Annotated in this window: 54 protein-coding genes, 3 tRNA genes, 1 other RNA gene and 1 pseudogene (2 of these 59 running past the window's edge); 46 read left to right on the forward strand and 13 right to left on the reverse strand. The window is 45.0% G+C overall.

Annotation, left to right across the window (positions count from 1 at the left end; translation table 11 throughout):
- From fliL to ppnP, 25 genes are all read left to right on the forward strand, one after another.
- A protein-coding gene (gene fliL / locus JV36_RS0107955) for a flagellar basal body-associated protein FliL (RefSeq protein WP_032094407.1) crosses the window boundary here: on the forward strand, positions 1–496 show its 3' portion. 41 nt of this gene lie to the left of the window's left edge; 496 of the gene's 537 nt are visible here — the last part of the coding sequence; its start codon lies off the left edge, out of view; its stop codon occupies positions 494–496.
- Positions 497–535: 39 nt separating this feature from the next.
- The gene (gene fliM, locus JV36_RS0107960; RefSeq protein ID WP_032094408.1) at positions 536–1,597 is read left to right on the forward strand and encodes a flagellar motor switch protein FliM; all 1,062 of its coding nucleotides are present in this window, start codon (positions 536–538) and stop codon (positions 1,595–1,597) included.
- Positions 1,598–1,613: 16 nt separating this feature from the next.
- Positions 1,614–2,021: a flagellar motor switch protein FliN gene (fliN, locus tag JV36_RS0107965; protein WP_032094409.1), complete on the forward strand. Its 408-nt coding sequence runs from the start codon at positions 1,614–1,616 to the stop codon at positions 2,019–2,021.
- Between the two features lie 28 nt (positions 2,022–2,049).
- Positions 2,050–2,469: a flagellar biosynthetic protein FliO gene (gene fliO, locus JV36_RS0107970; RefSeq protein ID WP_032094410.1), complete on the forward strand. Its 420-nt coding sequence runs from the start codon at positions 2,050–2,052 to the stop codon at positions 2,467–2,469.
- A 4-nt stretch (positions 2,470–2,473) separates the two neighbouring features.
- Complete coding sequence (fliP, locus tag JV36_RS0107975) at positions 2,474–3,232, forward strand: flagellar type III secretion system pore protein FliP (protein WP_032094411.1); 759 nt, start codon at positions 2,474–2,476, stop codon at positions 3,230–3,232.
- A gap of 8 nt (positions 3,233–3,240) precedes the next feature.
- Positions 3,241–3,510 carry a flagellar biosynthesis protein FliQ gene (gene fliQ, locus JV36_RS0107980; RefSeq protein WP_032094412.1) on the forward strand — a complete coding sequence of 90 codons (270 nt, stop codon included), beginning with the start codon at positions 3,241–3,243 and terminating at the stop codon, positions 3,508–3,510.
- Positions 3,511–3,606: 96 nt separating this feature from the next.
- Positions 3,607–4,386 (forward strand): flagellar biosynthetic protein FliR, encoded by a 780-nt coding sequence (gene fliR, locus JV36_RS0107985; protein ID WP_032094413.1) that lies wholly within the window; start codon positions 3,607–3,609, stop codon positions 4,384–4,386.
- Between the two features lie 35 nt (positions 4,387–4,421).
- Positions 4,422–5,546 (forward strand): flagellar biosynthesis protein FlhB, encoded by a 1,125-nt coding sequence (gene flhB / locus JV36_RS0107990; protein ID WP_032094414.1) that lies wholly within the window; start codon positions 4,422–4,424, stop codon positions 5,544–5,546.
- Between the two features lie 103 nt (positions 5,547–5,649).
- Entirely contained in the window at positions 5,650–7,749 is a 2,100-nt protein-coding gene (gene flhA, locus JV36_RS0107995; RefSeq protein WP_032094415.1) for a flagellar biosynthesis protein FlhA, read from the forward strand.
- Between the two features lie 29 nt (positions 7,750–7,778).
- Positions 7,779–9,206 carry a flagellar biosynthesis protein FlhF gene (flhF, locus tag JV36_RS0108000; protein ID WP_032094416.1) on the forward strand — a complete coding sequence of 476 codons (1,428 nt, stop codon included), beginning with the start codon at positions 7,779–7,781 and terminating at the stop codon, positions 9,204–9,206.
- 5 nt (positions 9,207–9,211) lie between these two features.
- Positions 9,212–10,078, forward strand: coding sequence for a MinD/ParA family protein (locus JV36_RS0108005; RefSeq protein WP_032094417.1), 867 nt, complete (start codon positions 9,212–9,214; stop codon positions 10,076–10,078).
- A complete protein-coding gene (locus JV36_RS0108010) occupies positions 10,075–10,806 on the forward strand; it encodes an RNA polymerase sigma factor FliA (RefSeq protein ID WP_032094418.1) in 732 nt (243 codons plus the stop codon). The genes JV36_RS0108005 and JV36_RS0108010 overlap by 4 nt, the downstream gene beginning before the upstream one ends.
- 35 nt (positions 10,807–10,841) lie before the next feature.
- The gene (gene cheY / locus JV36_RS0108015; protein ID WP_013785088.1) at positions 10,842–11,225 is read left to right on the forward strand and encodes a chemotaxis response regulator CheY; all 384 of its coding nucleotides are present in this window, start codon (positions 10,842–10,844) and stop codon (positions 11,223–11,225) included.
- 34 nt (positions 11,226–11,259) lie between these two features.
- A complete protein-coding gene (locus tag JV36_RS0108020; protein ID WP_032094419.1) occupies positions 11,260–12,015 on the forward strand; it encodes a protein phosphatase CheZ in 756 nt (251 codons plus the stop codon).
- 12 nt (positions 12,016–12,027) lie between these two features.
- Positions 12,028–14,298 (forward strand): chemotaxis protein CheA, encoded by a 2,271-nt coding sequence (locus tag JV36_RS0108025; protein ID WP_032094420.1) that lies wholly within the window; start codon positions 12,028–12,030, stop codon positions 14,296–14,298.
- A 34-nt stretch (positions 14,299–14,332) separates the two neighbouring features.
- Entirely contained in the window at positions 14,333–15,463 is a 1,131-nt protein-coding gene (locus tag JV36_RS0108030; RefSeq protein ID WP_032094421.1) for a protein-glutamate methylesterase/protein-glutamine glutaminase, read from the forward strand.
- Between the two features lie 29 nt (positions 15,464–15,492).
- Positions 15,493–16,257 carry a ParA family protein gene (locus JV36_RS0108035; RefSeq protein ID WP_032094422.1) on the forward strand — a complete coding sequence of 255 codons (765 nt, stop codon included), beginning with the start codon at positions 15,493–15,495 and terminating at the stop codon, positions 16,255–16,257.
- A gap of 6 nt (positions 16,258–16,263) precedes the next feature.
- On the forward strand, positions 16,264–17,163 hold the full coding sequence (locus tag JV36_RS0108040) for a chemotaxis protein CheW (protein ID WP_032094423.1): 900 nt from the start codon (positions 16,264–16,266) through the stop codon (positions 17,161–17,163).
- A 16-nt stretch (positions 17,164–17,179) separates the two neighbouring features.
- On the forward strand, positions 17,180–17,671 hold the full coding sequence (locus JV36_RS0108045) for a chemotaxis protein CheW (RefSeq protein WP_032094424.1): 492 nt from the start codon (positions 17,180–17,182) through the stop codon (positions 17,669–17,671).
- A gap of 100 nt (positions 17,672–17,771) precedes the next feature.
- Complete coding sequence (locus tag JV36_RS0108050; RefSeq protein WP_032094425.1) at positions 17,772–18,206, forward strand: DUF2802 domain-containing protein; 435 nt, start codon at positions 17,772–17,774, stop codon at positions 18,204–18,206.
- 247 nt (positions 18,207–18,453) lie between these two features.
- Complete coding sequence (metA, locus tag JV36_RS0108055) at positions 18,454–19,392, forward strand: homoserine O-acetyltransferase MetA (protein ID WP_032094426.1); 939 nt, start codon at positions 18,454–18,456, stop codon at positions 19,390–19,392.
- Between the two features lie 3 nt (positions 19,393–19,395).
- Positions 19,396–20,463, forward strand: coding sequence for a homocysteine S-methyltransferase family protein (locus JV36_RS0108060; protein WP_032094427.1), 1,068 nt, complete (start codon positions 19,396–19,398; stop codon positions 20,461–20,463).
- A gap of 9 nt (positions 20,464–20,472) precedes the next feature.
- Entirely contained in the window at positions 20,473–23,097 is a 2,625-nt protein-coding gene (gene metH, locus JV36_RS0108065; protein WP_032094428.1) for a methionine synthase, read from the forward strand.
- Between the two features lie 51 nt (positions 23,098–23,148).
- A complete protein-coding gene (locus tag JV36_RS0108070) occupies positions 23,149–23,733 on the forward strand; it encodes a DUF938 domain-containing protein (RefSeq protein ID WP_032094429.1) in 585 nt (194 codons plus the stop codon).
- Between the two features lie 43 nt (positions 23,734–23,776).
- Complete coding sequence (gene ppnP, locus JV36_RS0108075; RefSeq protein ID WP_032094430.1) at positions 23,777–24,061, forward strand: pyrimidine/purine nucleoside phosphorylase; 285 nt, start codon at positions 23,777–23,779, stop codon at positions 24,059–24,061.
- Between the two features lie 127 nt (positions 24,062–24,188).
- Here the strand turns inward: ppnP and JV36_RS0108080 are convergent, their stop codons facing one another.
- Both JV36_RS0108080 and JV36_RS0108085 read right to left on the reverse strand, forming a co-directional pair.
- Positions 24,189–25,097: a LysR family transcriptional regulator gene (locus JV36_RS0108080; RefSeq protein ID WP_032094431.1), complete on the reverse strand. Its 909-nt coding sequence runs from the start codon at positions 25,095–25,097 to the stop codon at positions 24,189–24,191.
- A 128-nt stretch (positions 25,098–25,225) separates the two neighbouring features.
- The gene (locus tag JV36_RS0108085; RefSeq protein ID WP_032094432.1) at positions 25,226–26,167 is read right to left on the reverse strand and encodes a hydrogen peroxide-inducible genes activator; all 942 of its coding nucleotides are present in this window, start codon (positions 26,165–26,167) and stop codon (positions 25,226–25,228) included.
- Between the two features lie 165 nt (positions 26,168–26,332).
- Here JV36_RS0108085 and JV36_RS0108090 point away from each other — a divergent pair, with 165 nt between their 5' ends.
- On the forward strand, positions 26,333–26,995 hold the full coding sequence (locus JV36_RS0108090) for a carbonic anhydrase (RefSeq protein WP_032094433.1): 663 nt from the start codon (positions 26,333–26,335) through the stop codon (positions 26,993–26,995).
- Between the two features lie 12 nt (positions 26,996–27,007).
- Complete coding sequence (locus JV36_RS0108095) at positions 27,008–28,645, forward strand: SulP family inorganic anion transporter (protein WP_032094434.1); 1,638 nt, start codon at positions 27,008–27,010, stop codon at positions 28,643–28,645.
- A gap of 456 nt (positions 28,646–29,101) precedes the next feature.
- Here JV36_RS0108095 and JV36_RS0108100 read toward each other — a convergent pair whose 3' ends face one another.
- Positions 29,102–31,177: a M13 family metallopeptidase gene (locus JV36_RS0108100; protein WP_032094435.1), complete on the reverse strand. Its 2,076-nt coding sequence runs from the start codon at positions 31,175–31,177 to the stop codon at positions 29,102–29,104.
- A 19-nt stretch (positions 31,178–31,196) separates the two neighbouring features.
- Positions 31,197–32,405, reverse strand: a complete 1,209-nt coding sequence (locus JV36_RS0108105) for a GNAT family N-acetyltransferase (protein WP_032094436.1) — start codon at positions 32,403–32,405, stop codon at positions 31,197–31,199.
- A 190-nt stretch (positions 32,406–32,595) separates the two neighbouring features.
- Between JV36_RS0108105 and JV36_RS0108110 the strand changes: the two genes are divergently transcribed.
- The 9 genes from JV36_RS0108110 (at position 32,596) to JV36_RS0108150 (ending at position 40,524) form a co-directional block, all read left to right on the forward strand.
- Positions 32,596–33,045 (forward strand): regulatory protein RecX, encoded by a 450-nt coding sequence (locus JV36_RS0108110; RefSeq protein WP_032094437.1) that lies wholly within the window; start codon positions 32,596–32,598, stop codon positions 33,043–33,045.
- A gap of 387 nt (positions 33,046–33,432) precedes the next feature.
- A complete protein-coding gene (gene alaS / locus JV36_RS0108115; RefSeq protein WP_032094438.1) occupies positions 33,433–36,030 on the forward strand; it encodes an alanine--tRNA ligase in 2,598 nt (865 codons plus the stop codon).
- 132 nt (positions 36,031–36,162) lie between these two features.
- Complete coding sequence (csrA, locus tag JV36_RS0108120) at positions 36,163–36,354, forward strand: carbon storage regulator CsrA (RefSeq protein WP_032094439.1); 192 nt, start codon at positions 36,163–36,165, stop codon at positions 36,352–36,354.
- Positions 36,355–36,611: 257 nt separating this feature from the next.
- A tRNA-Ser gene (locus JV36_RS0108125) sits at positions 36,612–36,701 on the forward strand.
- Between the two features lie 39 nt (positions 36,702–36,740).
- Positions 36,741–36,817 (forward strand) — tRNA-Arg (locus tag JV36_RS0108130).
- Between the two features lie 53 nt (positions 36,818–36,870).
- Positions 36,871–36,947: transfer RNA gene (locus JV36_RS0108135), tRNA-Arg, on the forward strand.
- A gap of 274 nt (positions 36,948–37,221) precedes the next feature.
- A complete protein-coding gene (locus JV36_RS0108140; RefSeq protein WP_032094440.1) occupies positions 37,222–37,491 on the forward strand; it encodes an OadG family protein in 270 nt (89 codons plus the stop codon).
- 15 nt (positions 37,492–37,506) lie between these two features.
- Positions 37,507–39,390: a sodium-extruding oxaloacetate decarboxylase subunit alpha gene (oadA, locus tag JV36_RS0108145; RefSeq protein WP_032094441.1), complete on the forward strand. Its 1,884-nt coding sequence runs from the start codon at positions 37,507–37,509 to the stop codon at positions 39,388–39,390.
- 3 nt (positions 39,391–39,393) lie between these two features.
- A complete protein-coding gene (locus JV36_RS0108150) occupies positions 39,394–40,524 on the forward strand; it encodes a sodium ion-translocating decarboxylase subunit beta (RefSeq protein WP_032094442.1) in 1,131 nt (376 codons plus the stop codon).
- A gap of 177 nt (positions 40,525–40,701) precedes the next feature.
- On the opposite strand, the gene JV36_RS0108155 is transcribed toward JV36_RS0108150, so the two are convergent.
- The 7 genes from JV36_RS0108155 to pspF form a co-directional block, all read right to left on the reverse strand.
- Entirely contained in the window at positions 40,702–40,911 is a 210-nt protein-coding gene (locus JV36_RS0108155; protein WP_032094443.1) for a hypothetical protein, read from the reverse strand.
- A gap of 140 nt (positions 40,912–41,051) precedes the next feature.
- Positions 41,052–41,858 carry an ATP-binding cassette domain-containing protein gene (locus JV36_RS0108160; protein ID WP_032094444.1) on the reverse strand — a complete coding sequence of 269 codons (807 nt, stop codon included), beginning with the start codon at positions 41,856–41,858 and terminating at the stop codon, positions 41,052–41,054.
- Positions 41,855–42,850 (reverse strand): peptide ABC transporter ATP-binding protein, encoded by a 996-nt coding sequence (locus tag JV36_RS0108165; protein WP_032094445.1) that lies wholly within the window; start codon positions 42,848–42,850, stop codon positions 41,855–41,857. The genes JV36_RS0108160 and JV36_RS0108165 overlap by 4 nt, the downstream gene beginning before the upstream one ends.
- 1 nt (position 42,851) lies before the next feature.
- Positions 42,852–43,745, reverse strand: coding sequence for an ABC transporter permease subunit (locus JV36_RS0108170; RefSeq protein ID WP_032094446.1), 894 nt, complete (start codon positions 43,743–43,745; stop codon positions 42,852–42,854).
- Positions 43,732–44,763: an ABC transporter permease gene (locus tag JV36_RS0108175; RefSeq protein ID WP_032094447.1), complete on the reverse strand. Its 1,032-nt coding sequence runs from the start codon at positions 44,761–44,763 to the stop codon at positions 43,732–43,734. The genes JV36_RS0108170 and JV36_RS0108175 overlap by 14 nt, the downstream gene beginning before the upstream one ends.
- Entirely contained in the window at positions 44,760–46,532 is a 1,773-nt protein-coding gene (locus JV36_RS0108180) for an ABC transporter substrate-binding protein (protein WP_032094448.1), read from the reverse strand. The genes JV36_RS0108175 and JV36_RS0108180 overlap by 4 nt, the downstream gene beginning before the upstream one ends.
- A gap of 93 nt (positions 46,533–46,625) precedes the next feature.
- Positions 46,626–47,795 carry a phage shock protein operon transcriptional activator gene (gene pspF, locus JV36_RS0108185; protein ID WP_032094449.1) on the reverse strand — a complete coding sequence of 390 codons (1,170 nt, stop codon included), beginning with the start codon at positions 47,793–47,795 and terminating at the stop codon, positions 46,626–46,628.
- Positions 47,796–48,022: 227 nt separating this feature from the next.
- Here pspF and pspA point away from each other — a divergent pair, with 227 nt between their 5' ends.
- From pspA to maiA, 7 genes are all read left to right on the forward strand, one after another.
- Positions 48,023–48,706 (forward strand): phage shock protein PspA, encoded by a 684-nt coding sequence (gene pspA, locus JV36_RS0108190; protein WP_032094450.1) that lies wholly within the window; start codon positions 48,023–48,025, stop codon positions 48,704–48,706.
- A gap of 67 nt (positions 48,707–48,773) precedes the next feature.
- Positions 48,774–49,013, forward strand: coding sequence for an envelope stress response membrane protein PspB (pspB, locus tag JV36_RS0108195; RefSeq protein ID WP_032094451.1), 240 nt, complete (start codon positions 48,774–48,776; stop codon positions 49,011–49,013).
- Positions 49,010–49,459 carry an envelope stress response membrane protein PspC gene (gene pspC / locus JV36_RS0108200; RefSeq protein WP_032094452.1) on the forward strand — a complete coding sequence of 150 codons (450 nt, stop codon included), beginning with the start codon at positions 49,010–49,012 and terminating at the stop codon, positions 49,457–49,459. The genes pspB and pspC overlap by 4 nt, the downstream gene beginning before the upstream one ends.
- Positions 49,460–49,649: 190 nt before the next feature.
- On the forward strand, positions 49,650–50,450 hold the full coding sequence (phhA, locus tag JV36_RS0108205) for a phenylalanine 4-monooxygenase (protein WP_032094571.1): 801 nt from the start codon (positions 49,650–49,652) through the stop codon (positions 50,448–50,450).
- A gap of 243 nt (positions 50,451–50,693) precedes the next feature.
- The gene (gene tyrR, locus JV36_RS0108210; RefSeq protein WP_032094453.1) at positions 50,694–52,250 is read left to right on the forward strand and encodes a transcriptional regulator TyrR; all 1,557 of its coding nucleotides are present in this window, start codon (positions 50,694–50,696) and stop codon (positions 52,248–52,250) included.
- 234 nt (positions 52,251–52,484) lie between these two features.
- Positions 52,485–53,495 (forward strand): fumarylacetoacetate hydrolase family protein, encoded by a 1,011-nt coding sequence (locus tag JV36_RS0108215; RefSeq protein ID WP_032094454.1) that lies wholly within the window; start codon positions 52,485–52,487, stop codon positions 53,493–53,495.
- Between the two features lie 37 nt (positions 53,496–53,532).
- Positions 53,533–54,186 (forward strand): maleylacetoacetate isomerase, encoded by a 654-nt coding sequence (gene maiA / locus JV36_RS0108220; RefSeq protein ID WP_032094455.1) that lies wholly within the window; start codon positions 53,533–53,535, stop codon positions 54,184–54,186.
- A 73-nt stretch (positions 54,187–54,259) separates the two neighbouring features.
- On the opposite strand, the gene JV36_RS0108225 is transcribed toward maiA, so the two are convergent.
- Positions 54,260–54,727 carry an Lrp/AsnC family transcriptional regulator gene (locus JV36_RS0108225; protein WP_032094572.1) on the reverse strand — a complete coding sequence of 156 codons (468 nt, stop codon included), beginning with the start codon at positions 54,725–54,727 and terminating at the stop codon, positions 54,260–54,262.
- Positions 54,728–54,920: 193 nt separating this feature from the next.
- Between JV36_RS0108225 and JV36_RS0108230 the strand changes: the two genes are divergently transcribed.
- Together JV36_RS0108230 and ffs are read left to right on the forward strand one after the other, a co-directional pair.
- Positions 54,921–55,979 (forward strand): Glu/Leu/Phe/Val dehydrogenase dimerization domain-containing protein, encoded by a 1,059-nt coding sequence (locus tag JV36_RS0108230; protein ID WP_032094456.1) that lies wholly within the window; start codon positions 54,921–54,923, stop codon positions 55,977–55,979.
- A gap of 83 nt (positions 55,980–56,062) precedes the next feature.
- An RNA gene (gene ffs, locus JV36_RS19410) (signal recognition particle sRNA small type) lies at positions 56,063–56,159 on the forward strand.
- A 227-nt stretch (positions 56,160–56,386) separates the two neighbouring features.
- Here ffs and JV36_RS0108235 read toward each other — a convergent pair.
- Positions 56,387–56,656 (reverse strand): annotated as a pseudogene (locus JV36_RS0108235) (late competence development ComFB family protein); the annotation flags it as partial.
- A 258-nt stretch (positions 56,657–56,914) separates the two neighbouring features.
- Between JV36_RS0108235 and JV36_RS0108240 the strand changes: the two are divergent.
- A protein-coding gene (locus JV36_RS0108240) for a tryptophan 2,3-dioxygenase family protein (protein WP_032094457.1) crosses the window boundary here: on the forward strand, positions 56,915–57,671 show its 5' portion. 335 nt of this gene lie beyond the right edge of the window; only the first 757 of its 1,092 coding nucleotides appear in the window; the start codon lies at positions 56,915–56,917; the stop codon falls past the right edge of the window.

Below are 57,671 nucleotides of genomic sequence, written 5' to 3' on the forward strand. Positions count from 1 at the left end.
GAAAAGCAAATTGATGCTTATCATCATTATTGCTGTCGTAGTTATCGGCGGTGCGGCCGGTGCTTACTTTTTCCTTTTTGCAGGCAGTGATGAACCTGCGGCAGATCAACTCCCTGAAACAGAGGCCGCAGCTTCTGCAGCGCCAGCAACACAAGGTGGCGGGGCTGAAATTGGAACCGCACTATATGTGGCTATGCCAAGACCTTTTGTGTTTAATGTTCCCGGCGGAGGGCGTGACCGCTTAGTACAAATTAAAGTACAGCTGTTAGTACGTGGTTCTGACAACGAAGAGCTTGTAAAAACACATATTCCTTTAATTGAAGGTACGCTGTTACAAACGTTTAGTATGTCAAATGCTGAAGACTTGGTAACCGAAGCAGGCAAAATAGAACTTCGTGAACAGGCTGTCAGCGAAGTTAAAAAAGCGCTGGAAGAAAACGATATAGGTAGCAACGTAGTGGAGCGAGTGTTATTCACTGGCTTTGTGATGCAGTAGCAGTATGCATATTGTGCATGCGATAACGGGTAGAACACTGTGAGCGATTTATTATCACAAGATGAGATCGACGCCCTATTACACGGCGTGGATGATGTGGAAGAAGAAGAGGTTAGCAGCGATGCTGAATCTGGCGCTTCGACGCTCGAGTATGACTTTTCCTCACAGGATCGCATTGTTCGTGGGCGCATGCCAACCCTTGAGATTGTGAATGAGCGATTTGCTCGCCATATGCGAGTTAGCCTCTTCAACATGATGCGTCGTTCTGCTGAAGTGTCAATCAACGGTATTCAAATGATTAAGTTCGGCGAATACATTCACACATTGTTTGTTCCAACCAGTTTGAATATGGTGCGTTTTCGCCCCTTAAAAGGTACTGGCCTGATTACTATGGAAGCGCGACTTGTATTTATACTGGTTGATAACTTCTTTGGTGGAGACGGACGCTATCATGCAAAAATTGAGGGTAGGGAATTTACGCCTACCGAGCGTCGTATCATTCAAATGTTGCTCAAAATAATATTTGAAGATTATAAAGAGGCATGGGCGCCGGTAATGGACGTCTCTTTTGAATATTTAGATTCAGAAGTTAACCCTGCTATGGCCAACATTGTGAGCCCCACTGAAGTGGTGGTGATAAGCTCGTTTCATATAGAGCTTGACGGTGGCGGTGGTGATTTCCACGTATCATTGCCATACTCGATGCTAGAGCCTATTCGAGAGTTGCTCGATGCGGGTGTACAAAGCGACAAAGAAGATACGGACCTTCGCTGGAGCAAAGCGCTTCGCGACGAAATTATGGACGTCAAAGTGGCGTTAACCACGCACATGCTTGATGTAGATGTGCCGCTGAGAGACGTGATGGAGTTTAAACCGGGCGATATTATTCCTGTTGAAATGCCTGAAACTATCACGGTACTCATCGAAGATTTACCCACATTTAGAGCTAAACTTGGACGCTCAAGAGACAACTTAGCTTTGAAGATTGTAGAGAAAATCGCAAGACCGACTTCTGTGAAGTCTGAGCTGCAATTATTAACCCGTGGCGGGCGCATTATTGATAATGATGCCGAGCTACAAGTACTCGAAGAAGACCTGTAAGGTAAGGGGAGTTCCCATGAGTGAAGACGGTATGGACGATTGGGCTGCAGCCATGGCTGAACAGGCTGATTCAGAAGCAGACCAGGAAGACGGCGAGAACGAAGACGTTCAGGTGGCCGAATTAGATGAATTAACCGATGATGCGCCAATTACTCAGGAAGAGAAAAAGAAGCTAGATACTATTTTAGATATTCCGGTTACTATTTCGATGGAAGTAGGCCGTAGTCAAATTAGTATTCGAAATCTGCTACAGTTGAACCAGGGTTCTGTGGTGGAACTGGATCGCGTAGCCGGTGAGCCACTAGATGTATTAGTAAATGGCACGTTGATTGCTCATGGTGAAGTAGTAGTAGTTAACGACAAATTCGGTATTCGATTAACGGATGTTATTAGTCAAATTGAGAGAATCAAGAAGCTTAGATAAAACTTCTTACATAGTAAGGGGTTGCGCAATGCTGCCCCTTTTCATTAACCAAGTTGCCAGCGCGCAAACCACTCAGTCAATTACCAACCCCACATCTGTACTGTCAATTTTTCTTTCGTTACTGGTTGTTGTTGGCGTTATTTTTGCGCTTGCTTACATCATGCGTCGGTTTAACGTCACTGCCATGGGTAGCAACCACATGAAGGTGGTGGCAAGCATGGTGGCGGGCACCAAAGAAAAAATAATGGTAATACAGGTGGGCGACGAGCAGCACCTTATTGGTGTTACTAGCCATAATATTTCCCACTTAAGTAAACTGGAAAAAAACTTAGATGTGCCGGTGAAGGGCAAGGCCGGAAGTAACCAAGACGCATTTAAACAAAAGCTGGTGGCCGCGATGGCGGGTAAACTGAATCCGCAGGCCGATACGAAGCAAAAGGATAACTAAAAAAATGCGTAATCTAGCGTTTCTATGTATAGCTTTGGTGTCGTTGGCATTGTTTGCTGAGCCTGTGTATGCACAGCAGGGCATATCGGCGGTTACCGTGGTTACCAATGAAGATGGCTCTCAAGACTACACAATGACCCTACAAGCGCTGTTTATTATGACAGCGCTCAGCCTTATTCCTGCATTTATCATGATGATGACATCTTTTACTCGCATTATTGTGGTGTTATCTATTTTGCGCCAGGCCATTGGTTTACAGCAGTCACCCTCTAACCAGATTCTCATAGGCGTGAGCCTGTTTTTGTCTATGTTTATTATGGCTCCTGTATTTGAAGAGGTTAATGAGCGCGCGCTTCAGCCATATTTAAATGAAGAGATGACCAGTCTCGATGCGCTAGAGCAAGCAAAAGGCCCAATGCGGGCGTTTATGCTCTCGCAAACACGGGTAAAAGATTTAGAAACTTTCGTTCGCATAGCGGGTGATGAAGATAAGTACGCCGACACCAATGAGGTGCCGCTCACTATACTTATCCCTGCATTTGTCACCAGTGAGCTCAAAACCGCTTTCCAAATTGGCTTTATGCTGTTCATTCCCTTTCTCATTATCGATTTAGTGGTGGCCTCAATTTTAATGGCAATGGGGATGATGATGCTCTCCCCCATGATAGTGTCACTGCCGTTTAAATTAATGCTCTTTGTCTTAGTTGATGGATGGAATCTTATTTTTGGTACCTTAGCCACTAGCTTTGGTATGGGCGTCTAGGAGGACTTATGTCACCAGAAGTCTTTGTTGAAATACTCAGAGAAGCCATGTTTATGGTTATCATGCTTGTGTCTGCGGTTATCGTACCTAGCCTGATTGTTGGTTTAGTTGTTGCTGTATTCCAAGCCGCGACCTCTATTAACGAGCAAACCATGAGTTTTTTGCCTCGCTTGTTGATTACCCTTCTCGCGCTAAGCTGGGGCGGTAATTGGCTTGTTCAACAGCTAATGGATTTCACCTTTCATATGGTTGAAATGATCCCCCAAGTCGTTGGCTAAAAAATGGGGCAGAAGACGATGTTGGCTGAACAGGCTTGTTGAGTAGAAATATATGTGGGGTAAAAAGGTGAGTGAATTGAGAAACTGGGGTCTCTAGTGGAAGTTGATTTAGCGACAATAAACCAATTCTTGGCCGATTTAATGTTACCGTTTATGCGAATAAGCGGAATGTTTATCGCGATGATTGGCCTCAGCGCTAAATCTATTCCTCCACAGGTTAGGGCGCTACTTGGTATTTTGCTTGCGTTGATTATCATGCCCATGGTGCCCCCTTCTCCAGTGGATGATTTGGTCAGCGCTGGTACTTTTTTGATCATTGTTCAGCAGCTGCTTATCGGTATTGCCATTGGTTTTATTTCAATGATGGTGTTAAACACCTTCGTTTTAGCCGGTCAGATAATTGCCATGCAGACAGGTTTGGGTTTTGCGTCTATCGTAGACCCTGTAAACGGAATTAATGTACCCGCGGTTGGCCAGTTTTATCTTATTTTAGCGACCTTGTTGTTCTGGACCCTCGATGGGCATTTGTCCATGATTCAAATGATTGTGATGAGCTTTGAGGCCTTTCCAATCGGAGAGGCTTGGTGGACGGGAGAACAGTTTAAAGGCATTGCTCATTGGGGAGGTTGGATGTTTGTATCTGCCATTACATTGTCGCTAGCACCTATCGTCTCATTGCTGGTGGTTAACCTTGCCTTTGGTGTTATGACAAAAGCGGCCCCCCAGTTAAATATTTTCAGTATTGGTTTTTCTATAGCGCAGATGATGGGGTTACTTATCATCTGGATAACCCTAGGTAACTTTACGGCGCACTTTGAGATCCAGTGGATGCGGGCTCAGCAATATATGTGCGAGCTGTTGCGAATATGTTCTTAGATTTCAGAAATGACTATGTTGGTTTGAGAAGTTAGATGTCAGATTCAGCAGAAAAAACAGAAGACCCCACGGGGAAAAAACTCGAGGATGCCCGAAAAAAAGGGCAGATTGCGCGATCCCGTGAGTTATCCACCACGTTAGTGCTTATTATCAGTGCCGTCATGTTCTTATTTGTGGGAAGTTGGATTGCTGAATCGGTTTTCACACTGACTCGCCGCATGTTTATTTTGTCTCGTGACGAAACCTACGACACCACGCATATGTTAGCTGCGTGGGGAGACGCATTTACTACTATCAGCGGACCTGTACTTTTGTATATGGTTGTGGCCATGATTGCCGGTATCTATGGTTCAATTGCCTTAGGAGGCTATAACTTTACATGGAGCGGTGCAAAACCAAAAGCCTCCAAAATAAGCCCAATTCAAGGCTTTAAGCGCATGTTTGGCACTAATGGCTTGGTGGAGTTACTTAAGTCAATCGCTAAGGTTATCACCATAATCGGCATGGCTATTGCCGCACTGCTTTTCTTTCAAGACGAAGCTCTGCATCTGGATATGGAGCTCTATCCTGGCAACATTTTCCACGCCCTTGATATGCTTAAATGGGCATTTTTACTTCTTGTGTGCGGCATGATCCCTATTGCGCTTATTGATGTGCCTTATCAAATGTATAAGCACAACGAAGAAATGAAAATGACCAAGCAAGAGGTCAAAGACGAGCGCAAAAACGCAGAAGGCGACCCTATGGTGAAAGGGCGTATACGCCGTTTACAATATCAGGCAGCCTCTAAACGAGTGATGCAAGAAGTGCCCAATGCTGACGTGGTTGTCACTAACCCCACCCATTTTTCTGTGGCAATTAAATATGACGATAATGGCAACCGAGCCCCTGTTGTTATTGCTAAAGGGGCTGATGAGCTTGCTATGCACATAAGAAAAATCGCCACGGCCAATGATGTGCCGCTCATACCGTCGCCTATGTTAGCCCGCGCTATTTTTTATTCAACAGAAGTTGACGATGAAGTACCCAACGCATTGTTTATGGCTGTGGCTCAGGTACTGGCCCACGTCTACCAGCTAAAAGCGCATAGAGCTGGAAAGGGCAAGCGTCCTAAGCCTTTAAAACGAGACTTACCTATACCTCCAGAATATCGTCGCTAGAGCATCTTTTATTTTATAAAAAAACTAAAGCTGGCACGTTAGTTGTTATATCTCTATCAGATTAACGTTAAGCGTCAATTTTCTGATAGAGAGACATCCAACGATGCAGTTATCCGGCTATCTTCAGCGGTTCGATAAGAATCAGTTGCAAAACTTCACTAGTGGCTTAGGTGCCCCCATAGTTTTGCTTGCCATTATGGGTATGGTCATTCTACCCATGCCCCCCTTTCTTCTAGACGTGTTGTTCAGCTTCAATATTGCATTGTCATTGGTCATTATTCTGGTGGCGGTATTAACGCAAAAGCCTGTCGATTTCGGTATTTTTCCACTTGTATTGCTTATCGCCACGGTATTGCGCCTTGCTTTGAACGTGGCTTCCACGCGGGTTGTGTTGTTGTACGGCCATGAAGGCGGCGACGCTGCGGGGAAGGTTATTGAAGCCTTTGGTGCAGTGGTTATTGGTGGTAACTACGCGGTAGGTATCGTGGTATTTGCTATCTTACTGATTATCAATTTTAAAGTAGTTACCGCCGGTGCGGGGCGAATTTCTGAGGTGAACGCTCGCTTTACCCTTGATGCAATGCCTGGAAAACAAATGGCCATAGACGCCGATTTAAACGCCGGATATATCGACCAAGACCAAGCCCGGGAGCGCCGTGAAGAAATAACCGCAGAAGCAGATTTTTACGGTTCTATGGATGGTGCGTCAAAATTTGTTAAGGGTGATGCTGTTGCTGGCCTGTTTATTATGCTTATCAACATCGTTGGCGGACTGTTTATCGGGATAATTCAATATGGCTTGTCATTTGGCGATGCAATTGAAATATATACGCTGCTGACTATTGGCGACGGCTTGGTCGCTCAAATACCTTCACTGCTTTTGTCGGTTGCTACCGCGATTATTGTGACTCGTGAGAATGAGTCTCAAGAAATGGGTAAAGAAATTCGCGGGCAGCTTGGTAATAACCAAGCGCTGTACATAGCCTCAGGCGTGTTATTCGTCATGGGAATTATACCGGGAATGCCCCATGTTGCGTTTCTTGGTTTCTCTTTTCTTATTGCTGGTGTTGCTTATTTTCAAACTCACAACGCGAAGAAAAAAGCGGCTGAGCCACAAGTGCCAGACACGCTGTCACGAGACGAGTCAGTCGCGCCAGAGGTAAAAGAGCTTGGTTGGGACGATGTACAGCAGGTAGACACAATCGGTCTCGAAGTGGGTTACCGCCTAATACCATTAGTCGATAAGTCCCAAGGGGGCGAGCTATTAACTCGTATTAAAGGGGTACGTAAAAAACTGTCTCAAGAATTGGGTTTCCTTATTCCCCCTGTGCATATTCGAGATAACCTCGACTTAGAGCCCAATACTTACACCATTGCGATGCTTGGCGTTACCATTGGCGATTCAGTAATAAGCCATGATGAAGAGCTAGCAATTAATCCGGGACAAGTATTTGGCAAGTTAGAGGGAAGGGCAACAAAAGATCCTGCCTTCGGTCTTGATGCGGTATGGATTAAACCGAACAAGCGAGAGCACGCACAAACACTTGGTTACACCGTAGTCGATGCTGCAACGGTAGTCGCAACACACCTAAGTCAGCTGCTGACGAATAATGCCTATCAGCTTTTAGGCCACGAAGAGGCGCAGCAGCTTCTCGATATGCTAGCGAAGCAACACCCTAAACTCGTAGAGGGATTAGTACCTGACATACTCCCTCTTAGTACGGTAGTTAAAATACTGCAAACGCTGCTGTTTGAAGGTGTGCCAATTCGTGACATGCGAACTATCGTTCAAACGTTAAGTGAGTATGGAACCCGCAGCCAAGACCCAGATGTGTTGGTGTCGGCGGTGCGAATTGCCCTTAAGCGCCTAATAGTTCAGGAAATAACTCAAGGTTCTAAAGAGATACCTGTCATAACCTTGGCGCCAGAGTTGGAACAGATGTTGCACCAGTCACTTCAAGCAGGTGGCGAAGATGGCGCTGGTATCGAACCAGGCTTGGCAGATAAGTTGCAAAAATCACTGCAACAAGCCAGTCAGCAGCAAGAACTTGAAGGAGAGCCCGCGGTGCTTCTTACTTCAGGAATGCTAAGACCGGTGTTATCACGCTTCCTTAAGTATTCTGTTGTTGGGTTACATGTGCTTTCTTATCAAGAAGTACCCGACGACAAGCAGATAAAAATAGTCAGTTCGGTCGGTCAATAATCTGACGCTGGGTGAGTGGAGAGGTTGCAATGAAAATAAGACGATTTTTTGGCAAAGATATGCGCGAGGCGTTAAGCCAAGTAAAGGCTGAGTTAGGTAGCGATGCGGTTATCATGTCAAATCGCAAAGTGGCTGATGGCATCGAACTTGTAGCAGCTTATGATAAAGAGCCAGAAGCAAAGCTAAATATTAGTAAACCTTCCGGTGCACCTTCTTCACCAACGTCTTCTAAGCAAAATCCTACACCGAGTCTTAGCGAGATTATTGGCGATGATGGTCCAGACAGCCTAAAGGCGCTGCTTGAAAAGCAACATGGCGCGGGACAAGGCGCATCACAAGATGTCATGCAACCTACATCCGCAAATGCACAGCATGCCAATGATATTGCATCCCACCTTAATTTCTCCGACGCATTCATTGACGAGGTTGAAGCACAGCAACCTGTTGACAGGCATACGGGCCCAAGTGAGTACCAAAGACACAGCGAAGCATTCCCTTCTCATCAAGCGTCGAGCATTGAAGAAGCGCCAGCTGCACCGTCTGATGAGCTTGCACAGATAAAAGAAGAGCTAGCGTCGTTAAGAGGGGTACTACAGCACCAAGTGGCTGACTTAATGGAGGCAAAGCAGACTCGTCAAAAACCCGTTCATCAGTATTTGATCACTCGCTTAACCGATATGGGGCTTAGCAAAGCATTATCTAAGCAACTAATCAGTTACACGCCTTCGCATTATAACGAGAGAGATGCGTGGGTTTATCTTCTTAACCTATTGGCTAATCGATTAAATGTAACAGGTAACGATATACTTACCGCGCAGGGTGCTGTTGCATTAGTCGGTCCAACGGGTACGGGTAAAACAACCACAGTGGCGAAATTGGCCGCTCGCTATGCACAAAAGTATGGCGCAGATTCTGTGGCAATGATCACCATTGATACCTATCGTATTGCGGCGTATGAGCAACTTGCAACTTACGGCAAGATTATTGGCTGTACGGTGAGAAAAGCGCAATCAAGTGAAGAACTTTCAGATTTATTGTTCCAACTTCGTCATAAACGACTAGTATTGATTGATACGGCTGGATTTAGTCAACGAGATAGTCGATTAATTAAGCAAATAAAGCATTTTGACAACGGTCAGATGCCCGTAGTGAAAAAATATTTAGTCGCGCAGGCAAATACACAATATCCTGCATTACAGCGTATCATTAGAGCGTATGACGACATCGAACTAAGTGGTTGTATTTTCACAAAGTTAGATGAGTGCTATTCTTTAGGAGAGGTACTCAGTGCGGCAGTCGAGTATCAGTTACCGGTTAGCTATGTCACCGACGGTCAGAAAGTACCTGAAGACATTAAGATTGCAGAAGCGAAATCTTTAGTTTCAGCTGCTGCAAAGCTTTATAAAAAATATGGTTTGGATCATACTAGTAATAACAACGATATTAAAACAGCATAAGTAGTATGATTGACGACCAAGCGAGTAGCTTAAGAAAAATGAAGCAATCACGGTTAATCAAAGTTATCGCCGTCACCGGAGGCAAAGGTGGCGTAGGTAAAACAAATATTACGCTTAACACAGCAATTGCTATGGCTAAGCAAGGTAAACGTGTGATGGTTCTTGATGCCGACTTAGGATTGGCAAACGTAGATGTCATGTTGGGCCTTCGCGTTGAAAAGAACTTATCTCATGTTTTGTCCGGTGAGTGCACGCTAGATGATGTACTGGTTACTGGTCCCCACGGTATTAAAATTGCACCTGCAACATCGGGAACTCAGTCGATGGCAGAGCTTTCAACGACCCAGCATGCGGGCTTGATACGTGCGTTTAGTGAACTTCGTACGCCTATTGATGTGTTGCTTGTCGATACTGCCGCGGGTATTTCTGACATGGTGCTCAGCTTTGCAAAAGCCTCTCAAGACATCATGGTAGTAGTGTGCGATGAACCCACTTCACTTACCGATGCCTACGCGCTTATTAAATTGCTAAACCGCGAGCACGGTGTATTTCGCTTCAAAATAGTGGCGAACATGGTGAGGGACGTGCGTGAGGGGCAAGAACTATTCAGCAAATTGAGTAAAGTAACAGGGCGCTTCTTAGATGTTGCGCTAGAATTAGTTGCAACAATACCGTTTGATGAAAATATTCGCCGTGCAGTTAGAAAGCAAACTGCTATAGTCGATGCCTATCCAGGCTCACCTGCTGCTGTTGCGATAAGTCAGCTAGCGAATAGAGCGGCATCATGGCCAATACCGGCTCAGCCAGGTGGTCACTTAGAGTTTTTCATTGAGCAATTAATTGCAGAAAAAGCAGTAGGGAATCAGCGTTGAATAGTAAGGCGGCAGCTTATCAACAACAAACTGATAAGTCGCAGTTAGTAGAGCGACACGCGCCTCTTGTGAAGCGCATAGCGCATCATCTAATAGCGCGACTCCCTGCCAGTGTGCTCGTTGATGACCTTATTCAGTCTGGCATGATTGGATTGCTAGAGGCCGCTCGAAACTTTGACGGTTCGAAAGGCGCAAGCTTTGAAACGTTCGCGGGTATTCGCATTCGCGGTGCTATGTTAGACGAAATTCGCAAAGGTGACTGGACGCCGCGCTCTGTGCATAGAAACGGGCGCGCCATTACAGACGCCATCTCTCGTGTAGAGGGCGAAACGGGAAGAGATGCAAGAGATGTTGATATTGCTGCTAAGCTAAACGTAAGCTTGCAGGACTATCATCAAATGCTCAACGAGGTAAATGCAGGTAAGCTAGTTGGGATTGAAGATTTAGGTGTTTCAGAAGATGTGATTACTACTGAGCAAAGTAGAGGTAGTGATGCACCGCTGGAAGATCTTATGCAAGGGGCGTTTCAAAAGTCGCTTGCGCAAGCAATCACCACGTTACCAGAGCGAGAAGCGATCGTGCTTTCTTTATACTATGATGAAGAATTGAACCTAAGAGAAATCGGTGAAGTTCTTGATGTAAGTGAATCGAGAGTAAGTCAAATTCACAGTCAGGCCATGTTAAAACTCAAATCTCGAATGAAGTCGTGGCAAGCTGACGAAGAATAGAAATTAAAACAATTAACCCCTCACTGGAGGCTATTTTGGATAAGAGCATGAAGATTCTCGTGGTCGATGACTTTTCAACCATGAGACGTATCATAAAAAACCTACTAAAAGATTTGGGTTTCGCAAACATCCAGGAAGCGGACGACGGAAATACGGCGTTACCTATGCTACAGCAGGGTGATTTCGATTTTGTTGTAACCGACTGGAACATGCCAGGCATGCAGGGTATCGATTTGCTTAGGGCAATTCGTGCCGATGACAAGCTGAAGCACTTGCCGGTACTAATGGTAACCGCTGAAGCGAAGAAAGAACAAATTGTTGCCGCTGCGCAAGCAGGCGTGAATGGCTATGTCGTTAAGCCATTTACTGCAGCTACATTGAAAGAAAAGCTAGATAAAATATTCGAACGTTTAGGTTGATCCAGACGCTCACCAGAGAAACGAGGTTTACTGGATGACAACGAATACAAACGTTCCACTTTCATTAGAAGAAGCTAAGCAACTCGTTGTTTATCTTGAAGCTGGTGATAATGCGTCGGCTAATGCACTGTTTGAAGCGGCGTCAATGAAAGAAAATGTAGAGCTTTTCGCTGAGGTAGGAAAGCTAACGCGCCAACTTCACGACGCGCTGAACAATTTTCAAATAGACGATCGCATAAAGAATTTAGCGACAGACGATATTCCCGATGCGCAATCTCGCCTAACTTACGTTATTGAAGAAACTGAGAAAGCTGCCAACACTACCATGGATGCGGTAGAGGCGAGCATGCCTATAGCTGAACTGCTAGCTTCTCGCATTGACAGCGTGATGCCTGAGTGGAAAAAGCTCATGACTCGCCAGATTGAAGTGGGTGAATTCAAAGTTTTATGTAAAGACTTAGACGAATTGTTAGAAGACGGTGCTTCGCAGTCGGCTAAACTTACACAACTGCTAACTGAAGTATTAATGGCACAGGGTTATCAAGACCTTACAGGTCAGGTTATCCGCCGCGTTATCGACTTAGTAAAAGAAGTTGAAGAGAGCTTAGTCAACATGCTTACCATGTTTGGCGAGCGAGATGGTTCAGAACAAACTAAACCATTAAGCCCTGAGGCCGATAAGGCTGAAGGTGTGAAAGCAGAGGGTCCGATTATTGACGCTGAAACGCGTGATGATGTTGTATCGGGCCAGGATGATGTTGATGATCTTCTGTCGAGCTTAGGTTTTTAGGGGAGCGGGCGCATGTCGTTTGATGTTGACGAGGAAATACTACAGGACTTTCTAGTTGAAGCTGGAGAGATACTTGAACAATTACAAGAACAGCTCGTTGATCTTGAGAACAATCCTGAAGATGCGAATTTGCTTAACGCAATTTTTCGCGGATATCATACAGTTAAAGGCGGAGCGGGATTTTTATCGCTCACCGAGTTAGTTGAAATTTGTCATGGCGCCGAGAACGTTTTCGATGTTATGAGAAATGGCCAGCGTACGCTCACGCCAGAGTTAATGGATATTATTCTACAGGCTACAGACGTAGTGGTAGATATGTTTGAGCGGGTAAAATCCCAAGAACCATTGGAACCTGCCGACGCCAAACTTGTAGATACTCTGCACAAGTTGAGCAAACCAGAGTCACCGGACGAAAATATTTTTGATACCGATGAATCTGCACCAAGTGCTCAACCTGAAATAGCCTCTGAACCTGAACCCGAACTTGAATTCGACTTCGTAGACGAGGCGCCTGCTCCGGCAAGCTCTGGTGGGGATATTGACGAAATCAGTGAAGATGAATTCGAGGCTTTACTTGATGAACTCCACGGTTCCTCTGCGCCTGGGAAATCGGCCCCAGGCCAATCGGCCACAGGCACCAAAAGCGAAGCGAAAGCATCTGCTGCGCCAAGCTCTGATGTAACAAGCCCTGATGTATCTTCGAGCAGTGGCGATGATATTACCGACGATGAGTTTGAAGCCCTTCTTGATGACCTTCACGGTAAAGGCAAGTTCAGCGCCGCAGAAGAAAGCGCTGCACCCAGTCAGCCAGCGCCACAATCCACATCTGCGTCCGGCGATGAAGAAATTACTGACGATGAATTTGAAGCGCTGCTAGACCAACTTCACGGTTCAGGGCAAGGCCCAACCGTTCAAAGCGCCTCAGATACCAAAGCACCAGAGCCTAATGTTGATAAAGCGGCGACTGAAGCTATACAAAAGGCAAAGCAATCTGCACCCGCTGCGGCTAAAGCGGCACCTGCTGCGTCAGCGCCCAGTAAGGCAGCATCTGCAGCCCCAGCAAGTAAAGATGCTGGTAAGAAAGACGAGAAGAAAGCTTCACCTAGCTCACCGCCAGCTGAAACCACCGTTCGTGTTGATACTAAACGCTTAGATCAAATAATGAATATGGTGGGCGAACTGGTACTCGTTCGTAATAGATTGATAAGCCTTGGTATAAACACCAACGATGAGAGCATGTCTAAGGCGATAGCAAACTTAGATGTGGTTACCGGAGACCTACAGGGCGCGGTAATGAAAACTCGGATGCAGCCAATTAAGAAAGTATTTGGCCGCTTCCCAAGGGTTGTTCGTGATTTAGCGCGAAGTCTCAAAAAAGAGATTACCCTAGAGCTTGAAGGTGAAGAAACAGATTTAGATAAAAACTTGGTGGAAGCACTCGCCGATCCGCTGGTTCACTTGGTGAGAAACTCCGTCGACCACGGTGTGGAAATGCCAGATGACCGTGCAGCTTCTGGCAAACCAAGAATGGGAACGGTTAAGCTATCTGCATCGCAGGAAGGCGATCACATTTTACTTACCATCGAAGACGACGGTAAGGGCATGGACCCTGAAAAATTAAAAGAAATTGCTATCAGTCGCGGTGTGCTAGACGCCGACGCTGCAGCGCGAATGTCAGACGTTGAGGCGTTTAATCTTATTTTTGCACCGGGCTTCTCTACGAAAACGGAAATTAGCGATATTTCCGGTCGTGGCGTTGGCATGGACGTGGTGAAAACTAAGATAAATCAGCTCAATGGTACGGTAAATATCGACTCTCAGCTCGGTAAGGGCACTCGTTTAGAGATAAAAGTTCCACTTACCCTAGCTATTTTGCCGACGCTGATGATTATAATTGGTAAGCAAACCTTCGCGTTACCTCTAGGCTCTGTCAGTGAAATAATTAACATGGACATCAAAAAGACCAATACGGTTGATGGACAGTTAACAATGATAGTTCGCTCTAAAGCCATACCGTTATTTTTCCTTGGCGACTGGCTAATCAGAGGGCCTAAGTCTATCGAGAGAGAGAAAGGACATGTGGTCGTGGTGCAAGTTGGTACCCGACAAGTTGGTTTTGTTGTCGATGCATTAATAGGGCAAGAAGAAGTGGTGATCAAGCCATTGGATGCGCTGCTACAAGGCACTCCAGGAATGGCAGGCGCAACAATAACCTCAGACGGTGGTATTGCGTTGATCTTAGATATTCCAAGCCTTCTGAAGCGGTATGCTCGTAAGCCATAATAAGCTGGTTTACAAACAATAGGAAAAGTAATCCATGGTCTTTAAAGTCCTGGTCGTGGACGACTCAACGTTTTATCGTCGTCGAGTAAGAGAAATACTCGATGAAGATAGAGAGTTAGAGGTTGTAGGTGAAGCTAGAAACGGCAGAGATGCCCTTGATAAAATTAAAGAGCTATCTCCCGACGTAATTACGATGGACGTTGAAATGCCCGTTATGGACGGCATTTCGGCGGTTAAAGCCATCATGGAAAATAAGCCCATCCCTATTTTAATGTTTTCTTCGTTAACCCATCATGGGGCGCAAGCAACGTTAGATGCATTAGAAGCAGGTGCACTCGATTTTCTACCGAAGAAATTTGAAGATATAGCGCAAGATAGAAAAGATGCGACGCGACTGTTGTGTACCAAAGTTCGTTTGATTGCGCGCAGAGGTATAGGGCTGAAACGCCCCACGTTTAGATCTGAGGAAACCCGACGATTACCCCCTAATGCACCGAAACAGGCCTTTTTTAAAACGTCTGGATTGCTTTCGGGTCATAAAGACGCAGCTAAGCAGCCTACGGTTTCGTCGGTTAAAGCAACGGGTAAGCGATATAAGTGCCTTGCCATTGGCGCTTCAACGGGTGGTCCGGTAGCGCTGCAAAAAGTGCTAATGCCTTTACCCTCAGATTTTCCGTATCCAATTATTTTAGTTCAGCACATGCCTGGCACTTTTACGACGGCGTTTGCGCAGCGGTTAGATGCAAACTGTAAAATAGGCGTGAAAGAAGCTGAACACGGAGACATTTTAATGCCTGGTCAGGCTTACTTGGCCCCTGGCGGTAGACAAATGCTCATTGAAACTGTGGGCGGGCAAAAAAAGATTGCTATTGTCGATGCTAGCAGTGCTGACAAGGTTAACTACAAGCCAAGTGTTGACCTTACCTTTAGCTCGTTAGAGCGGGCTTTCTCTGGCGACGTATTGGGGATAATTCTCACCGGTATGGGAGCCGACGGGCGCGAGGGCTGTAGAAAGTTAAAAGAAAAAGGCGCTACAATTTGGGCTCAGGATCAAGACTCCTGTGTGGTTTACGGCATGCCTCAAGCGGTTGCCGTGGCGAATATATCAACGCAAAATATTAATGTTGATGATATGAGCAACTGCATTCTTTGTGAAATGCGTTAGTGTATTAATCGTGTAGTGGACTTTATGTCGTGAAGGTATGGACAGTAGCAAATCAAAAGGGTGGGGTAGGTAAAACTACTACCACCGTGAGTTTAGGCGGTTTGCTCGCGCAGCAAGGTAAGCGCGTGTTACTCATTGATACTGACCCTCACTCATCGTTAAGTTACTATTTTGGTATCGATGCTGAAGCGCTAAGTCATTCGGTTTACGACATTTTTATTAAGTCTGCCAGTTTAACGGCCGATAACGTTTTAGATTGCCTCTGCCCAACCAAAATAGATAATCTCTATGTACTACCGGCAACAATGGCGCTTGCTACCCTTGATAGAACCATGGGGAGTGAACAGGGCATGGGCTTAGTGCTTAAGAAAGCGCTAGCAAAAGTCGACAACGAATTTGATGTGGCTATTATCGATTGTCCACCTGTATTAGGTGTGTTGATGGTGAATGCACTGGCAGCGTGTGACAAGGTTATCGTGCCGACACAAACCGAATACCTGGCGTTAAAAGGTTTAGATAGAATGATTCGTACAATGGAAATAATGGGGCGCTCATTGGGCAAAAGTTTTGATACCTGCATTATTCCAACCATGTTCGATAAACGAACAAACGCGGCCCTTGAATCGCGTAAGCGCTTAATGAGCGATTACGGTGAGCGTGTTTGGGAAGGCGTTATCCCGGTTGATACGCATTTTAGAGATGCCAGCTTGGTGCAATTGCCCATTTCAGCGGCCTATCCGAAAACACGAGGCGTTGCGGCCTACGGTAAACTGCTTGAAGTGTTAGGGAAATAATGAGCGATGAGTAAGCAGTCTCCGTTTGCACGTGAAGACGTGATGGAAGCGTATTTAGATGGTTTGCTCAAAGAGCCTGCAGTGGCTGACGACGCAACCGCACGGGCAGCTAAGCTGCTTGAGCAAGCTTCTCATCACATTACTGAGGAGCGGTTAGTTAAAGATACTATACCGCTGCCTCAAGATAACGATGTGATTGATGCCGTTACATTGAAAGCTGAGCAAAACGTTTCTGAGCACGGCATTTATGAAAAGAATAGCTTACGTGAACTAAGTAGTGCGAAAGATAGCCGTCAATTAACAGAACACGAAAACGTAGCTGATTCCAGTGTAAAAACGCCTGGGGTTATCACCACAGATGAACTGGAAATTAGAGATTCTTCGTCTACTGAAAAAGGTCGCGATGAAGAAACAATAGCTGCAAAAACGAAGGTTGCACTACAAGATAGTCTAGACTTTCGTTTTCAGGCGTTATTTTTTGAAGTGGCAGGGTTAACCCTTGCCGTTCCATTAACCACCCTTGGTGGAATTCACCAAATAGATAAAATTGCACCACTTTTTGGAAAACCTGACTGGTTTATGGGTGTAATGTTGCACAGAGAGTCTAAACTAAGTGTAGTAGACTCAGCAAAGTGGGTAATGCCAGAAAAATATACCGAAGAACTCGCTGAATCTCTTAACTATCGATACATGATCATGTTGGGAGAAAGCGAATGGGGATTAGCTAGCGAAAAGCTAGTTAACACCGTAAATTTAACAAAAGATGATGTCAAATGGCGCGGATCCACTGGTAAACGTCCTTGGTTAGCGGGGATGGTTAAAGAAAAGATGTGTGCATTAATTGACGTTGAAGAATTAATATCTATGCTTAACAAAGGCTTAGGCAGCAACGACCAGACGCCATAGTACGGGAGCCAGGTTCATGAGCGACGAAAAGATGAAAAATAACGGCACTGACAGCAACGATGAAGTCCTTCAGTGGGTGACATATCGCCTAGGTGATGAAACATACGGTATTAATGTAATGCAGGTACAAGAAGTATTGCGTTATACCGAAATAGCGCCGGTGCCCGGTGCGCCTGACTATGTGTTAGGAATAATAAACCTGCGTGGTAACGTTGTTACGGTTATCGATACGCGAGCACGCTTTGGTTTACCTCCTACTGAAGTTACCGACAATACGCGTATTGTTATCATAGAGTCTGATGAACAAGTCGTTGGCATACTCGTCGATAGCGTCGCTGAAGTGGTGTATCTGAAGTCGTCTGAAATCGATAGTGCGCCAAACGTAGGCACTGAAGAAAGTGCTAAGTTTATACAAGGCGTAAGCAATCGCGATGGCGAGCTTCTTATCTTAGTCGATTTGAACAAGTTGCTAAGCGATGAAGAGTGGGACGAGCTGAGTAGTATTTAGTGAGTAGGCTTTAGTAAGTACTATGTAGTGAAAGTAGAGCTGATGGCACGTGTGCCGTCAGCTCCCCCTTGTATCCCTGTCTCATTTAGGTGTGTCGCATATGGACTTGCAGCTTGCTGCTCTGTCACTGGTTGAATGTATACTCGCGATAATCAGTTTTTTACTTATTATCGCCGTTATAGTGCTTTATACAAAACTTCGCAAAACAACTGAATTGTTAGAAAACCTTACCGTCAAGGTCTCAACAGAGCTGTCGAACATTGCTGTCCAAGTTAATGATGCTAACAACCAGCAATCTGAAATTCAGGCTAGAAGCGTTGTGATCAGTAAGCATTTACAGCGTATTGATGAAAAGCAGCAAGACGTGGACAATCAACTTCGAGAGCTAAAGTTTCAAGATCCATCGTTGAAGCTGTATCAGCGGGCTGCTGATTTAGTCAAACAAGGCGCCACGATTGAGGAAATCATTGAAACCTGCGATATTCCCCGTGCCGAAGCCGAGATGCTTGTTATGGTGCACAAGTCGGGCAGCTAATTTTTTAGTGCTGCTATCTATATAAGTCTTAGTCACTCTATTCCTTTGTGTTGATGGTGCGTGATGCGCGCATGCCACTTATATATTTTCTAATCTTTCTTACTCTTATCTAGCGCTCATACACTTCCCTCCCAGTTTCCTCCACTTCCCTACCAACTTTGCGTTTAGACGTCTAGACGTAAAGATGTTGACATATTCACAGTATTCGCCACAATACAGTTATCGTTTTTTTTGACTGGAGTTATTTATGCCAATCCGTATCCCTGTGCAACTACCTGCTCAGAATGTCTTGTTAGGTGAAAACATATTCACTATGGATATGGATAGAGCGGCGAGTCAGGAAATTCGTCCTCTTGAAGTGGGTATCCTTAATTTAATGCCCAATAAGATAGAGACAGAAGTGCAGTTACTGAGATTGTTGTCTAATACGCCATTGCAAATTAATGTGGACTTTATTCGCATCGATAACCAAGCACCAAAAAATACACCACAGTCTCATATGGATGCCTTCTACCACGAGTTTTCAAGCGTAGCGAATAAAAAGTATGACGGGCTGATTGTCACGGGCGCCCCCCTTGCTTTACTCGATTATGAAGAGGTGAAGTATTGGGAAAATATGAAAACTATTTTGGAATGGGCCCAGCGCCACGTTAACTCAACCCTCTATTTGTGCTGGGCTGCTCACGCCGCGATGTATCATTTCTACGGCGTGACGCGGGAGCTTCGAAACGAAAAATTTTCAGGCGTATACCAGCACAATGTTAACGATCCAAACAACGAATTACTGCGTGGATTTGACTCTCCCTTCGCAGCACCACACTCTCGTTACGGTCACATAGACACATCACTTTATAATAGTGTTGAAGGTCTTAATGTGGTGGCTGAATCAGAAGAGGTGGGAGCTTATATTGTCGCATCAGAAGACAAACGGATGGTGTTTGTTACCGGACACCCCGAGTACGACCCCGACACGCTAAAAGACGAATATCTGCGTGACGTGCAAGCTGGTCAACACCCAGCGGTGCCGAACAATTATTTCACTGACAATGACCCAACTAAACCGCCTTTAGTTCAATGGCGCTCCCATGGAAGTCTATTGTTTACAAATTGGCTTAACTATTACGTTTATCAAACAACGCCGTACGATTTAAGTCAGTTAGCTGAAAAACCACAGCCAAAGAGGTAACGCGTGAGTAACGATTTAGATTCGAAAGCACGAGCTAGTCTAGCCAGTGCCGCAAAAGAAAGAATTTTAATTCTTGATGGCGCCATGGGCACCATGATCCAACGCCATAAGCTAGAAGAAGATGACTATCGCGGCGACCAATTTGCCGATTGGCATTGTGATGTTCAGGGGAACAACGACCTGCTTGTATTAACTCAGCCTGATCTTATCTACCAAATCCATTGCGATTACTTAGAGGCAGGTGCTGACATAATCGAGACAAATACGTTTAATGCTACCACCATAGCTATGGCCGATTACGATATGGAAGCCATATCTCGTGATATTAACGTGGCAGCTGCGAAACTTGCTAAGAAAGCTGCGCAACAATACAGTCTAAAAACACCGGACAAGCCACGTTACGTTGCGGGCGTGCTAGGGCCTACCAACCGCACCGCTTCAATATCCCCAGATGTAAATGACCCGGGCAAACGAAACGTCACCTTTGACGAATTAGTTAACGCGTACAGCGAGTCTACCGAAGCACTGATTGAAGGTGGTGCTGACCTCATTATGCTTGAAACCATTTTCGATACGCTAAATGCAAAAGCGGCGGCCTTTGCTGTAGAGCAAACCTTTGAAAAAATGGGTATAACCCTGCCGGTTATGGTATCGGGAACGATCACCGATGCATCGGGGCGCACACTATCAGGTCAAACCGCCGAAGCGTTTTATTACTCTATGCGTCATATTAGCCCATTTTCTTTCGGACTTAATTGTGCATTAGGCCCTGATCTTCTGCGACAGTATGTTGATGAAGTTGCCACTATTTCAGAGTGTTTAATTTCAGCACACCCCAATGCTGGGCTGCCCAATGAGTTTGGTGAATACGATATGGAAGGCCCAGAAATGGCCGAACATATCAAAGAGTGGGCGGAATCTGGCTTAGTCAATATTGTGGGAGGCTGCTGTGGAAGTACGCCTGAGCACATAAGCGATATAGCCAACGCCGTTGCGGGCATTAAGCCTCGTCAAGTTCCAGCATTTGAACCTAAAATGCGTCTGTCAGGCCTAGAGCCATTTGTACACTAGGAGGGCAATGTGAGCGCAGATTTTTCTACATTTATAAATATTGGTGAAAGAACCAACGTAACCGGATCAGCTCGATTCAAACGGCTCATTTTGGACGGTGACTACGAAGCAGCGCTCGACGTTGCTCGTCAACAAGTTGAGAACGGTGCGCAAATCATCGATATCAACATGGATGAGGCGATGCTCGATTCAGAGCAGGCAATGGTGACGTTTTTAAACCTTATTGCGTCTGAGCCTGACATAAGCCGAGTGCCTATCATGATTGACTCCTCAAAATGGGACGTCATTGAGGCCGGTCTTAAATGCGTACAGGGCAAAGCTATTGTTAACTCCATAAGCCTTAAAGAGGGTGAGGCGCTTTTCATTGCACAAGCGAAAAAAATCAAACGATATGGCGCCGCTACGGTTGTTATGGCGTTTGATGAAAAAGGCCAAGCAGACACCCAAAAGCGCAAAGTTGAAATCTGTCAACGAAGCTACAAAGTACTCACTGAGCAAGTTGGATTTCCTCCCGAAGATATTATTTTTGACCCGAACATTTTTGCTGTCGCAACCGGCATTGAAGAGCATGATAACTACGCGGTCGACTTTATTGAGGCAACACGTGTTATCCGCAAAACGTGCCCCTATGCGCACATTTCCGGTGGCCTTTCCAATATTTCATTTTCGTTTCGTGGCAATAACCCTGTTCGCGAAGCTATGCATTCGGTTTTTCTTTTCCACGCTATTCGAGCGGGGATGGACATGGCCATCGTTAATGCCGGTCAGCTTGAGGTGTACGATGAAATTCCCAAGGCACTTCGTGAGGCGGTAGAAGACGTCATATTAAACAGGCGCAGCGATGGCACCGAGCGACTACTCGAAATAGCCCCACAATTCCAAGGCGATGGAAAGGCGGCGGCAAAAGAAGATCTTACTTGGCGAGAACAAAACGTTAGTAAACGCTTAGAGCATGCTTTGATAAAAGGGATTACCGATTACATTATTGATGATACCGAAGAAGCGCGTTTAGAGGCTGAACGCCCGTTACACGTTATTGAAGGCCCGCTCATGGATGGGATGAATGTCGTCGGGGATTTATTTGGCGAAGGCAAGATGTTCTTACCCCAGGTAGTTAAATCTGCCCGAGTAATGAAAAAAGCAGTTGCTCACCTACAGCCATACATAGAAGCTGAGAAGTCTGACGATAATAAAAGTAACGGTAAAATATTACTGGCCACCGTAAAAGGTGATGTTCACGATATCGGCAAAAATATTGTTGGTGTTGTTTTGCAGTGTAATAACTTTGAAGTTATTGATATGGGTGTCATGGTGCCCGCGGCAAATATTCTTCAAAAAGCGAAAGAAGAAAATGTGGATATGATTGGTCTTTCGGGGCTCATTACGCCGTCGCTAGATGAAATGGTGTACGTGGCTAAAGAGATGGAGCGCCAAGGTTTTGATATGCCACTGCTTATCGGTGGTGCAACAACGTCGAAAGCCCATACTGCCGTTAAGATAGAGCAAAACTATCATTCAGCTGTGGCCTATGTACCTAATGCGAGTCGTGCAGTAGGCGTGTGTCAGAAATTGCTGAACAAAGGTTCGCGGGATATATACGCAAAAGAATTAGCGAAAGAATACGATACGGTACGAGAGCAGCATACTCGTAAAAAGCCCCGCAGTAAGCCTGTTACACTTGAGGCTGCGCGAGCTAATGGCTGCAAAGTCAATTTTGCTGAGCACCCTGTTAAGCCAGCGCAGCTTGGTGTAACGCCTATCACCGCAGACTTGGCTACATTACGAGATTATATTGACTGGACGCCTTTCTTTTTAACGTGGTCATTAGCAGGGAAATATCCACGAATCCTTAATGATGACGTGGTTGGTGAAGAAGCAACGTCATTGTTTGCTGATGCCAACGCCATGTTAGATAAAATTATTGCTGATAGCTCACTTGAAGCAAAAGGCGTGATAGGGTTGTTTCCCGCAAATAGGGTGGGCGACGATATCGAAGTCTATTCAGATGAGAGCCGCACTTCGGTAAAAGGGGTTGCACATCATTTGCGTCAGCAAACCCAAAAAGATAAATTTGCCAACTACTGCCTTGCCGATTTTGTGGCTGAAAAGCAAAGCGGAATTGCAGATTATATCGGCGCGTTTGCAGTTACTGGCGGCATAGGTGAGGACACCCTTGCCGATGCATATATTAAGGCCGGTGATGACTACAATGGCATTATGGTAAAAGCCGTTGCTGATCGCCTAGCTGAAGCGTTTGCTGAATACCTTCATCAGCAGGTGCGCTTGAAGTATTGGGCCTATGCGCCTAATGAAACCTTAAGCAATGAAGAACTCATTAGGGAGAAGTACCAGGGTATTCGACCTGCGCCAGGTTATGCGGCGTGTCCAGAGCATACTGAGAAACAGCTCATTTGGGATTTGTTATCTGCAAAAGAGCACACCGGCATGACGCTTACTGAAAGTTATGCAATGTGGCCTGGCGCGTCCGTATCGGGATGGTACTTCGCTCACCCAGAAGCAAAATACTTTGCGGTGGCTAAAATCCAACCTGACCAAGTTGAGGATTACGCCAAGCGCAAAAACTGGACATTGGAAGAAGCCGAGAAATGGCTTGGGCCTAATCTGAGTGATTAGGTCAATCTGCCGCTTTGCTAAATTATCTGTAAGATGGAAGTTATAACAGTAATGGAAAAACCATTTAGCCAAGCCTGTGAGAATAACAAACGCCCAATTTTAGATATTCTAAAAAGGGCGTTCGCCCATACTCAACAGGTGCTTGAAATTGGCAGCGGAACCGGGCAGCACGCATCCTACCTTGCTGCTCATTTGCCTCATTTGATGTGGCATACGAGCGATCAATACGAGTACCACGACGGAATAAACGCTTGGGTAAGTGAGTCTTCACTATCCAATCTTATTCAGCCAATCGGATTTAAGGTGGGTGTAGATCCGTTTCCTGCTTTGCCCTTTGATGGAATATTTTCCGCCAATACTGCCCATATTATGCAAAAGCATGAGGCAAAACTGCTTATGGAATTAGTGTCGCAGAAACTTCCTAAAGGCGGCACATTTTGCCAATATGGCCCGTTCACACAATCAGGTGTTTTCTCATCTCAAAGTAATGCTGAGTTTCATCAATCGTTAGTCGAGCGGGGATGTGGCGGTTACAGAGATATTGATGAACTCAAAGCATGGGCTAAACGACTCACATTGAAAGAAATGATAACGATGCCTGCTAACAATCTTATGTTAGTGTGGACGAAAGAATAATAACATTTAAAACCAATTTTCTAAAAAACTATCAAGGAATACTATGTCATTTTCAGTTAACCACTACTTCGACAATAAAGTCACCTCAATAGCATTTGATTCAGCAAATGGTCCCTGTACATCGGGTGTGATGTCTGTAGGTGAGTATACTTTCGATACTTCAAAGAAAGAACTAATGAAAGTTGTCGAGGGTGAGCTTACCGTAAAACTACCCGGTAGCGATGAGTGGCAATCGTTTCCGGCCGGCACTGAATTTAACGTAGATGCCAATGTGTCGTTTGACGTAAAAGTATCATCGCCAACGGCTTACCTTTGCTTTTACAGCTAGTTAGGGCGTGTTGAACGTTGTTGTACGAGTTTTGGGCTAAATGCACAGAAAGCCTTAGCCCTAGCTAATACCTATATGGACGAAGGGCCTCGATTCTCAACAGCGCCTTCGCTTCAACAGCCCGCCGTTATTGCTGCGGGCTGTTTGTTTTTAATCCTTGCGCCATTGCCATCTCTACAAAACTATCAATAAAACCCAGTGTGTCAGTACGCTTTCTGTGCCCCACGAATAAGGTTTTTGTTAGCCCCTCTTCGCCAAGGGGACGACAGCACAGCAGTTCACTTTCTTTCGACTCATCTACAAGCCATTTAGGCAGCGCAGTTACCCCTCTTCCTGCTGCAACCATTTGCATAATAATCTCAGTGGTCTCTATAGTTTTGTGACTTTTAACAGATGCATTGGCCGGTGTTAAAAATTGAGAGAATATGTCCAATCTACTGTTTTCAACTGGGTAAGAAATGAGCGTCTCTTGAGCGAGGTCCCGAGGTGCTATAAATGCCTTCGACGCCAAGTTGTGTGTACTGTGCATAACGAGAACCTGTTCATAGCTAAACACAGGTGTGTAAGTAATCGCGTCTAAGTGCAGGGGATCGGGAGTAATGAGTACATCAATGTCATAACCATGCAGCGCTTGTAGGCCACCAAAAGAAAAGGCACGTCGTACGTCTACGTCTACATCAGGAAATCGTTTTAGAAAGGGAGCGACTATTTTCAATAGCCATTCAAAGCAGGGGTAACATTCCATTCCAATGCGCAGTGTGCCTTGCTTGCCTTCGGCAAATCGACGAAGTTGCGCTTCTGTGTGTTCAAACTGAGGTAATATACGCTGTGCAAGGCCAAGTAAACTTTCACCTGCCTGAGTCAAAAACAAACGCCTGCCTTCTTTTTGCCACAGCGGAACATCAAACTCGTGTTCAAGCTTTTTCATAGCATGACTTAAGGCCGACTGGGTTAAGTACAAGGATTTCGCGGCTTGAGTCATCGTGCCATGCTGGTGTATTGCGTGGACAATACGCAGGTGTTGTCTATCAATCATGTGTATAAAAGCGCTTGTGAGTGTGTAGTCAATATAACATCAATAGATGTGTTAAAAGCGCTAATTCAATAACCCTATTTAAATAACTGGTTTTAATTAAATAACGAGCATCTTTTCACTCACCAAGCCTAATCACACATAGTGACAGCATCAGCCAGCCGCTCTTCAATAATACGCCTAATAATAATAGACATCTCACGGAAGGTCTTTCGACTAGGTGATGTATTACGCCATGCAAGAGAATGCTGGCGTTCAATAGGCATGTTAGCAATTTCGCACACGTGTAAAGCTTCAGGTTTGTGTAATTCAGAATGAATATAAAGACCGGGTAAAAAGGCAACACCCATACCCATAACCACCATTTGTCTTAATGTATCAAGGCTAGTGCCTTCATAGTCTCGCTGTAAGTCTGCACCTATGTCTTCGCATATTCTTTGCACTTGATGGTGAAAATGATGCTTATCTTCTAACGTAAGTATTTTTTCACCGCTGATATCTTCAGGGTGCACAAATGCTTTTCCCGATAGAAAATGGTCAGATGGAGTAACAAACTTTAGCGGTTCTTTAAACAGCGGCGAGGTAATAAGCTGTGAGTTATCACTTGAAAGGGGGGAAAGGATAATGTCGTACTCACCTCTTAATAATCCGTGCTGCAAGTCATCGGGTGACGCTTCTCTTACGTAAAATCGCAGTCCCGGCTTTAGTCTGTGCAAATCGGGTAAAACAAAAGGCAATAAATAAGGGCCAAGTGTCGGAGGAATACCCAGCCGATAGGTGATTACTTCTCCTTTTGAGAGATCGCGAGCCATTTCCGAGAAGCGTTGAGTAGACTGCAAGACCTCTTCTGCACTTGCTAAAAGCGCCTTTCCTTGTGGCGAAAGCAAGGTGCCAGTACGGGAACGTTCTAAAAGCGTTAAATTCAGTGTGTCTTCTAACGCATTTATCTGGCTAGTCAGCGTAGGTTGGCTAATGCCAAGTGCCCCTGCTGCCTGTCGAAAATTGAGGTATTTTGCAACGGCCACAAAGTAGCGAATCTGGTTAAACGAGGGGGCTTTACCACCTAATTGCATAATTAAAACTCCTACTTTTGGCTATAATTAATGGGCAATCCATCTAACAATTAACTCGCTTGATAGTTTTTGGTTATCACGAGGTGGTATATTAAACTATTAATCTATCAAGTGACACTAGAGTATTAACATTGTTATAACTATTAAAAATAACCGGAGTATTCTATGGAACACGTCTTTTCAGGTGTTGCGAAGTTTCAAAAAGAAGTTTATCCAAACAAAAAAGCAACCTTTCAAAAATTAGCGAATGGTCAAAACCCAGAAGTTCTTTTCATCACGTGCTCAGATTCTCGTATTGACCCGAACTTAGTTACTCAAACCGATCCGGGCGAGCTTTTCATTTGTCGTAATGCGGGCAATATTGTTCCTCCTCATAGCAATCAAACCGGTGGCATGACAGCGTCTATTGAATTTGCGGTAGCTGCCCTAGGCGTTTCCCACATTGTTGTATGTGGTCATACAGATTGTGGTGCTATGAAAGGCGCTATCAGCCCTGAAGGTTTAGATTCATTACCTCATGTAAAGGAGTGGTTAGGTCACTGCCGCGCAGCGACCGACGTTGTTAAAGAACGTTGTGGTCACGATAAACTATCGATTGACGATCTAGAGGCGGTGACAAAAGAAAACGTATTGCAACAAATACAGCACCTTCGCACTCATCCTGCAGTGGCAGCTAAAATTGCGACTGGACAAGTAGAGCTTCACGGCTGGGTTTACAATATCGGTAGCGGCGACATGTTGTGTTACAGCAGCGAAGCTGGCGACTTTGTTACTATGGACCAGACAGAGGCTGAAGCGCGATTCAAACGTGCAAAATCGGCTGAATAAGAGGGAACATTTGTGGTAAAAATAAATTTTTCAAATTTAAGAGGTGATCTCACTGGTGGTTTAACCGCCGGTATCGTTGCATTGCCTCTTGCATTAGCGCTTGGTGTAGCCTCAGGTCTTGGACCTATGGCTGGCCTGTATGGTGCAATAGCTGTTGGTTTTTTTGCTGCTCTTTTTGGTGGCACACCAGCTCAAATTTCTGGTCCTACTGGGCCAATGGTGGTGGTACTTGCTGGCTTATTTGCCAGCCTGTCTGGCGATGCAAGCCTAATATTTACGGCGGTAATGCTAGCTGGTTTATTCCAGATAGCGTTTGGCTTTTTTGGGGTCGGGCAGTATATAAGGCTCGTTCCTTATCCAGTGATTTCGGGCTTCATGTCTGGGATCGGTGCCATTATTATAATTTTGCAAATCGGCCGTTTACTAGGTCATGAACCTCCAGGTGGTACCATCGGTGCGCTTTCGTATCTCCCGACAGCGTTGGCTGATATCAACTTTTCAACCCTTGCATTGGGTCTTGGTACCTTAATCGTAGCGTACAAATGGCCTGCGTCTTTAGGTAAGTATGTACCGGGTGCACTTGCTGCACTTATTATCGGAACATTAGTAAGTCTCGCGCTGAGCGTACCAGTATTAGGTGATATTCCAACTGGCTTGCCTAGCCTTCAATTGCCTGTATTTGACCAAAGCAAAATATGGCTAGTGGTTGAAGCTGCATTTGTTCTTGCGCTGTTAGGTGCTATCGATAGTCTTTTGACTTCGCTTGTTGCAGATAACATGACGCGTACTCGTCATGATAGTAATAAAGAGCTTATCGGTCAGGGTATTGGTAACACTTTTGCTGGTCTAATTGGTGGTATTGCGGGTGCAGGTGCAACCATGCGTACTGTGGTAAATATCCGAAGCGGCGGTAAGTACAACGTGTCTGGTATGGTGCATGCGTTGGTATTACTTGGCATCGTTTTGGGTTTAAGTCCTCTTGCGGCTCAAATTCCTCACGCTGTGCTAGCCGGTATATTGGTAAAAGTTGGACTAGACATTATCGACTGGGGCTACCTAAAACGTGGTCACAAAGGCCCGCGTTGGGACTTCGCCTTAATGATTCTTGTATTATCACTGACGGTATTTGTAGACCTTATCACCGCAGTGGGCGTAGGTGTTGTGCTTGGAGCTCTAGCGTATGTTAGACAAGTCGCACAGCTTCAAATTGAAGAGCTGCAAAAGATACCTCAAGATCTTAACGACCCTAAAGAGAATGGATTACTTGAAGAACTAAAAGACAAAGTGTCTATCTTTAGCTTCGGTGGTCCATTGAGCTTTGGTGCGGCAGCTGATTTAGGTCACCGTGTTCGCGAGCGTGTTCAGCCTGGCAGTAAGTTCACTATTTTGGACTTCTCACGGGTACCTTTGATGGATGTATCTGCAGCAATGGCAGTTGATACAGTAACATCAGACGCACTAGCGGCAGGAAGACAGTTGATAATTTGTGGTGCCAACGAAAAGCTCAACAAAGTACTTGAGGGTGTTAATGAAGCTCACCCAGGCATTCCTAACTTTGAGACGCTACACGACGCGCTGCTGTATGCAAAAAAGAAAGTAGGCGGGAGTGACGATAGCAAACCATCGCTGCAAGCCGCTGCTCAGTCGTAATAAATAGATTACACTGGTTAAAAGCCTCTGCTTCGTAAAGAACCGGGGGCTTTTTTGTGCCCTCACTGAAATACCTTCTAAGTTACGTATTGTGTTTGAAACAAAGACCCACTACAACCAGACTGCCAATAGCCAATAGCCAATAGCCAATAGCCAATAGCCAATAGCCAATAGCCAATAGCCAGCCTCTATTCATTACAAGTCGCTATTAGGTCGTCGTCGTTGGCAATGGATGAAAGGTAAAAATAGAAGTTAAGAATAGATAGGTAAGATCAGACAAGGCTTTTAGCCCAATAAAAAAGCACCGTACTTACGTAGGGTGCTTTTTAGGTTTTTTAGAGTGCCGTTGCATAGCGTAAGAATTGCTACTTCATAGCTAATGCACTGTCAGGAAATAGGCCGATTATAGTGCTAACCGGCGCTGTCTCAGGTTAATTGACACCCAGTATAGGGTTATTACCAAATACGTACACGCTCATCTGGCGCTAGGTATAGCGCGTCACCCGGTTTAACATCAAACGCTTCATACCACGCATCATGGTTGCGAGGTGCTTGTGCACGGAAGCGGCCTGGTGCGTGTGTACCGGCACGAAGCTGGTTCAACATGCTTTGTTCAGTACGCTTTTCTTTCCAAACTTGAGCCCAAGCAAGGAAGAAACGCTGATCGCCTGTAAGACCATCAATAACTGGCGCTTCTTCACCGTTAAGGCTAAGTTTGTAAGCGTGGTAGGCCATTGCAAGACCACCTACATCACCAATGTTTTCACCTAGGCTGTTACGACCGTTGACGAAGTTGCCTTCAATGGGCTCGTACTTACTGTATTGAGCTGCAAGGGCATCTGCTTTTTCTTCGAACGCCGCGCGATCTTCGTCTGTCCACCAGTTAGTTTGTATACCCATGGCATCAGACTTTGAGCCTTGGTCATCAAAACCGTGACCCATTTCATGACCGATAACAGCACCAATGGCACCGTAGTTAACCGCTGCGTCTGCATTTGGGTCGAAAAATGGTGGTTGAAGAATTGCCGCAGGGAAAACAATTTCGTTGAACGAGCTGTTGTAGTAAGCATTGACTCGCTGTGGTGTCATACCCCAACGCTCACGATCGGTTTTCTCAAGCTCACGCTCTACCGATTCAGCATGGAAGAATTCACGTAAATTGCGAACATTACCAATAAGGTCGTTGTCACTAATAGTTACGCCATCAAACGACTGCCACTCATCTGGGTAACCAATTTTAGGACGAAATGCCATTAGCTTTTCTTTGGCATTAACCTTGGTTTCTTCTCCCATCCAATCAAGGGTATCTATACGCTCGCTTAATGCAGCACGTAAGTTTTCAACTAGCTCAGCCATTTGTGTTTTAGAGCTTTCAGGAAAATACTCATCTACGTAAATCTTGCCAATGGCAAAACCAAGCGATTGCGTACCAGACATTTGACTTAACGCACGCTTCCAACGAGGGCGCGGCTCTTGTTGACCGTTAAGCGTACGACCGTAAAAGTCGAAATTGGCCATGTACACATCTTCGGCAAGCATGTCAGCATTGTTAGAAATCGTGTGATATTTCAAATAAGATTTCCAGTCGTTTAAGTCAACTTGGTTTATCAATTTGATCACATCTTTCACAGGCTGAGGCTGAGAAATATTGAGCTCTGGTACCTTATAGCCTGACTGTGCGAAATAGACATCCCAATCGAAACCAGGGTATGCATCAGATAGCTTGCTGCGCTCAATTTGGTTTAGGGTTAGGTCACGATTACGACGTTTTTCACGAGGCCACTGAACTTCAGCTAGCTGAGTTTCTAGTGCCATAATATTCGCTGCTTTTGTGCCCGCGTCTTCTACGCCAGCTAAGGTAAGCATCTCTTCAATGTGTGCTACATAGGCTTCGCGAATTTTTACAAAGCGCTCACTATCGCTTAGGTAGTAGTCGCGATCGGGAAGACCAATACCACCAACACCTACACTTAACTGATATTCATTGGGGTCAAGACGGTTGTACCACATGCCGCCACCAATAGGCGTGCTATAACCGTATAGCCAGCTTTTACCGAAGGCTGCGGTTAGGTCTTTTGTGCTCTCTATACTATCAATGTCGCTTAATACATCACTAATAGGAGATAGGCCTTTTTCATTGATGCTCTCTGTGTCCATAAAGGCAACGTAGAAATCTCTTACTAACTTTTCATCAGCGTTAAGCGTTTCCTTTTCTGTCAGACCATCGATAATGCTTTTTACCTGCTCTTCGCTGCGTTCAGCTAAGCCTGTAAATGCGCCATAGCGCGTTTTATCAGCAGGGAGTTCATAGTTGTCATACCAAGTGCCACTGGCATACATAAAGAAATCGTCACCTGGCTTAACCGCTTCATTTCGGGCAGAAAGATCAACACCAAACGAGCCAAGTTCTGCTTCGGCTTTTGCTTCAGCAGGCTCTGCTTTGGTCATTTGTTCTTTGACTTGCTCTGGTTGAGAGCAACCAGCCAGGCCAAGTGATGCCGCAATCGCTACGGCAAGGAGTTTATATTTCATATGGTTTCTCATTTTAGTTTTATGTGTCGTCGTTAGGATGAATGACACTTTTTGTTTTTAAAGTAGGCACAAATTCCTGGTTAAAAGGTAAAGCATTCTGTGCCTGATTAAAATAGTGGGCGATATGTTCGTTTTCTTGCTGTAAAAAATTTGCGACAGCATCGTGGAAAGCAGACTCAAACAACTGGTGTTTGGACTGACAGTAAATAGGCTCAAACCCCCGCAATATTTTATGTTCGCCTTGAGTGCCTGGGTTGAAACGAGTGAGCTTATTGTTTATCGCAAACTCGATACCTTCGAAATAACAGCATGCAAAATGCAGGCTATCGATATCTTTGAGTGCTCCCCAATAACGTCCATAAAGGCCAGATTCGTCGTGAAAAAATAAAGCGCTAGCCACCGGATTTCCGTGCTCAACTGCTGTAACAATAAGCAGGCGTTCACTCATAGTCGACACAAGCGTTTCAAAAAAGGCGGTATTGAGGTAGCCAAGGTGGCCACTGCGCTTTAAATAGGTAGATTGATAGCACTTGACGAAGAAGGCGAGTCTTTCTGGGGTAATGTCGCTTCCGCTGTAATGTGAAAATTGGATGCCGTTTTCAGTCAGTTTTTTTCGGGTTTTGCTTATCGATTTACGCTTTCTTGAGGTGAGGGCATTCAAAAAATCATCAAAGTGCGTGTAACCATAGTTGTGCCACTGAAATTGCACGCTGTGGCGAGTTAAATAATAGTGTTCTTTAGTTAGGAAGTTGTTTTCGCTGTCTGAAACAAATAACCAGTGTAGTGACGAGATATGCTCTTTGTATTTCGATTGGCACTGCGCTCTTAAAGTATCTGCAATTTGCGCTAATAGAGCAGGGGCGCACGTTAAACCTTCTCTTATTAGTAACCGTTTGCCTGTTACCGGAGTGAAAGGTACGGCACTTATCCATTTGGGGTAGTAGTCTATACCGTGTTGATGATAAGCATTTGCCCATGCGTGGTCGAATACGTACTCGCCATAGCTGTGTGTTTTAAGGTAGCCAGGTATCGCCATAACAAGTTGGGCCTCATGCTCTACCGTCACATGAAACGGGCGCCATCCCGATTCTTCACTACAACACTTTGACGTTTCTAATGCATGCAAAAACTCAAATTGGAGAAATGGGCCTGCATTCTCAGCGAGAGAGTTCCAATGCGCTTTGGAGATACTTGCTATGCTGTCGTGTATTATTACTTGTTCATTCATAATTTCATTTAAAGTATATCAAGCGCTAGTAATGCGACTCTGTTCTTATTAAGGCTAGACTGTCGTCGGTATTACGAAATAAAATACTGCTTCAAACTAGGTCAACGGAACCTAATCAAACCACATCACCCATGCCGTAATTTTAGTATTTGAATAATTACGGAAAACAGTAACAAGTAGGGTCACAAAAATGTCAGAGTTTGACCGAAAGATCATTATCGACGCGATTACCCGCATGCTGGCACGACGAGAGCATAGCTACAGTGAGATAGTGCGTAAACTTACGCAAAAAGGCATTGAGAACGAAGCGTTCTTACCAATTCTAGATGCTTTTCGTGAAGCCGATATTCAAAGCGATGAGCGATTTGCTCAAAGCAGAGCGCGGGCGCTGTATTTAAAGGGTAAGGGCCCAAGAGTGATAAAGCTAGACCTGCAACAATACGGTGTTGATGAAGGGTATGTTCGAGAGGCTTTTGAAGAAATTGAAGCGGATTGGTTTGAAAGCGCCAAAACGGCAAAAGTGAAAAAATTTGGCGCATTCTTTGAAACAGACTTCACCTTACGTCAAAAACAAAAGCGCTTTTTACAATACCGAGGGTTTTACCAAGAGCATATAGACTATGCGGTAAGCAACGAGTGACTAAGCGGTAAGCAACGAGATGTTATGCTGTAAGTAACAAGTAAATGTACCGACAATTTTATTTTAGCTGCAGTTTTGTTGATGTTTAGTAAAAAATTGCCCACTACATAGCCCCCTTAGGCTTAACAGAAAACCACTATTCGTGCTATTGTTTCGCAAAATTGTGCGAGCATAACGCCACGTGACGCGGATATCTCTTTGTTCACTATTTTTACTCGACTTTTCACTTTGTTGTTTACGCACTTTTCCTTGCTATGAAATTGTTGGGTTATAAAATTTTTGGGCAGTGGAATTGTGAGTGATTTAAGCAACTGAGTGATTTAAGCAACAATGTCGAGTAAGGGCTTCGCACCGTCTCATTAATGTATAAAGGAAGTTAGGTTTTCAATGACAATATCAACTGCTGACTTACGCAACAAGTTCAAAGATTATTTCAAAAGTCATGGCCATCACGCCGTCGCTAGCTCGTCACTGGTACCTGCAGATGATCCAACGCTTCTTTTTACTAACGCAGGCATGAATCAATTCAAAGACACCTTGTTAGGCGCAGATAAGCGCAGTTATTCTCGTGCAGTGTCTTCTCAGCGCTGTGTAAGAGCCGGTGGTAAACACAACGATTTAGAGAACGTAGGTTACACCGCTCGTCACCATACATTCTTTGAAATGCTGGGTAACTTTAGCTTTGGCGATTACTTCAAAAAAGAAGCTATTGAATTTGCCTGGAACTTTTTAACAAAAGAAGTGGGCCTTCCTGAAGAGAAGCTATTAGTGACTGTTTACTCTGAAGATGATGAAGCCTTTGATATTTGGGAAAATCACATTGGCGTTCCCAAAGAGAAAATCATTCGCATAAGTACCTCTGATAACTTTTGGTCTATGGGTGATACAGGGCCTTGCGGTCCATGTTCTGAAATATTTTATGATCATGGTGCACATATCTGGGGCGGTCCTCCTGGTACGCCAGAGGAAGACGGCGATCGTTTCATTGAAATATGGAACCTAGTATTCATGCAGTACAACAAGCAGGCTGATGGCAGCATGGAGCCCTTACCTGCACCCTCTATCGATACCGGTATGGGACTTGAGCGTATTTCTGCCATTTTGCAAAACGTGCACAGCAACTACGAAATCGATTTATTTCAAAATCTTATCAAGTCAGCGGCGTCAATTGTCGGTACCGATGATTTAGAGAATAAATCATTGCGAGTGATTGCTGATCATATTCGTTCGTGCAGCTTCTTAATTTGTGATGGTGTTATGCCGTCTAACGAAGGTCGCGGCTATGTACTTCGTCGTATTATCCGCCGTGCTGTTCGCCATGGCTATAAGCTAGGTGCTGATGATATCTTTTTCTACAAACTGGTAGCCTCATTGGCCACTGAGATGGGCGAAGCGTACCCAGAGCTCGTTGACCAAAAGCCAGTAGTAGAAAAAGTACTTCGCGTGGAAGAAGAGCAGTTTAGTAAGACACTTGCCCGCGGAATGGCAATGCTTAACGAGACCCTTGAAACATTAGAAGGCGATACTATCCCAGGCGATGTTGTGTTCAAGCTTTACGACACCTACGGGTTCCCTGTTGACTTGACCAACGACGTAGCAAGAGAGCACGAGCTTAAAATTGACGAGGCAGGCTTTGAGTCTGCTATGCAGCAGCAGCGAGCAAGGGCGCAACAAGCGAGTAATTTTGGTACCGACTACAATAATAGATTGGTAGTTGAACAGGAAACCGCCTTTACGGGTTACACCGACGTTGACGGCAGTGCAACGGTTGTTGAGCTAATTGCGAACAATGAATTCGTCGCCACCTTAGAAGACGGTCAAGAAGGTGTTGTGGTGCTAAACAGCACGCCGTTTTATGCGGAAAGCGGTGGTCAATCTGGTGATAAAGGCATACTAAGCGTAGCAGGTGGTGAATTCGTTGTATCAGACACTCAAAAGATGGGTAAAGCATTCGCTCATAGAGGGGTTGCTAAAGGTACAGTGAAAAAAGGTGATACAGCTACCGCATCTATTGATGTGGCCAACCGAGAAGCAATTAAAAAGAACCACAGTGCGACTCACTTATTACATGCTGCTCTTCGCGAGATACTGGGCGAGCACGTAACGCAAAAAGGCTCTTTAGTTGAGGCTCCTCGCTTGCGCTTTGACTTCTCTCACTTTGAAGCCGTGACGCCACAGCAAATTGCGCAAATAGAGCGTCGAGTCAATGAACAAATCAGAGAAAACCATGTCCTATCTACAGAGCTAATGGAGCTTGAGGACGCAAAAGCGTCAGGCGCAATGGCGTTGTTCGGTGAAAAGTACGACGAAAAAGTGCGCGTTGTAAAGATGGGACCGTTTTCTGTAGAGCTTTGCGGCGGTACTCACGTAACGAGAACCGGTGATATTGGTTTGCTTAAAATTACCAGCGAGGCAGGTATCGCATCTGGCGTGCGTCGTTTAGAAGCAGTGACAGGCGAAGAGGCCCTAAGTGTAATGCAAAACCAGCAGGCTACGCTTGCGTCGCTATCGGCAATGTTGAAAACAGACACTGCCAATGTGCTAGACAGGGTAGCAACATTACAAAATCATACTAAAGAGTTAGAGAAAGCACTCACTGCGGCCAAACAAAAACTGGCAAGTCAGCAAGGTGCTGATATGCTTAGTAATACGGTAGAAATAAATGGCGTAAAAGTGCTAGTCGCTAATTTAGAAGGTGTGGAAGCTAAGTCATTGCGTTCAATGATGGATGATATAAAGAACCGAATCGGCGAAGGCATCGTAGTATTAGGTGTAGCAAATGATTCAAAAGTTAATCTTATTGTTGGTGTTACCAAAAACCTTACTAGTCAGGTAAAAGCCGGCGAGTTGGTGAACTTCATTGCCTCGCAAGTTGGCGGCAAAGGTGGCGGTAGACCTGACATGGCTCAGGCAGGTGGCGACAAACCTGAGAATCTCAATCAGGCGTTAGATTCGGTTAACGCTTGGTTACAAGATAAGCTATAATGATAAGTGCATATAACAGTGAGTTTTTGAAGTGACACAGAAACATGGAATCACTGTGCTTCCGCTGGGTCGTGCCGGCGAGTTAGCAAACTATAATGGAAACGTTAAATATAAAGGAACAGGAGCAAGCGAATGCTTATTTTGACTCGTCGAGTTGGTGAAACGCTTATGGTTGGTGACGATGTTACTGTTACTGTGTTAGGCGTCAAAGGGAATCAGGTACGAATAGGTGTTAATGCACCAAAAGAAGTTTCTGTGCACCGTGAAGAAATATACATGCGTATTCAGGCAGAAAAAGGCGGACAGCCGGACTCTGCAGAATAAACGCTAATGTAGCTTCATTGGGAAAGGTCGGCGCACGCCGGCCTTTTTTGTTTCTGTATTTTAAAAAGGATGGTACTAGCCCAAAATTTGCCGGCAATGATTGATTGACGAGTTAACAGTAGGCGTGGGTCGTGTGATTGGTATACAATTAACGTGTTTTTTAAACGAATCGTTTAAAATGACAGCGGACGAACACTTTCTTCCTAAAAAAGGTTTGACTCAGGCCAATGAATCCGTAAAATGCATCCCGCACTCAAGGAGAGGTGGGTGAGTGGCTGAAACCAGTTCCCTGCTAAGGAACCGTACGTTAATTCGTACCGAGGGTTCGAATCCCTCCCTCTCCGCCATTATTCGTTGATAGTGGCGGTCGACAAAAAGTTTATTGCGCGTGTGTAGCTCAGCTGGATAGAGTACCTGGCTACGAACCAGGCGGTCGGAGGTTCGAATCCTTCCACACGCGCCACTTATTTTGAAGCGTCACCTTTTGATGTAAAAGTCGAAAGTAAAACAGTTTACGCGTGTGTAGCTCAGCTGGATAGAGTACCTGGCTACGAACCAGGCGGTCGGAGGTTCGAATCCTTCCACACGCGCCATATAAGAAAGCCCACCTCATTGAGGTGGGTTTTTTTATGCCTGCCTCAAAATGACCCAAGCTCCCTCATTTCTACATGGCGTGCACTAATGCACTCTTTTTAATTATTCTCTTTTTACATATTCTCTTTTAAAAATTGTGCACCTTTGCACTTGCTAAAATCACAATCAAAAACCGACAGTTTTCATCTTTATGGCATTTATCACATTGCGTTGTTGAGTTTTTATAAACCCCATGATAGTTATTTATCTTAGATTTTATTAAAGCGAGTTCACATGGACACCGATTCAGTCACTAGCCTGCTAATGGAAGCGGCTTCACTTATGCTAATAGGTATGCTGTTTGTATTTTCCTTTCTTGGTTTACTTATCCTAGGGATCCATCTTATTGCGCGCTTTTGTAAAGCATTCCCCGGCGAGGTTGATTCAGAGTCAGTTTCTACCAGTAGACCCAAACATTCAGCGCAGCCGGGTATTGATGGCAATATCATCGCCGCCATCTCCGCTGCTGTTCATACTCACCGTCAATCTAACAAAAATATATAGCCTCAAGGAACTACCATGACAAAGCCACTCGCGCTTACCGAGCTTGTTTTACGTGATGCACATCAATCATTGCTCGCCACTCGGATGCGAATAGAGGATATGCTGCCTATCGCTGAAAAATTAGATAGCGCTGGGTTTTGGTCTGTAGAGTCTTGGGGAGGCGCCACCTTTGACGCCTGCATTCGCTACTTAGGAGAAGATCCCTGGGAGCGTATTAGAAAACTGAAAAAGGCGATGCCAAATACCAGGCAACAAATGTTGTTACGCGGGCAGAATTTACTCGGCTATCGTCACTACGCCGACGATGTAGTGACGCGGTTTGTCGAAAGGGCTCACGAAAGCGGTGTGGACGTATTTAGAATATTCGATGCGATGAACGATATTCGCAATTTAAAAACAGCCATTAAAGCTACCATTGATAGCGGAGCCCACGCGCAGGGTACCATTTCATATACGGTGAGCCCTGTCCACGGGCTAGAAACGTGGTTAGAGATGGCCAAGCAGTTAGAAGATCTTGGCGTCCACTCTATTTGCATTAAGGATATGGCAGGACTGCTTAAACCATACGAGTGCGAGGCTTTGATCGCGGGGCTTAAAGAGACAGTGAAAGTTCCTATTGCAATGCAGTGTCATGCAACAACAGGGTTAAGCACGGCCACTTATCAAAAGGCTATTGATGCAGGTATCGATATGCTGGATACCGCCATTTCCTCTATGAGCATGACGTATGGTCATACGGCCACTGAGACAATGGTATCTATTGTTGAGGGTACTCAGCGAGATACGGGAATATCACTTCCACATTTAGAAGAGATCGCCAGTTATTTTCGCGAGGTCAGAAAAAAATACAGTCAGTTTGAAGGCAGCTTGAAAGGTGTGGATGCGCGCATCCTTCTTGCTCAAGTGCCAGGTGGAATGCTCACCAACATGGAAAGCCAGCTAAAAGAGCAGGGTGCAGAAGACAAATTTGAAGAAGTATTAAAAGAAATTCCGCGGGTTCGTGAAGACCTCGGTTACATACCGTTAGTAACACCTACGTCTCAAATAGTAGGCACCCAATCTGTATTAAACGTACTCACGGGAGAGCGTTACAAAAGTATTACTAAAGAAACCGCCGGAGTTTTAAAAGGTGAGTATGGTGCGACTGCAGCGCCGGTGAACAGCGAGTTACAAGCGCGGGTGCTAGACGGAGCAGAGCCAATAACATGTCGCCCTGCTGATAACATTTCACCTGAACTCACTAAACTTGAAAAAGAATTAGATGAACTTGCTCACAAAAAGAACATTGCTCTGTGTGAAAGCAAAATTGATGACGTGTTGACCTATGCACTCTTCCCTCAAATTGGTCTTAAGTTTCTTACCAATCGAGGGAACCCTGATGCATTTGAGGCTGCGCCGACGCTCGATGAGAATTCAAAGGACCATACTAAGAGCAATACCAAGAACTCATCTTCTACTAAAAACGCTGCACAAGAGGGCCAAACCCAGCAGGTGACGTCTTCACAAGCAAATGCAGCCGCGTATGACGTTAACGTTGATGGGAAGCTTTATCACGTAGAGGTAGCGCCTTCAGGCGCATTAAAACAAGTTTCTGAGGTGAACAGCAATACTGCAGCCAGTGCTGCTACGCCTGCAAATCAAACCCAAGCCTCGAATCAAGCTGCATCAGCATCTCAAGCAAGCGCTGCGCAAATTATTGATGCGCCATTGGCCGGAAACGTATTCAAGGTTTTGGTGCGCAATGGTGATAGCGTAGCCGAGGGAGATGTGGTCATTATTTTGGAAGCCATGAAAATGGAAACAGAGATACGCTCGGCCTATACAGGCACAGTTAGCGATATTCTCGTTAGTGATGGCGACGCTGTAAGCAGTGGGCAATCACTGATTTCGTTGGGGTAATACATGGATAAGTTACTACTGCTTTGGGATAGTACCGCACTTGCCCATTTTGAGGCTGGCCAACTCGTAATGATGTTGGTGGGCTTTGGGTTGCTCTATTTAGCCATCGTTAAGAAATTTGAGCCTCTTTTGCTGTTACCCATAGGATTTGGCGCGCTTCTCACTAATATCCCCATAGCGGGCTTCTCCGAAGCGGGAGGGTTGCTCCACTATATTTATAAAATCGGTATCGACACCGGTGTGTTCCCACTCCTTATTTTTATGGGGGTTGGGGCCATGACCGATTTTAGTGCGCTTATTGCTAATCCAAGAATGCTATTACTGGGCGCGGCAGCTCAATTTGGCATTTTCGCTACGCTCTTTGGTGCCATCGCTTTAAATTTGCTGCCAGGTTTTGAGTTTACCTTAAAAGACGCCAGTGCTATCGCTATTATCGGTGGAGCCGATGGGCCTACCGCAATATTCCTTGCTTCTCGTTTAGCGCCGGACTTACTAGGTGCCATCGCCGTTGCGGCATATTCGTACATGGCATTAGTGCCCATTATTCAGCCTCCTATTATGAAAGCTCTTACTACCAAAGCTGAGCGAGAGATTAAGATGGGGCAATTGCGCTTTGTTTCTAAACGAGAAAAGATAATTTTTCCTCTGGCGGTGTTGTTCCTAACGATTTTATTTTTACCTGCGGCAACCCCTCTTGTAGGCATGTTCTGTTTCGGTAACTTAATGAAAGAGTGTGGTGTTGTAGACCGGCTGAGCAATACAGCACAAAACGAACTTATTAATACAGTGACAATCTTTCTTGGTCTTGCTGTTGGCTCGAAGTTATCGGCTGAGGCGTTCCTCACGGTAGAAACCCTTGGCATTCTCGGGCTAGGTGCTATTGCTTTTGCAATTGGTACGGCAACCGGTGTGCTCATGGCAAAATTAATGAGTCGGTTAAGTGGCAATGCGATCAACCCGTTGATTGGAGCCGCGGGTGTATCTGCTGTGCCAATGGCCGCGCGAGTAGTCAATAAAGTGGGTCTAGAAGCCAATCCTCATAATTTCTTACTTATGCACGCTATGGGGCCTAATGTGGCTGGCGTGTTAGGCTCAGCAGTGGCCGCAGGTATATTACTAGCTCTCGTAGGATAACTAGCTCTCGAAGGATAATAATGATTAGCGCGGTAGAGCTCAACCCTGCCGCGCTTTTGCCAGAAGTATAGAGTGCGCGCAGGGCTGGGTTTCAATAGAGCAGGTGCCGGCAAAGCAAGGTGCTAGCAGTATCGGGAGCTAGCAGGATATGAAACCAGCAGGATAAGGCTATTTGACTTACAAAATGAATCCAGAAGATGTGTGTACTGCTGCGGCCGCTGTTGCCGCACCCAGTAACGTAACCACGCCAGCACCGGCTAAAAACGTACCTAACTTCTTAGCAAACGATCTATTTTTTGACCGCGCTTGCAGCTTTTGCGAAAAAAACGAAGTAAGAATAAAAATTGCACCAGCAATAACTGCATAGCTCACGTAAGTCATCAACATAACATTTTCCCATTATTTAAATGTGTAATGTTTGTTTCGTTCGACACAGAGTAAACGTTCATTTTCATGAGTTACATTATGTTAACAAATCGAAGGTTGTGACCGCTTTTAATATTGCCTTTCGCTTTCGATATTATTGATTAGCGAATGGTTTGCTGTGGCACAAGAGAGTGGTAGGCAGTCACGAGTTTTTTAGTCCGAGTGTGTTGGGGCCAACGAAATATAGTTTCTGTTTTGCCTTCTTCAACAATTTGACCGCGCTCCATTACAATAACTTTATCTGCAATATGGCGCACAATACCCAAATTGTGACTAATAAAGATAAACGCCAAACCAAGCTCTTGTTGCAACTCTAAAATCAAATTGACAGTTTGCGAGCGAATAGAGGGATCAAGGGCGGCAAAAGGCTCATCTGCTACCAAAACTTTGGGTTTGAGCATGATTGCGCGAGCAAGTGCAATACGCTGCTGCTGACCGTCTGAGAGCATATTCCGATAAAAGTAGAAGTGCTCTCTTAACAATCCTACTTTGACGAGGGTATCTTCAATGATTTTCTTACGCTCGTTAGATTCCAGCGTGGTATTCAATCGCAAAGGCTCATCGAGTATACGGCCCACCGGAACCGAAGGGTTCATGGTTTCGTTACTGTGCTGCAATATCATCCGAATGTCATGCGTTCGCTTTCGCTGACCGTCTTTTGATTTATATTTGGCTAAATACTTGTGCTCATTAATTTCTATTTCGCCCTCGTCAGCACGAACGGCGCCCACAAGTAGTTTGGCTAACAGTGATTTACCAGAACGATTCTCGCCAATAATAGCTACGGTTTCTCCGCGTTTAACCGTTAGGTCTATGGGGCCAAGCTCAAAAACTTCAGGCCGTTTTAACCACCGCTTGTTTTCATTGTGTAGAAACCTAAGTTGCTTTACCTGCATAACGTCGGTCATAGTTTCTCCATATGCAAAGGATAATGGCAACTGTAGCTGTGATCGTGGATGCGCCTTACTGCTGGTGTTTGTACGCAAGCACGTTGTGCTCGGGGGCATCGTGGACCTAATCGACAGCCAATAGGCAAATGCTGCAAGGTGGGTATTGACCCAGCAATGGTGGGCAAATGAGACTTAGGCGGTAAATCCTTCCTAAAGCTTGGGGCACTATCAAGCAGAGCCTTTGTGTACGGGTGCAGCGGCCGCTTTTTAATATGCTTCATTTTACCTGATTCCACCGTTTGTCCTGCGTATAGCACCGTCATCGTATGCGACATGCTGGCGATGGCAAGAAGGTCGTGACTCACAAATAAAATAGACAGAGACCGGGTTTGATTTAAGCGAGTGAACAACTTCAGAATTTGTGTCTTTGTCGTTGGCTCCATGCCACGTGTAGGATCATCAGCAATGAGCAGTTTAGGTTGTGAAACCAGCGCCATGGCAATCATAAATTTTTGACCAATATCGCTTGGAATTTGGTGGGGATAGGCGCTTAAGTAGTGCTTGTGATGTTTTATTCCTACTTTATGTACCGTGCTGATAGCAATTTTTCTGCGTTGTTGAGCGCGTTGCCAAAACCATCGCCCCTGAATAAACTCACTGGGAATACTTTCTTCTAGCTGTTCACCAAGCGTTGCAGAGGGGTCTAAACTGGTTTGCGGGTTTTGAAATACCACCGCAATTTCCCGTCTCATCACCTCACGACGTTGTTGAGAAGACATACCGAGAAGATTTTCACCATTCCAACTCATTCTGTCTGCGGTAACCGACCACTCTGAGGGCAGGGCCCCACATATTGCAGATACGATTAAACTCTTGCCTGAGCCAGACTCACCCACTAATGCGCGAATTTCTCCAGTGCTCACCGTTAGATTGACTTTATCCAAAGCTTTAATGGTGCCCTCACTACTATGCATTTCTAGCGTCAGGTTTTTTATATCTAACATTGGCATTTTAGTGATTTACCCTTTTTCTCAAGGCTGAGCGAAGACCGTCACCAACCACATTGATTGAAAGCACCAAGAAGAAAATTGCCATACCGGGAAGCGCGACATTCCATGGGGCTAAATAGGTCACATCCAGTCCGTCTGATAGTATTGCCCCGAGTTCCGGCAGCGGGGATTGTGCTCCGAGGTTTAAAAATCCCAGTGCCGAAATATCAATAACGGCGATAGAAAGCGCTATCGTTCCTTGCACTACCAGCATTTCAGTCATGTTGGGTAAAATGGAATAGGTAAATAATTGCCATTTGTTCGCACCGTCTAGCTTCGACGCCACAATGTAATCTTTTTTCATTTCAGTGCGCACGAGGCTCCGGGTGTGGTGAACAAACTGAGGTATGAGCGCGAGAGTAATTGCCCACATGCTGTTCACCAGTCCAGTACCAAAAATAGCCACAATAATAATAGCGATAAGTAACGTGGGAATTGCCATTAGCGCGTCTGGCAGGTGGTTGGCAATACTTGAACGAACGCCGCGAAGCATGCCCGCAAAAGCGCCGAGGCTTACGCCAACCAGCATGGCCAATACCACGGTAATAAATGCAGAGCCTAGCGTTACTCGGCACCCATAGATTACGCGAGTAAAGAGGTCTCTCCCTAAGGAGTCGGTGCCGAATAAATGGGAAATTGAACCATTACCCGTCCAACTTGGTGGTACTAACAGGCCATCGATATTTTGTTCATTAACCCCATAAGGCGTTAACAACGGAGCAAACAACGCAAATACAACAAACACGCAAAGCAGCACAGCACCTGCCATTGCAATGTGACTCTCTTTAAACGCGCGCCACGTGCGCTGCCATGGCGAGGGGTGAAATTCTTCTTCGTACAAACTATATTGCGGCATGCTCGTACTTCTCTCTGCTAGGATCGATAAGTCGATTAAACATATCAACCGTAATGGTAAGGGTGATAACCAGCGTCGATACTGACAGCATGCCTACTCGTAGCGCAGGATAGTCCCGCTGATAAATAGCCTGAATTAACCAATTGCCAATTCCCGGCCACGAAAATAGTGTCTCAACGATCATTGTGTTGGTTATAAGGGTCGTAATCTGAATTGCCATCAGTGGCAATATAGGAAGCAAAGCGTTTCTTAAAATGTGTCGAAAGAAAATCTGCCAACCTGACAATCCTCTAGACACTGCTGCAGCAATGTAGGGTTGATGCCTAGCATCAATAACCGAGCGCCGAGTTATTCGCACCATGGAAGCGGTTGAAACTGCGCCAATAGCAACGGTGGGAAGGGTTAAATGGGACAGGGCATCTTTAAATGCCAGGCTTTTGTTTTGCATGTCAGAAAGTAAAATATCCAGCAGTATGAAGCCGCTTACAGGCTCTACATCGAATAGCAAACTTATTCGACCAGAAAGAGGCGCTTTGTCTAATTGCAGACTGAACACAAGAATTAGCAAGAGCGCTAGCCAAAAAACAGGAAAAGAATAGGTGGTGATGCTGCTCGTGTTAATTATGTAGTCAGAAGTTGAGTAGCAGCGCATTCCAGCGTAGTACCCCAGAGGAATACCAACAAAAAGGGCAATCATGATTGAATAAGTGGCAAGCTCAATGGTAGCGGGCATTGCTATGCCAATCTCATCTCTCAAGGCAATGCCCGAGGTAAAGCTATACCCCCAGTCTCCCGCAAATAGGTTAGAGAGGTAATAGAAAAACTGAATAAAATAAGACTGGTCAAGGCGGAACTGACGTTCTAAAGCAAGACGCTGAGCGTCATTGGCAGGAACAATGCCAGTGAGGTTTTCTAACACATCACCAGGAAATAAATAGGCCAGCGAGAACGACATGACGGCTAACACTAAAAGCGTCAGGACAAAGAGAATGCTGTAGCGTGCTAAAATCCGAATCACAGTACTTTTTCAACTCCACCAAAACGGACACCGCCAAAGGGATTAATGGTCATTCCCTTAACTTCATTTCTGTAGGCTTGATAGCGATAGGCATGGGCAATTGGCACCAGCGGAAGTCGCTCATACATGAGTCTGTTCACTTGATGATAAATAGCCCGTCGTTTATCGAGGTCTTCTGTTTTCAATGCCTCGTTAATAAGCCTATCATAATCCTCATCGCACCACATGGCCCTATTGGTGCCTGAGGGAATAGCGCCGCAGCTAAGCAGAGGGCGGTAAAAGTTATCGGGGTCGCCGTTATCCGCAGACCAACCTATCAATACCGAGTCGTGCAAACCTTCTTGTAGGTGGCGTCTAAACGTCTTCCAGTCATACGTGACTATGTTGGCTTCAACACCCACCTCTCGCAGATATCGCTGAATAAGTTCTGCCATCTTAATTGCATTGGGATTGTAGGCCCGTTCTACAGGCATAGCCCAAATCGTCATTGAAAAGCCCGGCTCAATGCCGGCTTCAGCAAGCAAGCTTCGCGCTAGCACAGGATTATACGCCGTATCGTCTGCATCGTTTTGATAAGCCCAGCTGGCGGCGGGTAACAGGCTCTTCGCACGAGATGCACTGTCAAAATACACCGCCTCTAACAACGTATTTTTATCGATAGCGAAAGCGAGTGCCCGTCTTACGTTTGGGTTATCAAAAGGAGGCCGCTGTGTGTTGAAGGCCCAAAACCCAATATTCAGTCCTGGTTTTTCTGCTAACGTGAGATCTTCTCTATTCCTGATTACTTCAAGCTCTGTTTGTGCAGGAAATGCAGTAGCGTCGCATTCTCCCGTCATCAGCTTAGCCAGGCGAAGTGAGCTACGGGGAGTAATATCAAAAATAAGTTGTTTTACGCTAGCGCTTGGGGCTTTTTCAACTGTCGCTTGATTGAGGTCTTCGCCGTTCGCAACATTCTCTTCGGCAGAAAGATCTCGGTCGCTAGCCAAAATGCCATCACTACTTTCCTCAAGAGATTCGTCTTCAAGAGATTTGTCAGCTACATCTCCTTCAAGAGCACGCCAATAGTCCTCATGGTGGAGGTATTTGATGTAGCTATCTTTGCGAAAGCTATCAAACCGGTAGGGTCCGGTTCCAACCGGCAGCTGATCGATTTGGCTAGGATTACCTTGTTCGAAAAGTTGTGCCGCATATTCTTCGGATAATATGACGGCAAAGTCAGTGGCCAAATTGGCTAGAAATGAACTGTCTCGACGCTTAAGAGTAATTTCAACGCGATAGCCATTCACTCGCGTTACGTCAGCAATGTTGTCTGCTAAACCTAAGCTTTCAAAATAGGGATAGCTGCCGCTTGATACGTTGTGAAATGGATGAGATTCAAGTCTCCAACGATCGATACTGAATATGACATCGTTGGCATTAAAAGTACGGGTTGGCGTAAAAAAGTCGGTGGTGTGAAACGCAACGTCTCTTCGCAGTTGAAACGCATACGTTAAACCGTCTTCTGAGACCAACCAACTGCTTGCTAAACTTGGCACTATGCGGCCAGAGTCGGGATCGAAATCAAGTAGTCGGTCGTAAAGTTGATGGGAAGTGGCATCTGACGTTGTACTTGAGGTATCAAGCTGGGGATTAAAAGTAACCGGGTTACTTTCAGAACAATACACTACGCCAGTATTGTAAAAGGGCTGCTTGTTTTGCTTTGCACAGGACACCACAAGCAAGGCCGTGCCGGCGCAAACAGCAACGCGCTTTATAACACTGCTCATCATTTTAATTGCCTCAATTTTTACGCCCCAGCCTTTGTGATTCAGTTTTTACGGTTCAGCCTTTGCGGATAAAGCCTTATGCAGCTGTCTATAAGCTCACGCTTCTAGGTCCTGCGCAGATGAATCTAACAGGTTGTACTTTTTCAAGTAACCCCTAAGCTGATGATACGTTAGGCTGAGTTTTTCTGCTGTTTTTTTCTGATTAAACTGACTATCTGATAACGCTTGCTTAATAATATCAATTTCAAACTGCTGTGAACGCTCTTTTAAATCGATAGGGTAGTCAACGGCAATAGAATCTACCTTTGGTGAAAGCTCTCGGAAAGACTGCTCATCTGCAGCATTGCCTGTATTCTGCGGCAGTGTTTCTGAGTTCGCTGTGTCATTTGCTGCATTATTTGCTGTGCTATTTGCTGTGTTGTGCGTTGAGGCTCTGTCTTGCGTTGAGACTCTATCCTGCGTTCGCATTCTATTTTTTGGCCTAAACGCCGATTCAAAGGGGTCGAGTACAATTTCATGCACTGGCAGGTGAGGGTTATTCGTTCTGTATACAGCGCGCTCGACAACATTTTTAAGTTCACGAATATTGCCAGGCCACTCATACTCGAGTAGCGTGCGTTTGGCTTTTTCGGTGAATCCGCTAAAAAGCTCCATTTCCAGCTCGCGAGCCATATTAATTGCGAAGTTTTCAGCTAGCATCATGATGTCTTCTCTTCTTTCGCGAAGAGGGGGAATAGTAATAACATCAAAGGCAAGGCGGTCGAGCAAGTCTGCTCTAAATTCGCCAGCATCAGCAAGGGCCGGGAGATCTTCATTTGTCGCTGCAATAAGGCGTACATCAGTTTTGACCGACTTACTGCCACCCACACGTTCAAATTCGCCATATTCGACTACGCGAAGTAACTTCTCCTGAATAAGCCCTGATGTGTTTGCAAGTTCATCGAGAAAAAGCGTACCGTTATGAGCCACTTCGAAGCGGCCTTCGCGACGCTTAGCCGCTCCTGTAAATGCGCCCGCTTCATAACCAAAAAGCTCACTTTCTAAAAGGCTTTCATTCAGTGCAGCGCAATTGAGCTTGACGTAATTCTGGTCCCAGCGCTTCGATAAAAAATGCAAGCGAGCAGCAATTAGTTCTTTACCTGTCCCGCGTTCGCCGATAACTAGCACGGGTTTGTCTAAAGGGGCAATTTGCGAAATTTGCTCTAAAACTTCTAAAAAGCTATTTGCTTGGCCTAGCAAATTATCTTGTTGGCGATATCGACTCATTAAATCTCTCAATAGTTAGTCATTTCGACTAATAAATAGTGTAGAACAAAAAAAATTGATAAACGAGCATTATTTAAATTTAAAAAAAGGTTTTGTATTTAGGTACTTACGAGTTTGAGCAGATTGGCAAGCATATTGAATACTTTTCTATACAGAATTATTCAATATGTCAGTCATAGTTTCACAAGAATACATGACGACCAGATTTTCATTAAGAGGTAATTATTATGGGTATCTTTTCGCGTTTTACAGACATTGTGAACTCAAACATAAACTCATTATTAGATAAGGCGGAAGATCCTGAAAAGATGGTTCGTCTCATCATTCAGGAAATGGAAGATACGTTAGTAGAGGTGCGCTCTGCTTCAGCTAAGACCCTTGCCAATAAAAAAGATATTGTCAGTCAAATAGCGAAGTACGAAAGTGACGCAGCTGACTGGCAGTCAAAAGCAGAGCTTGCACTGAGTAAGGATCGCGAAGACCTTGCAAGAGCGGCACTGCAAGAGAGGAAAAAGTCTGCAGAAGCAGCAGAGACATTAACCAAAGAATTGGCTATTGTTGATGCTCAGATCAGTAAACTGCAGGATGAAATTGGCCAGCTACAAGATAAGCTTGCTGACGCCAAAAGCCGTCAAAAGACCATCATTATGCGTCAGAAAACAGCGAGCTCTCGTCTTGAAGTTAAGAAAACCTTGGACAGCACCAAAGTGGACAACGCAATGGGGCGGTTCGAGCAATACGAGCGCAAAATTGATGACCTAGAGTCGCAGGTTGAATCTTATGACTTAGGTCAGAAGTCGCTGCAAGATGAATTTGCAGAGTTAGAAGCGGGTGACAAAGTAGACGACGAATTAGCAGCGTTGAAAGCAAAAATGCAAAACGCCAAGAAAGATACTGAAAAGTCTGAATAATAAAAAATAACGAGCTGCTCCGACGTTATGCGGAGCAGACTGATCAGAGTTTGTAGGAGAATTCGAGATGGAAGAAGGTATGATCGCAATTATTGTAATGCCACTAGTGGTTTTCACAATTTTTGTAGCACCCATATGGTTAATTTTGCACTATCGCAGCAAGAAACAAGTCAATCAGGGATTAAGTGCTGAAGAGTACGCAGCGTTGAGCACATTAGCCGATAAAGCGGAAAAAATGAGCGAGCGTATTGAGACATTAGAAGCGATTCTTGATAGCGAGGCTCCTGAGTGGAGGAATAGAGCATGAGAAACGGTAAGCAGCTCTACCGCAACCCGGAAAAGGCAAAAATAGCGGGTGTTTGTTCAGGTGTTGCAGAGTACTTCGGCTTAGAAACATGGTTAGTGAGAATTTTAGTTGTCACAGGTTTCTTCCTTCTTGCTGGGCCTTTCATCTTTGTCGCCTACATTGCCGCGTGGTTTATTTTAGACAAAAAGCCAAAGCATTTGGATAACGCACAGCCTACGCCTCAAGCTTTTTCACGGGGTAAAGGTTGGACAAACCCAAACCGTGGGCAGGTAAAAGAAACGAAGGTCGAGGTGAAGACTAAGGTGTGGCAGGCTGGCGAACCACCAAAACAAGCCTTTCACGATATTAGAAATCGATTTGAAAAAACAGAGAATCGATTACGTAAAATGGAAACCTATGTAACGTCAAAAGAGTATCAGTTGAACAAAGAAATTAGTCGACTGTAAGCCTGACCAATGTACTGATTGAAAACCACCCTTATGGGTGGTTTTTTAATTTATATCATAGGGTTAGATTTTGATGTAAAAACATTGTTACAGTGATCTTAGTGGCTCAATAGGGGCAAATGCTTCTCGTAAAGCGGTTTTTGGTTAGACTACAGTCCACGTAATTAGCAACTCATTGGTTTTAGAAGTTATGCCAAAAACAACTCAATATGCATCGCGAGAATCTGACGGTAGCGGCCATATCGCCTGGTCGACAGAAGAAAACCAAATATGGTCAGAACTTTATTCAAGACAAATACCCTTGGTAAAAGAGCGCGCGTGTGACGAATACATCGAGGGTTTGAGATTGCTTAACTTGAGCGAAAACTGCATTCCTCAATTACCCGATATTAACCGTGTATTGCTAGAGAGAACCGGCTGGCAAACCGCAGAAGTACCTGCGTTAATTCCATTTGGTGAGTTTTTTCGTCTGCTAGCAAATAAGCAGTTTCCTGTGGCAACGTTTATTCGCTCACGTGAAGAGTTTGACTACCTGCAGGAGCCAGATATTTTTCACGAAGTATTCGGGCATTGTCCACTACTGACTAACCCTGCGTTTGCGCACTTTACGCATACTTACGGAAAATTAGGGCTGGCAGCGAGTAAAGAAGATAGAATTTATTTGGCGCGCCTTTACTGGTTTACCGTTGAGTTTGGCTTGGTGAAAGCCAAGAACGAGCTGAAGATTTACGGCGGAGGAATTCTCTCTTCACCGGGTGAAACTATTTATTCGCTAGACAGCGACGTACCAGTAAGAAAGCCACTCACCGCTACAGACGCATTAAGAACCCCTTATCGCATCGATATCATGCAGCCACTGTATTACATTTTGCCAGAGTTTGACCATCTGTTTGAATTAGCGGAAATGGATATTATGGCGTTAGTAGAAAAAGCGAAGTCTCTTGGTTTGTTCGCACCCTTGTTCGAACCAAAAGAGAAAAAGGCAGGCTAGTTTTTGTGAACGGTCGCACAAAAGCGAAAAAGCATACTTAACAAAAAAGCATAAACAAAATACTGAATAAAAAGTATATCTGGCAGAAAGGAGACGACTCAGTCTCCTTTTTTATTTGCACCAATTCGTATCCCACTGTTTACAAACTCACAGTTTTTTAATCTTTAGTAACAATTATCTTGTTATCTTTTTGTAAAAGTGTGATATCTTGTACATAAATCTTTACAACAATATACATACCCTATGCGCCTAGAAATCAGTTGTCAGGACCGCCTTGGTATCGCCCAAGATGTTCTGGATATTCTCGTGACTAAAGAAATAGACCTTCGGGGAATCGAAATAGACCCTGTGGGTAAAATCTTCCTCAATTTTCCTAATATAGAATTTGAAGACTTCCAGCATCTCATGCCTCAAATTCGTCGAATAGACGGTATAGACGACGTCAAGACCACGCTTTTTATGCCAGGGGAAAGAGAGAAGAATCAGCTTTCAGCAATACTACGCACGCTACCAGACCCTGTTTTCTCTGTTGATGCCAAAGGCAATATCTTACTGTGTAATGAAGCAGTAAGTGCTGGCTTAGAGCTTCCTGCCAGTGATATAGACGGAATGGAGATTGCCGAGGTTGTTAAAGGGTTTAACTTTACGAAGTGGATGGATGGAAAAAGTCCAGGCCCCCAATCTTCAAAGGTGAAGTTCATTCAGCAGGATTATCTGGCCGACATGCTGCCTATTACGGTAGCGGACGGAGAGAAGAAAAGTATCATGGCTGGCGCGGTGGTCATTTTAAAATCCGAAATGCGCCTCGGCCAGCAGTTCACGGCATTTCACCAGTCGCCCACAGACAGTTTCGATCGTTTTGTAACAGAGTCATCATTTATGAAACGCGCAGTTCACGAAGCCAAAAGAGTAGCGGACTTAGACGCACCTATCCTCATATTCGGTGAAACTGGCACAGGTAAAGAGATGATCGCGCGAGCTTGTCATCAATCAAGTCGTCGCAGTGAAGGGGCATTTTTAGCATTAAACTGTGCCTCGTTACCCGACAGTGTTGCAGAAACTGAGCTTTTTGGTTGTGCAGCAGGAACCTACAACCAGTCTAGCGGCAAAGTGGGCTTGCTCGAGCAAGCAAAGGGCGGCACCTTACTACTTGATGAAATTGCTGATATGTCGTCGCAACTGCAAGCAAAACTATTAAGAGTGCTTGAAGACGGTGAGTTTAGACGCGTAGGGGATGTGGAGCCTGTCTCTGTAGATGTACGCTTTATTTGTACTACTTGCCGCGACTTAGGCCAACTGGTAGAAGAGGGGCGCTTTAGAAAAGAGCTGTATTATCGCTTAAACGTGTTAAGCCTAGTAATGCCGTCGCTCAAAGATAGGCGTCAAGATATTGTTCCTCTGGCAGAGTCTTTTATCTTGCAGCACAGTACCAAGCTGGGTCGACGACCTGCTAAGTTAAGTAAATCTTGCGTCGACTTTTTGCAGCAATATCCTTGGCCAGGAAATGTGAGGCAGCTGCAAAACGCCCTTTATCGTGCGCTTTCCTTGCTCGATGGCAAAGAAATAACCAAAGAAGATATTCAGCTTCCAAGCTGCGCCCCAAGCGTTACCTACATTGATGAGAATTTTGAGGGTACGCTGGATGAAGAAGTGAAGAAATTTGAGAAAGACTTATTAAAGCGTCTGTACCCGTTCTATCCCAGTACCAGGCAGCTTGCTAAAAAATTGGGCCTTAGTCATACCGCCATTGCCAATAAGCTGCGTGAATATGGCATTAATAAGGCGACAGTTAAACTGTAGAGCGCTCACTTTTCGTTGTTGCAAGTGTGTTGTGATAAGTTTACAACACCCTTGCAGCTAGCGTCAGCAGGCAATTGCCAGCAATTCTCCCTTACGCCCCGTACATCCTTTCTTACAGCTTATTAAAACTTGTGGCTGTGCACACTTCTCTTTCCCCTACATGTAATGGCATAACTGTACTTATACTTAAGCAAACGTGCCCTAATTTACTTAGTGCTTATCGAGGAAAAAAGAATGAAGCTTGCTACATATAAAAATGAAACCCGCGATGGGATCCTTATGTTGGTATCACGAGATTTGTCTAGAGCGTGTGACGTGTTAGACATAGCGCCAACAATGCAATATGCCCTCGATAACTGGCAAGAAGTTGCGCCGCAGCTACAGAGCCGATACGAGCAGTTAAATGATAATGACGGTGACAGTGTGCAATTTGACTCAACTCGCTGTGAATCTCCATTGCCGAGAGCGTTTCAATGGGCAGACGGCAGTGCTTATGTGAATCATGTTGAGCTGGTAAGAAAAGCACGGGGTGCTGAGATACCGGAGAGTTTCTGGACCGATCCACTGATGTACCAAGGTGGCTCTGACGATTTCATTGGGCCAAACGACGATATCATTTTGCCAAGCGATGACTGGGGAATAGATTTTGAAGGCGAAGTTGCGGTAGTTACCGACGATGTGCCTATGGCATGCACACCAGAGCAAGGCGCTGAACGCATTCGCTTAATCATGCTGGTAAATGACGTTTCCCTTCGCGGCCTAATTCCGGGTGAGTTAGCCAAAGGGTTTGGCTTTTTCCAATCCAAACCAGCCTCTAGCTTTTCGCCAGTAGCGGTTACGCCTGATGAACTCGGTGATGCGTGGCAAGATAACAAAGTACATCTGCCGTTGCGCTCGACCTACAACGGTGAGCTATTCGGTAAGCCTGAAGCAGGACAAGATATGACTTTTGATTTTGGTCAGCTTGTTGCCCACGCCGCTAAAAGCCGTAACTTAGGTGCAGGCACCATCATAGGCTCGGGAACCGTATCGAATAAGCAAGGCACCGAGCACGGCTCAGCAATCAGCGAAGGCGGTGTAGGTTATTCCTGTATTGCTGAGGTGAGAATGATTGAGACAATACGAGATGGCAAGCCAACCACCCCGTTTATGCAGTTTGGCGATCGTATTCGCATGGAAATGCTTGATGACAGTGGCGTCAGTATTTTTGGTGCTATCGAGCAGCAAGTTAAGCCTTTGCGCTAAACCTATCAATCGTTAACATGTGTAGAGGAACTATAAGATGAGTATTAAGCTTCACGGTTACTGGCGTTCTACTGCTACTTATCGCGTGCGTATAGCGCTCAATTTAAAAGGTGTAGACTACGAATATGTGCCGGTTCATTTAGTTGCCAATGGCGGCGAACAGCACAGTATGGATTACACTCGCTTAAACCCGGCTCATCTTGTTCCCACGTTTGTGGATGAAGACGAAGACATTATCTTGAATCAATCGTTAGCCATCATAGAGTATCTCGATGAGCGCTATGAGAGCGACTTTCGTTTAATTCCAGAGCATAAAACAGAGCGTGCGAGAGTAAGGGCGCTCGCACAGGACATTGCTTGTGACATTCAGCCTGTGGGAAACCTTCGTGTGTTAAATGCATTAAAAGGTACGTTTAATGCCAGCCAAGATGATGTGTCTGTGTGGGCTGCCCATTGGATAACACTGGGGTTCGATGCTATTGAAAAACGACTGCAAACTCAGTCAGGTAAATATTGCTTTGATTTTGACGTAACCATGGCCGACATATGTTTAGTGCCTCAAGTTTACAATGCGAAGCGCTTTAATATTGATATGGACCAATATCCCCTGATAAGCAAAATAGCGGACAACTGCAATGCCCTTGAAGCTTTTGAAAAGGCTAAGCCAGAAAATCAAATCGACGCTAGTTAGGTTTGGTATAGAAGAAGCTTTGGGTTTGATCTAGAGCTAAAGAGGGGCGGTTTTTTACTGCCCCTTTTTGTATCTACTGGCGCTTGATAGGAAGTTCGGTGGTGTTTTTCACTTGCTTAAGTGCAAATGTAGAACTGAGGTGATCAACTAACGGTAAATGTGTCAGTTTTGTTTTCAATAAAAACTCATATTCTTCGATACTTTCTACAATGACTTTAAGCAAATAATCCTTCTCGCCACTGGTTGTATGACACTCCACGATTTCATCAATATTCTGCACTGCCGTTTCAAAATCTGTCAGTGAGTCACCATCGTGATTTTTAAGCGTGACATAGATAAAAACAGACACACCAAGGTTAAGTTTTTTGCTATTTAGCAAGGTCACTTTTCCTAGGATAATACCATCTGCTTCCATTCGCTTCACACGTCGCCAGCACGGAGTATGAGAGAGCCCGACTTGTTGGCTTAAATCAGCCATAGAGACGGTGGCATCTTGCTGTAGGACGCGTAAAATTTCACGGTCAAACTTATCTAATTTCATAAGAGTTATGTCCATCGTTTTTATGATGTTCATTATATAGTAAAAAAAATTATAGGATAGCTGTCCTAGTAAAATAGTGTTCATTTCTTTTCCGTTTCGGTTTGTAAAAACCACATGAGAAACTCGCAACGCTTGTCCTCAGCGTATTCAGCTAGACTAGACGGATTAAACAGCAAATAAAAATAGGGAACGTATGTCAGTCTTCGATCATTCAGAATTTGATAATCACGAGCACGTGGCTTTTTATCACGACGAAAAAGCGGGCCTTAGTGCCATTATTGCAGTGCACAATACCAATCTTGGACCTGCACTCGGTGGTTGCCGCATGTGGCCATACGTGAATAGTAGTGAAGCACTTACGGATGTGCTTCGATTATCAAAGGGGATGACATACAAAGCAGCGCTTGCCAATTTAGAATTAGGCGGTGGCAAGTCAGTTATTATTGGCGATCCTAGAAAAGCAAAAACACCAGAAATGATGAAGGCAATGGGGAAATTTGTAGATTCTCTAGGCGGCAAGTATTTCACCGCAGAAGATTCTGGTATTGCTGTAACTGACTTACAAACAATGGCTGAAGAGTCTGACTATATTGCTGGTGTTAGCGCGAAATATCACTATGCAGGTGAAGTACCAAACGGCAACCCAGCTCCTTCTACAGCCTATGGCGTATTCGTTGGCTTAAAGGCGTCTGTTGAGTTTGGATTAAAGCGCAGCTTAGATGGTGTTTCAGTTGCTATTCAAGGCATGGGGCATGTTGGCTACAGACTGGCTAAGCATTTACATGAGCAGGGCGCAAAGCTTTACGTTGCAGATATCTTCCCTGAGGGCATAGAAAAAGCGCAAAAAGAATTTGGCGCCACCGTGGTAGCGCCAGAAGATATTTTAAGTTTAGACGTAGACGTACTTGCACCGTGTGCGTTAGGCGCTGCAATTAACGATCAAACGCTGCCAGATATAAAAGCGAAAGTCATTGCGGGTGCGGCAAATAACCAGCTTGCACGAGAGGAAATGGGCGAGTTACTCAGCAAGCGTGGCATTCTTTACGCACCTGACTACGTTATTAATGCCGGTGGTGTTATCGACATCTTCCATCAGCGCATGGCATCGAGCTCAAATGAAGCACTGCGTGCTCACATTGAGCAAATCGGCGACACGCTCAAAGAAATTTATGAGCGCGCGGAAAAGGAAAATACAGCGACTAACCGCATTGCTAATGTGATAGCTGAAGAGAGATTTTCTAATAAGGCTTGAAACTTAGCATTCAAATAGTCATAATGCGCCCCGCAATGAGGAGGGCGCAAGCTACTTACTAATTGCCGTTTTCTATGGTGGGCTTTTGGTCCTCCCGCAATGATACTCTGTGAACTCGGTCAGGCCTGGAAGGGAGCAGCCGCAGCAGACGACTCATGTGCCGGGATGTGGCTGGAGGCCCGCCACCCAAACCTCCCCCAATATTTCACTGTCAACTTTTTTGTTTTAAGTTCTTTTGAGTCCATACTCTCTGTTTTACGATGTAATATAAGCTCACTCAACAAAGCGCTTACTATTACGACGATAGAATTAAACTAATCGTTTTTTAAGTCTTCAGCCGCTAAATTTACAGAAGCTTCCGTTTCCATATTCATGGATTCAGTGTCTTCAGAGTCTGGCCCGTGTGGCTTTTCATTCTTCTCAGCATCGTTCAAAAAACGCAGCGCCTTGCTGATTGCATATTCTACGTTCATTTCCATTTGTCTACGTTCGCTTTGAGGTAGATAAAATGCCATGTCTACTTCAAAGCGAATATATCGCGGCGGTACTTGGTTTAACGCTAAACAGCATAAGTCGGCCAAATAATCCGCTGTTTTGGTCTTATCAAGACCAAGCTTCGCAATTCGCTCTAACACCAAATGCTCGTAATAGTTATGAATATCATCATCGAGTTTCATTTTACTTACCTCAAACACATTGAGTATCGACGGTCACGGGCGATACTTCTTTTAAATATTGGACAGTATTTTATACGCACTACACTAGGGCGTGCTGCCCTTAACTACTGAATAGAGAGTGCTCTATCACTATAAAGGTATAGCCTGTATTCTATATAAGTCGAGTAGGTGAGACTGAATCTCAAACCTTTAACTATCTCAAAAGCAGTCAAAAACACGCAAAATAACTAAAATAAAGCAATTACAGAGAAGAACACGATGAAAAAGAATATCGAACCCTGCTACTACGGTGATTATTTGCAGCTGGATAAAATTCTTGGCGCACAAAAACTCCAAAGTGCGAAATATTCCGATGCGGCCCATGAAGAGATGCTGTTTATCATAGTGCACCAAGTTTACGAACTGTGGTTTAAACAAATACTGCATGAATTAAACGCGACCATAGATACCTTCAATCAAAAGGTAGTAAAAGACCAGCAGCTCACTCAAGTTGTCCACCGCCTTCAGCGGGTCATTACCATACAGCGATTGATGAATGATCAAATTGCGGTAATGGAAACTATGACACCACAGCAATTTCTTTCATTCAGAGATTATCTTGTACCTGCGTCTGGCTTTCAAAGCATCCAATTTAAGCGTTTAGAAATATCGCTGGGGTTAAAGCGTGAGTTTCGGGTGGATTTTGATAAGCAAAGTTTTTATAGCCGATTAAGCGACGATGACAGAGCATTATTAGAAGGCTTAGAAGCAAAGCCAAGTTTATTTGACCTTGTAGACAAATGGCTATCGAGAATGCCCCTGCTAAAAACAGATGACTTTGACTTTTGGCACTATTACAAACAAGCCACAGATGAAATGCTAAGCGACGACCACGAGACTATATCAACCAACGATACGCTCTCAACAACAGACAAGCGCCAAGAGTTAAAAGACTGGCAGTCGACTAAAGAAAACTTTGATGCGCTTTTTGATCACGCAAAATTTGAAGCGCTTCGCAAAGAAGATAAGTTTAGGT

The sequence above is a fragment of the Alteromonas sp. LOR genome, from assembly GCF_000753865.1.
Lineage (GTDB): Bacteria > Pseudomonadota > Gammaproteobacteria > Enterobacterales > Alteromonadaceae > Alteromonas.

Coding starts and splice junctions, on each gene's coding strand:
- JV36_RS0108100 (WP_032094435.1), bottom strand. CDS start 31,177: ATGAAATATAAACTCCTTGCCGTAGCGATTGCGGCATCACTTGGCCTG.
- JV36_RS0108085 (WP_032094432.1), bottom strand. CDS start 26,167: ATGCAATTAGGTGGTAAAGCCCCCTCGTTTAACCAGATTCGCTACTTT.
- JV36_RS0108180 (WP_032094448.1), bottom strand. CDS start 46,532: ATGATGAGCAGTGTTATAAAGCGCGTTGCTGTTTGCGCCGGCACGGCC.
- JV36_RS0108215 (WP_032094454.1), top strand. CDS start 52,485: ATGAAGCTTGCTACATATAAAAATGAAACCCGCGATGGGATCCTTATG.
- fliN (WP_032094409.1), top strand. CDS start 1,614: ATGAGTGAAGACGGTATGGACGATTGGGCTGCAGCCATGGCTGAACAG.
- pspA (WP_032094450.1), top strand. CDS start 48,023: ATGGGTATCTTTTCGCGTTTTACAGACATTGTGAACTCAAACATAAAC.
- JV36_RS0108040 (WP_032094423.1), top strand. CDS start 16,264: ATGAGTAAGCAGTCTCCGTTTGCACGTGAAGACGTGATGGAAGCGTAT.
- fliQ (WP_032094412.1), top strand. CDS start 3,241: ATGTCACCAGAAGTCTTTGTTGAAATACTCAGAGAAGCCATGTTTATG.
- JV36_RS0108110 (WP_032094437.1), top strand. CDS start 32,596: ATGTCAGAGTTTGACCGAAAGATCATTATCGACGCGATTACCCGCATG.
- JV36_RS0108150 (WP_032094442.1), top strand. CDS start 39,394: ATGGATAAGTTACTACTGCTTTGGGATAGTACCGCACTTGCCCATTTT.
- JV36_RS0108045 (WP_032094424.1), top strand. CDS start 17,180: ATGAGCGACGAAAAGATGAAAAATAACGGCACTGACAGCAACGATGAA.
- maiA (WP_032094455.1), top strand. CDS start 53,533: ATGAGTATTAAGCTTCACGGTTACTGGCGTTCTACTGCTACTTATCGC.
- JV36_RS0108105 (WP_032094436.1), bottom strand. CDS start 32,405: ATGAATGAACAAGTAATAATACACGACAGCATAGCAAGTATCTCCAAA.
- JV36_RS0108020 (WP_032094419.1), top strand. CDS start 11,260: ATGACAACGAATACAAACGTTCCACTTTCATTAGAAGAAGCTAAGCAA.
- pspB (WP_032094451.1), top strand. CDS start 48,774: ATGGAAGAAGGTATGATCGCAATTATTGTAATGCCACTAGTGGTTTTC.
- flhB (WP_032094414.1), top strand. CDS start 4,422: ATGTCAGATTCAGCAGAAAAAACAGAAGACCCCACGGGGAAAAAACTC.
- pspC (WP_032094452.1), top strand. CDS start 49,010: ATGAGAAACGGTAAGCAGCTCTACCGCAACCCGGAAAAGGCAAAAATA.
- JV36_RS0108005 (WP_032094417.1), top strand. CDS start 9,212: ATGATTGACGACCAAGCGAGTAGCTTAAGAAAAATGAAGCAATCACGG.
- tyrR (WP_032094453.1), top strand. CDS start 50,694: ATGCGCCTAGAAATCAGTTGTCAGGACCGCCTTGGTATCGCCCAAGAT.
- JV36_RS0108070 (WP_032094429.1), top strand. CDS start 23,149: ATGGAAAAACCATTTAGCCAAGCCTGTGAGAATAACAAACGCCCAATT.
- JV36_RS0108170 (WP_032094446.1), bottom strand. CDS start 43,745: ATGCCGCAATATAGTTTGTACGAAGAAGAATTTCACCCCTCGCCATGG.
- fliO (WP_032094410.1), top strand. CDS start 2,050: ATGCTGCCCCTTTTCATTAACCAAGTTGCCAGCGCGCAAACCACTCAG.
- flhA (WP_032094415.1), top strand. CDS start 5,650: ATGCAGTTATCCGGCTATCTTCAGCGGTTCGATAAGAATCAGTTGCAA.
- JV36_RS0108225 (WP_032094572.1), bottom strand. CDS start 54,727: ATGAAATTAGATAAGTTTGACCGTGAAATTTTACGCGTCCTACAGCAA.
- fliP (WP_032094411.1), top strand. CDS start 2,474: ATGCGTAATCTAGCGTTTCTATGTATAGCTTTGGTGTCGTTGGCATTG.
- phhA (WP_032094571.1), top strand. CDS start 49,650: ATGCCAAAAACAACTCAATATGCATCGCGAGAATCTGACGGTAGCGGC.
- JV36_RS0108030 (WP_032094421.1), top strand. CDS start 14,333: ATGGTCTTTAAAGTCCTGGTCGTGGACGACTCAACGTTTTATCGTCGT.
- JV36_RS0108160 (WP_032094444.1), bottom strand. CDS start 41,858: ATGACCGACGTTATGCAGGTAAAGCAACTTAGGTTTCTACACAATGAA.
- csrA (WP_032094439.1), top strand. CDS start 36,163: ATGCTTATTTTGACTCGTCGAGTTGGTGAAACGCTTATGGTTGGTGAC.
- pspF (WP_032094449.1), bottom strand. CDS start 47,795: ATGAGTCGATATCGCCAACAAGATAATTTGCTAGGCCAAGCAAATAGC.
- JV36_RS0108090 (WP_032094433.1), top strand. CDS start 26,333: ATGGAACACGTCTTTTCAGGTGTTGCGAAGTTTCAAAAAGAAGTTTAT.
- oadA (WP_032094441.1), top strand. CDS start 37,507: ATGACAAAGCCACTCGCGCTTACCGAGCTTGTTTTACGTGATGCACAT.
- JV36_RS0108080 (WP_032094431.1), bottom strand. CDS start 25,097: ATGATTGATAGACAACACCTGCGTATTGTCCACGCAATACACCAGCAT.
- alaS (WP_032094438.1), top strand. CDS start 33,433: ATGACAATATCAACTGCTGACTTACGCAACAAGTTCAAAGATTATTTC.
- metA (WP_032094426.1), top strand. CDS start 18,454: ATGCCAATCCGTATCCCTGTGCAACTACCTGCTCAGAATGTCTTGTTA.
- JV36_RS0108155 (WP_032094443.1), bottom strand. CDS start 40,911: ATGTTGATGACTTACGTGAGCTATGCAGTTATTGCTGGTGCAATTTTT.
- JV36_RS0108025 (WP_032094420.1), top strand. CDS start 12,028: ATGTCGTTTGATGTTGACGAGGAAATACTACAGGACTTTCTAGTTGAA.
- ppnP (WP_032094430.1), top strand. CDS start 23,777: ATGTCATTTTCAGTTAACCACTACTTCGACAATAAAGTCACCTCAATA.
- JV36_RS0108165 (WP_032094445.1), bottom strand. CDS start 42,850: ATGCCAATGTTAGATATAAAAAACCTGACGCTAGAAATGCATAGTAGT.
- JV36_RS0108230 (WP_032094456.1), top strand. CDS start 54,921: ATGTCAGTCTTCGATCATTCAGAATTTGATAATCACGAGCACGTGGCT.
- JV36_RS0108050 (WP_032094425.1), top strand. CDS start 17,772: ATGGACTTGCAGCTTGCTGCTCTGTCACTGGTTGAATGTATACTCGCG.
- flhF (WP_032094416.1), top strand. CDS start 7,779: ATGAAAATAAGACGATTTTTTGGCAAAGATATGCGCGAGGCGTTAAGC.
- JV36_RS0108140 (WP_032094440.1), top strand. CDS start 37,222: ATGGACACCGATTCAGTCACTAGCCTGCTAATGGAAGCGGCTTCACTT.